This window comes from Lysinibacillus sp. ZYM-1, from assembly GCF_001308875.1.
In the GTDB taxonomy this organism is placed as follows: Bacteria; Bacillota; Bacilli; order Bacillales_A; family Planococcaceae; genus Lysinibacillus.
In genome coordinates this window covers 1-57,671 of record NZ_KQ465108.1, presented here as the reverse complement: position 1 = coordinate 57,671, position 57,671 = coordinate 1, and the positions used below count along the sequence as shown (strand labels likewise).

Below are 57,671 nucleotides of genomic sequence, written 5' to 3'. Positions count from 1 at the left end.
AATAATGCCACGATCATTTAAATTTTTAATCTCGTCATAAAATGGATGTGTTCGCTGTACATCCTTGAAACTACTCGCTTCAGATGCAATCGGTGCTACCACTACCACCGTTGAAGCCATTAACGCCATTGCTGTTATTGCTTTTAAATACTTCGATTTACTCGATTTACTCATACTTAGACTAATGCCTCCCCATTCCTATTTAATAAGGATAATTTTGTTGAAATTCACCTTACCAAAATATTGGTTAACATAGTAATTTTAACAGAAAAATAATAAATACATTCTATTTTAATATTAATATTCTAAATTTTATGTAAAATAGTACATATTAAACTTTTACAATGTATATGAGAATAGTAATAATAGGTCCTTTATCCTCTAGCATCGCATTATAACAATTAGACTTTTATGATAATTCAAATTTTATGCAATCATATTTTCGCATGAACAAAAGCGCAATTGTACCCGACCAGTTCTAACAGATATTGGAAAGTCTGATACAAAACTTAACAGTAAAAAAGCTAATGAGTATCATCTACTCATCAGCTTTTTTAAAAACCAAATTTAATCAAGCTTATTAATCTACCCAAATAAACTCTAAAAAATGTAGAAGCAACTTCCCTCATACTTTGCCATTTATATCTTCTACTTTTATTTTTATTTTTTGTCTTTCTAATTCAATTCTTTCGAATTCCACTTCTAGTTCCCTATGCTTAATCAAATACTCTTTTTTTATTTGATAAACTTTAATGAAGCTTAAAATCACAATAATAAAAGCAAATATCAACATATAAAATTGTATATCCGAAAAATACAAGCAACCCACCTCACATTCATTCCACATACATAATACATTAAATTAGATATTATGTATAATAAAGGAATTTATACATTCAAACATTTCATGGATAAAACAACTAGCATAAACAATGACGCACCCCTTGAAGTAATTCAAAATTTGATGGACATGAAAAAGTGAAACAACTCTGCTTTATGCACAAATAAGTGGAAAGCTTAGGAAGGAATTTTATCAGTAGTACTTTTAGTTTATTTAAAACAGAGAAACATCATAAATGTTACTCTGTTCAATTAAGTCAATACCACTTTTATTCATACTTTTACTTTGTCACCTCCCATTAAGCCTTCCTTTTTACCATAACCTAGGTAAATAAGTTTTCATTATAGAGAATATCTGCAACTTAAAACAAAGAATGCAATGGCTGTTGGGATAACCCCCTGCAATCGAAGGATATAAATCCATCTATAACAAAATTTGACAACTATTAAAGAAAGATATATTATTCGAATAAGACAACTGCCTTAAATGAAAAAGAGGTGAGTAACTATGAAAAAATTGCCTGAGACAGAATTTGAGATTATGAAGATAGTATGGGAGAGTAATCCTCCAATTACTACAGGTGTAATAATGAGCGAAATAGGAAATGACAAAGGTTGGAAAATCCAAACCGTAGTATCCCTTATGCAAAGATTAACTGAACGTGGATTTCTTCGCAGTGAGAAAAAAGCTAAGGAGAGATTTTATTACCCTATAGTAGATAAAGATGCCTATCTAAGTTTTGAAACAGAACATTTTATGAAGCTCTATCATAAAAACTCCTTTATGAATTTAGTCGGTACACTTTATAAATCCGATACTATTTCTAATGAAGATTTAGCTTCATTAATTAAATGGGTGGAAGAAAAGAGGGATTAATATGCACAGTATCATGGTAGGTTTATTCTTTAAATCAGTAGTTATGTCCTTTATTGGACTACTCTTTATAGCTGTAACGCCTTTCCTTTTAAAACGATACAGTGCTAGATGGCTTTATTATGGCTGGCTCACTATCCTTGCAGGTTTTATTTTACCATTTACAATCAATATTTCGACCCCAGTTGTCAATCTATCAGAAACGGTGCAATTACCATCTAAAGAACCTGTACCAACTAACAGTAGTCAGATAACACTTGTGTCCTCATCTGTAGATACAGTGACCGCACTTTCTGTTTGGCAGATGGTGATGATTATTTGGATTTTAGGTATCGTTGTATTTTTGGCAGTTCATCTTGTAAAACATTATCGTTTTATGTACATGGTGAAAAGATGGGGGCAAACGATAACTGAACCGAAAACTCTTCATTTGCTTGAAAAAGTTAAAAGCGAGATGAATATCACTAAAGAAATCGTATTGAAAGAATGTAGCTTTATTCACTCCCCCATGTTAGTGGGATTTACTAAAAATACTATCTGGCTACCTAGTAATGCTTATCGAGAAGAAGAACTAAACCTGATATTGAAGCATGAGTTAGTTCATTTAAAACAAAAGGATTTATGGTATAAAGCTTTTGTATTGCTGATTAGTAGTATTCATTGGTTCAATCCATTGTTCTATCTATTCGCTAAAGAACTGGACAACCTTTGTGAACACGCTTGTGATGATGAGGTAGTAAAAAATACTGACATCCAGCTTAGAAAAACGTATAGTCAGACGTTACTACATGTTGAGAAATTAAAAAGAGGAGAAGGTGTTTTTTCTACAAATTTTCTAGGAAGTACACAAATTCTAAAAATAAGAATACTATCCATTATGGATATGAGTAAGAAGAAATCAGGAATCGTTGTGATGGCATTATTAATTTTACTTACAACAGGTGGAATGGCTGTCAGTTCAGCATTTGCTATCTCTAGTATACCGTTAAACTATTTAGATGAAACATTTGTGAAAGACTCTATTTTAAATGGTGCAACCAGAGGTAACTTTGCAACGGATAAATTTATTATTTACCCGAATGATATGAAGTATAGAAAAGTTGTGCCGACAGAACCTGTTATAAACAAAGAACTCTATCATGATGAGTTTCCCGAGGGGGTCATTGGTACTGAAGCAAGATACCGATACCCAATTGAAATTGTTCAAAAGCAGCATGGACAAAAATATACAACAGTAATTTATATTGAATATGATTATGAGCTACTTGCATCTGTCGAATATGATGAACTCAATTCCCTAATTGAAGCCTATTTGTTGCCTTTTAACGATTTAAAGTCGATACCCTATGAAGATTTCATCACGCCGTATTACCTAGAACGTAGATTGAAAGACTATATGCGAGATATTGATACACAGAATACGGACGCACGAGTGGAATTTGCATTTCGTTTTGGTGGCTGGGTAACGAACAATAATCACCTGCCTTTCTCAAGTCAGAATCCTATAGGTACTACACCGCGTTATATGAAGTCCTAGCAATAGAAATCGTGTTATATAGCTGAGTGATTTGGGCGGGCTTCTTCCTTATACCTTCGAATCTAGTAGTTATACAAGAAAAAATGGATGATGAGTATGTATCATTAAACGAATCTCAAGTCGTGCTGGAATTAATAAAGATATATATCCCCACCGATTAAGACATAGTTACGCTACACATCTATTAAACAATGGGACATAAAAGTGAAACAACTCTGATTTATGCACAACCAAGTGGAAAGCTTAGGAAGTGATTTTATCAGGAATACTTTTAGTTTATTCAAAACAGAGAAACATCATAAATGTTTCTCTGTTCAATCAATGCACCCCATTAATTTAAGAAGAACAGAGACGCTAATTAAACAAGCGCTCCCTGTTGTATCTATATATTTTCCGCATATTTTTTTTATAAATTTTCCTTTGAGACCCAACCATAATACGTTCAAGTGTTACCAATCCAATGAACTTTGGTTCTTCCCAATCTGGAGCAGCATCTAGCTTCTCTACTTCAAGGTAATTGTTAATTTTCCCCTTATAACAAGCATGAATAACTTCCCCATTACCAATTAATAAGCCTACATGCCCCCAATTTTTTCGCTCACCATTAATGACTCCTAAGCAATTATTAAAAACAATGGTTTCTTTTGGAGGTATACCTGTTTGCATATTTTCTTCAAATAAATCTGCAGATTCTTTTGCAGTATCTCCACCAAAGATTTCAATGTCATTACTTCTTTCTAATGCATCCTCTACAAAAGCCAAACAAATATATATTCAACCAAAAGAGCACTACTTCCTGTCAAAAAATAAACACTTTGGGCATTGCTTCTTTAACTAGCCTCCTTCTTTTGTTTAAGTGAAACATATCTTACTCAATCTTCGAAAAAAGAGTTACTCAGCAACTCCATAGATAAGTAGCAAAATCTCGTTTACATAATGAAGTGAAAAAAGCTTACACATCCAAGCTGTTGATGATAGCCAATATTTGATGATCTGTCCATTTGCCATTAATCTTTAGATTTTCTTTAGCTATACCTTCTTTTTCAAACCCTACTTTTTCTAATACACGTATAGATGCTATGTTGTCAGTCATAGCTCCTGCTTCAATTCTATGCAATTTTAATTCTTTAAAAGCAAAGTCTACAACAAGTTTAAGAGCTTCCGTTGTATAGCCCATTCCATTATTCTCCTTATCTAAAGTAAATCCCGTATAACAGCTTTGGAGGTCTCCCCTTGAAATTTGAGTTAATGAAATGTCTCCGATCAGTTTATTAGTTTCTTTTAAAAAGATTCCAAAGGCATATAATTGCCCTTCATCTGTCTTTTTCAATGCCTGTTGAAGGCGTTGTTTTTGATATTCCTCTGTATAAAAGGCTTCTGGGAGTAATGGGCTAACTCGTTGAAAAAATTCTCGATTTCTATTATGCAAGCTAACTAACTCGCTTGCGTCAGAAATTTTATAAAGTCGCAGATAAATTTGTTGCCCTACCAGCTTCATAGAATCCCTCCGTTCTCACTTTACAACCATTTTATTCAATTTATTAAAGTGTATGATGTATATACTATTTTATTGTAAATCCTTATTGCTTTAACCTGCTCCGTTAGTTGAAGAAGTACACTATCCTAAACAACCTTTAATACTACACATGAGATACTTTTAATTATCGAGAAAAAATTATTCGTAAAACCTCGAACATCTAAGGATCCATCAAAAAATTGAAAGCATCACGTATCCCTGTTCTTCCCTAATTCAATTAGATAGATTCAAAATCCCCACACCTTACCTTTAATAAATGGAATATAAAAATTCAACTGAATTCCTTCTTGCCAGCAGCAATCGCTTTCTTTTTAGTTTTAAAGGGGGCAATTTCCCATTCTAAATCTTTGCTATGCGCGAATGTCCAATAGCCTTCAATATTTCCAATTTCTGTTTTCTCAAATTTTTCTACTGCTGTATTTAAATATTTGTTCATTTTTAGTCTCCTTTTTTTGAATTGATAAACTTATTAAAATCTCGAACATCCTTTTTTCTTTCCAATACAAAAACCCTCTTCAAAAAGCCAGTAAAACTCATGAAAAAAGTTGATACTATACAAAAAGATTGATAAGAAAAACCTCTAGCAGATTATTATCTGTAAGAGGTTTTTTAAATGTTAATTATCTAATTATTAACATTCGTCAGTATTGTCATATTTATATATATATTACAATTATAGGAGTTTGTATTGATATGACCCTTCCTGGGGCAAACACCGAGCCGCTTTACTCGATAAGATTATGGAAGAAAAATCTTTTAATGTTTCTATATCAGTACTACAAAATTAGCAGTTAGGCGAAAAAGATGTTGCTATCTCATCAATTATGTATAGGAGGTTTTACAGTGGAAAATGAACAAAATGATTCAATGACAATAAAGGATTTGCAAGATGAGGCACCTACTTCAAGCTCTCCAGATAAGCCAAATGAACAAAATGATTCAATGACAGTAAAGAATTTGCAAGATGAGGCGGCGCCTACTACTGAAAGTTTTGCAGATAAGCTATATAAAGAGATTACTTCCGTTATTGGTGGCAGTAATGCAAATCAATTTTTTTGTATGAGCCTTCCGGGGACGTTAATCGATGCCTCACAGTATACCTATGACATTGAAAATAACGAACCGAAGCCTTCTTATGTTAGAGCCAATGAATCAAAGCTTGTCAATAAATTATTTGATGCTTGTCAGATGACGGCCTCTGATAATGGGCGTCATTTATCAACACAGTATAAAACAGCACTGGATATGCTAACACCTAAATTAAATAGTAAGCTTTTTGAGGCTAAAAACAAACTGCGAGAAATATTAATGACGCCATATCCTTATAATTTTGGTGATGGTAAGAAGGATATACTCACGCTTGAACAAGTTTTCTTCCGATTGTATAGCGATTATGTAAAGGCTAAACAAGCATGGGCAGAAAAACAGTTGCAAAAGAAAAATGAACTTGCGAGTAAATATCCAAAGCCTACAGCTGAAGCCTATAAGAAACGCAATAATGAATTTTTGGATTGGTATGAAATAACGGCAGAGGCAGAGTTGCTTGGGGTGGAGGAGAAGCTAGGTAAAGTATTGAGTGTTTTTTCGCCAGGCGATATGGATATTATTAATGGTATTTTAGATAGTGGTGTGGGACGTGAAATTGCTGAGGCGCGTTCTGCGGTTGCCAATGTAGGGAAAATGAATCCTGATGGTGCACATGTTTATCCTGTACAGCTTTACCCAGAAAATTGGTTTACTTTATTGAATACCTCCTTTACACCTGTTGACTTACTTGAAAGTCCAACAGCATTAGCACAGCAACTTGCTCTATTAGTAACCCAACGTAGCAATATTACAAGTAATATTAACTCAATTTTAGCGATTATACCCAATGAAAAAGAAGTAAAAGAATTAAAAGACGCCTATGAAAAAAGCGATACAGTGTTTAAAGAGGCACTTAAGGCATTGTCGGAAAAATATTTAAATGCAACAGTAGATATGTTAAAAACATTGGTCGATGTGAAAGTTTCTCAAGGATTAGATGATGTAACAAAAGTCTCCCCTTCAACGGTTATGCGCATTTTTGGTATTGCTGCTGAAGATGTACAAGACTTGCTTAATAAATTTAAAGCTAAATTTGATGAGTGTTTTAATGCACAAAATGATTTGATTGACAAGGCACAAAAGGCAACAGAAGCTGCGATGAAGTATTTTGAAGCGAAAAATAACCTACAATTCAAATCCATGCTCGCTCCATTACAGCAGCAGCTTGACAATACAAATCAAGATATTGAGGCATTAAAAGAGAATATAAGGGTTGCAACTCTTTTACAAACTTCAAAGAAGGAAAGTGAGAAAGTAGATAAAAATGACGTTGCACCAAATCATGTACCAGAGAATTTTACACAAATTATCCTCACATCCAGTTTAAAAGAAGCGGAACAAGCTTCCAAATCCAATACTTCTGCTGCTTCCTCTAACCACGGTGTATCCTTTTTCTTTGGAGGCTATTCCAGCAGCTCTAGTCATAAGGATGCAATCAAAAAAGAGTTTTCTAGTAATTCAGAGATGTCCATCCAAATTGGCATGTCAGTTGCAAAAGTACAAATTGGACGAGAGTGGTTTAACCCCGGGGTCTTTTTACTGACTGAGGATATGTATAATACATCCAGCAAATCTATTGCACCAACGGAAGATTATCAGGGCTTTTCAGATAAACGCCTTAAGGAAATGAATCAATGTGTTTTTCCATGCTTCCCTACGTCATTTGTCATTGCGCGAGATGTTACGATTAAATTTACTACTGCAAACGCTATGTCAGATTCATTTGCACAAAGTGTTGAGGAGCATTCAACAAGAGGCGGAGGCTTCTTTATTTTCGGTGGAAGCAGGTCTACTTCCTCATCCTCAAAGCAAAGTAATTCCAGTGTGCAATCCTCTGCTAACAGCGTAACGGTGCGCTTTACGAATCCACAAATCTTAGGCTATTATCTCGAAGCAACACCGGCAGACAAAAGTGTCAACATAAACAATACAGAGGCTAGTAGTAATACTGATTTCATCTCTATTTTAGAGTTTGTAACGAAATTTCAAAAAATGCTAGATGATTACAATCAAAAATATAATAAACAGACTTTAAACTTATAGGAGGAACGAGAATGTTTGTAAATTTGCCAGCTACAGTAGAAGGTGCTAAGTTGCAATTAACAAGGGAGCAGGAAGCGAACTGCCGAGTAGTTTATCGTAAAACGCAGGATGAGAAAGGCGCTTATTTTGCAGATTTATGGAACCCAGATACGAGCTATACAGATGAATTTATCATTGCCCCTTTAAGGTCGGTATATGATGGTTTAACAGATCCCTTAGATATCGGGACAAATTTTGCCAACGTGGAGGGAAGTTCTTCACCTAAACCTGACCCGAAACATTCAGTTACCTCTTGGATTGCCTTGATCCGAGAAGTTTTGTCTGATCCTGTAGAATCTTGTTGTGCGGAGCCTGATACAATTTACATTGGGGATTCACAGGATGCAATAGTACCGACGCCAGAGGGCAAGAAAGACTTTACGTATCATGGAATTTTGGTAGGTGGGCATGTGATTTTATATGCAAAAAATTCTAGAACAGTTGATGAAGGTGGTAATGTACATCTATTACCGATTTGTAACGCACATAATGTTTCTAGCTATAATCAACGAGGTACTGGCGGAGGCTACTATATGAAATTAGCCCGCCAAATGAAGGCGGTAAAATTAAAAGAATATATGAAACTATCTGAATTAGTGGAAAGATAATCCACACAAAGAGATGCAGCTGAAAAAAACCTCGTATTTTGAACAAGATACGAGGTTAGTTTTCCTATGTAGTGTTATCTCAGATTTTCTAAATATCGGCTGTGTCATTTTGCACACCGAATAGATTGGATGTTCTGGATTGTCTAAAGAGATCCCCTGATTATCTATAACACCTAGGTTTTAGTAATATCAAATAGACCCATCTCAGCTAACAAAATGATTTATGTACCTTTTTGTCCATATGAAAATGAAGGCCTTAGTCCGGCAAAGTCTCCTGCCAAACTAGCAAGGGGCTTCCACTTATCGATAGCTATTTTATAGTTTCCGGCATAGATTGCTTCATCTATTTGGACACATACAACGTTACCAAGCACTAAATAATCCCCTCCAACAGGAATAATTTGGTCTAACTTAAGTTCTATTGAGATTGGCGCTTCTAGCACTGCCGGTACATTCAAAACTTTACCATTCTGGGCAGTCACTCCTGCAAGCTCAAACTCATTTTTCTCTGGCTCTACACTTGCCGATGAACGATACATCGCTTCCCCAAGCTGCTCAGGTACCATATTAATTATATATTCCTTTACTTCACGAATGTTTGTTAACGTATCCTTAACGCTTCCCATTCTTTCATTAACACCTGGTCCTATTGAGATCAAAAGTGTTGGTGGATTTCGAGAAGCTACAGTAAAAAAGCTGAATGGCGCTAAATTTAATATGCCATCCTTACTTTTTGATGAAACCCATGCAATCGGTCTAGGTACCACAGAGCCAATTAGCAATTTATACATCTCATCCTCGTTCAAATCAATTGTATTAAATATGAGTTTCTGTTCTTTAGACATCTATTCATTCCCCTTCAACTTATTTGATTAAGTAATATATCGATTCTATAATTGAATTATTATAGACTTCTGAAATACTAATAATTCCATCCCAAATTATAAACTTGAATACAAATAATACTAGTATGCACTTTTTTGATAGGTACTTACTTAAAGGAGAGTGATGTTATTGCCAGAATTAAGTAATAATTTCATAAGTAGCAGCAAACAAAGACCCTTTGACTTCACATTATCGTTAATCGGTGGCAAGTGGAAAATGAAAATAATGTATGAATTATCTTCCGATTCGATTTTACGTTATGGGGAGTTAAAGCAGAAAATACCTGCTATCACACACAAAATGTTAAGTTCTCAGTTAAAGGAACTAGAGAACTCTGGAATTATTCACAGAAAAGAATACCCTCAAATTCCTCCAAAAGTGGAATACTCCTTAACGCCAAAAGGAAAGAGTTTAATGCCAATATTAGAGGAAATGTGCAAATGGGGCGTGGCAAATCAAATATGAACTTAATTTTATAAGGAGTAAAAATTTGTATGTGGATCTAAGTCCAGATTCCGGACACACAAAAAGCTCCATTTGGTCTATTCATTCTTTGAACTTGCCAATATGGAGGCTGGCGATACTGAGATAGAACAACCCGAGTGAATGTGCGTGAACTTTTCCGATCGAGGTTGTTGTCCATTTATGAAATGCTTGAGAGCATGGGAATGAAGCTAGAGTAATGCTATACTTATAACCTTACTTGCATTGAAAACCTAAAAAAAGGCTTAGGAATATCTCCTAAGCCTTTAGCTTTCATCAGACCAATTTATTCGATACTACTTTAGTACAAGTACGCACCATTCGTTGACTTCGTTACTCCATCGGCATTAATGATTTAAACCGAAAATTTCACAACAACTTAAACCACCCTTTTGAGCTTCTATTTAAACATAACCAAAATTTGATTTGGTCCTGTACGTTTCATCACTCGATAACCTTCATTGGAAGGTGTAGCAACTCCTTCACGATTCGGCATACAATATTTCCCAGGCTTACACGTTCCATCATCACGGACTAGCAGTTGCCCTAATAAACCAATAGCCACCCATTCTGGTCTTTTTAGCCTTGGAATGTATTCTTTTGTAGGGTCCCATTTAGGATTTATTAAAGGATGTGATGAGGTATGTTCGGGAGTGAGAACATTTCCTTGTTCATCTTTTTTGGCTGGAACAATAACATCTTTGTATTTTACTCTACCCCATTCATCCAAAGCATATTTATTTTTCCACCTTAATTCCCCACTGTTACCTAATATGGCAGGAGTAGAGCTTGTAATCCCTAATATATAGTCATCTTTGTTATGCGCTTTTCTAATTTTATCACTTTCTTCATCAAAGGTAACAAAATATCCAACATCAATCGCATTTGTATCAACTGTTTCAAACAATTCGGCATAGTCTGAAGCAGGCATACTCACCGTACCATCAATTTTTACGTTTCCATTACTTAGAATTTTAGCTGCAAGTCCTTTGTTTGTTATACTCGTTCCGTTTGCTAAATACCAAGAGTACGCAAGCTCGTTTGCATCCCCAAAACGTCCCATGATATGAGCACCTATAAGCCCATTTGTACTTGTATTATTTCCCTCTGCATGTGAAAAGGAGCCGTCTGCAGTTGTTTGAACTCCCTCTGCATGGGACGCTCTTCCACTTGCTCTTGTTCGGTCTCCTTCTGCGTGAGAAATGAATCCACTTGCGATTGTAGCGGATCCTTCGGCGTGGGAAATGAATCCACTTGCCACTGTAGCAGATCCTTCGGCATGAGAATTGGAACCACTTGCCACTGCAGCAGACCCTTCTGCGTGAGAATTGGAACCACTTGCCACTGTAGCAGACCCTTCCGCGTGAGAATTGGATCCCCTTGCGATTGTATCAGAGCCTTCGGCATGGGCAGCCCGTCCACTGGCAGTCGTCCCTTGCCCTTCTGCGTGGGAAAAATCACCAGAAGCCGTAGTACGCCTAACAATTTCACCTGCTGCATTCCTTGTGGGACCACCCTCAGCATGAGAAGCTCTTCCTTCAGCCCTTGCTTCTTCTCCTTCTGCATGGGCAGCAAATCCTTTCATAAGATCTCCAACTACACCCGCAATAGATCGATTACCTTCGGAATGAGAAGCTTCTCCACTGGCAATAGTAGAACTACCTTCCGCATGGGATGCTCTTCCTGCTGCTCTTGTCTGTTCCCCTTCGGCATGAGAAGCCCTTCTTTCCGACCTTGTAGAATCTCCTTCTGCATGGGAAGCGATTGAACTAGCTATGCTGCCTGCCCCTTCCGCATGGGAAGAATCGCCACTGGCGATGGATAGACTCCCTTCCGCATGGGAAGCGATTCCACTACCATTGGTATCTTGCCCTTCTGCATGGGAAAAGTCTGCACTAGCAGTTGTTCGAAACCCTTCTGCATGGGAAGCTCTTCCTTCTGATTTTGACAATTCTCCTTCCGCGTGGGAAATGAATCCACTAGCTTCAGTTTCAGACCCCTCCGCATGAGAAATATCTCCACTAGCAATGGACAAAAGACCTTCTGCATGAGATTGACTTCCTTGGGCTTTTGTCTGCTCTCCTTCTGCATGGGATATTCCACCGGAAGCTACAGTTAGAGAACCTTCTGCATGGGAAGCCTCTCCACTGGCGAATGTTCCTGATCCTTCTGCATGGGAAGCAAATGCAAATCCAACTGTATTGTTTCCTTCAGCATGAGAAGAACCACCTTGAGCAACAGTTTCTTGCCCTTCAGCATGAGAAGCACTACCACTAGCAGTGGTATTTGACCCTTCTGCATGGGAAGCAAATCCAACAGCAGCATTAGCAGTACCTTCCATTACGGAACATCCATTTGCAGGATCAACAACAATACAATTATTACAACAAGGTGTAGGTGCCATAATCTCTACTTCCTCAACTTGCTTCTCTATCTTTTGGTTTTCATTGACCTTTTTCTTGTTTGAGTTCGACATAAAATCTCCTTTCTTTTACATTTTTATCTATTTAAACTTTTAAAGCAAAAGCCTTTTTATAATGGATATAGGTCTTATATAACGAAAACTTAGTAACGAAGTGTAATGCCCTTTCTAGACACGGCATTATGAAAACGTTTTTCGATTTTGTGTTGAAGAATATGCATATTCCAGTTGGGTTCATGATCACCCACTCTTTGGCTGGCTTACTTTTTGTCAGTCAGCGTTTAACTACTGCTTCTTCTGTCTACGATAGATAAGAAAGCGATCAGGTGCTAAATTCCGTTCCAACATTTGTAAATACATCTTGGATTCAGATGAATCAATTACGTAGAAACAGACTGGCGATGCATATAAAAAACTACTACATAAGCTATTGATAACATGCTATTACAAGACATATAGATCTTACTCGGTTCAACGAAAAGGCATTCTATTACGCACCCATTTTCCTATATCTGCTCTATCTATAAATATGCATCTCGAAACCTATTTGACTAGGATAAAATCTTATTTTTTAAAGAAATCTTCTAACTAAGAGATTAATTTTATTCATATGTGTTTTGAGGAAACTGAGTTGTTTAAATAAATTTCGTCAATAAAACGCGAGCCCGTATTAAAATAACTCATTTAAAATTAATGTTATTTTCTATAACTTTTCTTTCAGAATGCCTCAAAAAAGCTTAAGAATAATTCCTGAACCTTTCAATATTGAGTTTTAGAATAAAGATAGATAATAAATTCCCTTCAACCTTTATTTATTAGCAAAAGTAAAACTCAACTCCATATTGAAAAATAATCAAAATGGATGCGGTCTTTCTAACTATTATGAAGTATTCATAGTATACTCGAGGTACTTTTGTTCTTGTTGTTATGTCTAGTACTTCTTCAAAAATAGAACAAAACCAGTAAAACACCTTTTCCGTGTCTTACTGGTTTTGTAAAAAGCCTATTTTTATTGTAGCTAGTTCAGTGTGATGGCAAACTCCGAGTTCGGTTTTCCAGCAAATACAACCATTCCATTCTTCGGTAGTTTTACTTTGTTATTGCCGCTTACATAGGTAAAATTGACGCATACGCCCTGCTCATCATACACCGCAAATGAACTCTTCGATGGCAACGCCACGGTCATCGTTTTCCCTGCTACTGCTTGTGGGATCGTATACCATTCCGCATACCCGTTTGCTTGCAACGTAACTTTGAATGATTGGACTTCTTCAAGCGGTTTTAAGTTGGTTCCACTTACGTATAAGAGTCCGGACATTTCCATGTATTCATTATCGCTTTCTGTATAGAAACGGGATTCCGTCGTATCACGTCCATATATCACTGGGATTTGGAGCTGATGCGCCGCCTCGTTTGGTCCTGTAATTTTTCTGCCCTCCCAATAGCCCGTCAGATCTTCCTGACGATTAATTTGTTTAGTAAGAATTTTCGGTATGAGATATTGAGCAGAACTATATTTTTCGTTCACGAGATAGAACTTGACGCCCTCCCGTTTTGTCCATGCGGCTGCAGTTTCCTTCGATAGTACGTTGTCTTCTAGTTTCTCAGCTAAATAGTGAGTCATCGCAATTTGCCCAAAACCTGGTATTGGTTGATAAGCGCTCTTTTTCAAATAAGTACGCCCATTCTTCTCAGTGACAAAGTCGAGCTTGGAGGTACCCTTCTCATTAATAAAGCTTCCATTCTCAGTATATATATAATTTTCTTCTGGATTTGATGATAAGAATAGTTCTCCATTCCTCGTAATTTCTATTTTGAAATGACTGTTACTATTCCCGTAAAAGCCTGCTTTCTTTACTAATTCTTGAGGTAATTTGGTCTTGATCGGCTTGCCAAAGGATTTGTTCGGTTTAATATTTTTTATTGTGCCTTTCTCTTTGAGCGTGGCAAGCAGTAATTCAGTCGCCATCAGTTGATTTGTAGTGCTGCTTCCGCCAGACGAAACCACAGCAGCGGCCATTTTCTGTTCCGGTAGAACAACCAGTGAAGCATGTTGCAGTACTGTGCCACCGCCTTTTGCCAAAGCTCTTATCCCATATTCACTGAATGGATAGAGTTTCACACTATCCCACCCAAGACCATAATTCAAAATATTATCTCCATCACCCGGCCACATTCCCTTTTTATATTCCTCTTGCTCCATAGTCTTGACTGCCTTATCAGAGAGAATCTCTTTTTCTAGTCCCATAAATAATTGTGAGAATCGCACCATATCTTCTGCAGTCGAAGAAATCCCCCCCGAACCAATCAAATTCACTGATTCAGTAGGAAGCTTCCCTTGGTAAGATGGAGTATAAAGTCCAGCCTGCTTAACGTCTTCCCATTTGTCATGCGGCGTTTTCGTATGATTAAGCTTTAAGGGCTCTGTAAACTGCTGATGTAGAAATGCGGTAAAGCTCATACCGCTGACTCTTTCCACCATAATCTCGGCCAGCGTATAGCCGTCATTGCAGTATACCGAGAACGCGCCAGGGTCTGCCTTCAGGCTTTGGTTGGCCAATTGCTCTAACAAGGTATCATGGACATAGGTATCATTATCTTTAAATAAAATTGCATTACTATAAATTGTTCCTTGCAAGCCAGAGGAATGGTTCAACAGCATCCGCGGTGTAATGCGTTTGTATCGTTCGTCCTTCATCTTAAAATCAGGAATATAGGTAGCAAGAGGAGCATCCAAATCCACTTTTCCTTCGTCGACCAATTTCATCACTGCTGCTGCTGTATACATTTTACTGACTGAACCAATCCCGTATAGGGTATCTTTGGTTAGCGACTGTTCTCCTTTTAAATCGTGCTTGCCTGTTTGACCTGACAAAATAACCTTGCCATTATCAATTAACGCATATTGCACGCTAGCCGTCTCATAGGACTCCGTGAGTAGCTCAGCCTTCTCCGCCCCAATTTTCTCCAGTTTTTGGTTAGCTACTTCTTGATTAGCTACAACTGTAGTCTTACTGTTAGAAAACGCCATTGCCCCTGTTGGTAGAAACATCGTTAGCGCTAATGTAGCGGCTAACACCCCAGATAGTTTACCTTTCATAACAGAATTTCCTCCTTAGATAAGTGACCGATTTCATCACTCAGGGTATTTGGAACAAAGAGATCTCCTTGTTGTCCTTATTAGCAGTATACTTAACGGAAACCAAATTTAGGAAAACAAAATTTATAGCAACTTCCTTCCGTTCTATTAATGCGTGTGAAAGCAGGAAATTAAATTAGACGCAAATCTCAAAAAAGCTTAGGAATAGCTCCTAAGCCTTTTTATATTGAGCACTAGAATAAATAAAAGAATCCCCTTGAAAGGTCAAACACATTCGTATCCCAGATTAGGAAGAGATTTAATCAGAAGTACTTTTAGTTTATTTTAAAACAGAGAAACATCCAAAGTGCACTGCTAGTACAATAAGAAAAACATACTAAGATTAGTAGTGCAGACCAAGGCATTGGTTCGTACTACTATTTTTTTATATAGTAGAGGTGAAGAATAGGTCGGGCAGCTCTTTGGATCTTGAATCCGTAAAAAAAACTGATCTACTTCACAACCTTATTTGAATCAGGTTTAAGTATGTTGGATCCTTTGAGATCGTGTATAAGAAATGGGAATCAATAAGGTTAATGTAAAGACTTCAAAACACATAGGGAGGGAGAACATGAAACATGTCATCGCCTTTGATATTAGTATGGGAAAGAGTTATATGGTTGTCTATAACGCGCTGAAAAAATGTCAGTTGGAAAAGGAAATTGCGCACAATCGTCCAGGATTTATGGACCTTAAAAAGTTAATTGATGACTTAATTGAAGGATATGATGAGCAACCTCATATCGTATTTGAATCTACAGGAGTCTATTCAAGAACACTGGAACGTTTCATGCAAGAGAACAACTATAGTTATTGCCTATTAAATCCCTTGGAAGCAAAACTCCAATGTGATTCCTTACGGATTCACAAAACAGACCGAAGTGATGCACATCGATTGGCACTCACACACTTTACACACGAAAGACGGATTGAAACAGACTCCAATGATGTTTACCGTCAGTTAAAACGATTATCGAGACACTACAGCGAATTGGATGATGAATTGAGCGTCACTCGCAGTCGATTGCATAAGGTCGTCCAGGAAACATTTCCTGAACTCGAGAATATCTTCACGACTAAGTCTGAACTGTTCCTTAACGTAGTACAATTATACCCTCATCCAGATCTAGTCTTGAATCATTCAAAAACAATCATTAAAAACCGAATACTCGCAAACACAAATAAACGAATGGCAGTAAATAAAGCAGGGGAAAAAGCTGTTGAATTAATGGAGGCCGCAAAGCAATCTTACCCCGCCGCGTCTTCAACAGATGTGGTTTGTGATCAAGTTCGTGTATATGCTAAACGGTTTCAAGAGCTTCTCCTTCAGAAAGAACAATGTATCAGTAAAATGGAGTTGATAGCCGAAAGGCTTGAAGAGTATAGCATAATACGTAGTATTCCGGCTATTGGAGCTAACACAGCTGTCAGAATCATAGCAGAAATTGGGAGCATTCAGAGGTTTGACAACAACAGACAGTTGAATGCCTATACAGGCATTGATATTAGGCGGTATCAATCCGGGAAGTTTATAGCTAAAGACAAGATTAATAAACGCGGCAATAAACACCTACGTAAAATAATGTATCTAACCGTTCAGAACATGATTAGACAGCGACGATTTGGTGGAAATCACATCGTTGAGTACTACGATAAATTAAAAAGGCAACCCTATAACAAATGTCATAAGGTTGCCTCCATCGCATGTGTAAACAAGTTATTGAAAACGATCTTCTTTCTTGTCACACATAATCAAAACTACGACTACAGGTTAGCCCCCTAGTACAGTCGTAGCATTAGTTTAACATACTAAAGCCTTATGAAAAATCGAAAAATCACTAGGCTTATTCGGCATAGCCCAATTTATCAAATTAACATCAGAAAGTTAAGAAATTTACCATAGATACTTGACTAATCGTAAGAAAAGAGCTGCCTAGCCACTGCTAACCCTCATGAAGTATTAGAACTCTCTTACTTCACTATATTTTCCGCAGGTGAATCTTTTTCAAGTCTAAAATCATATTTGTCTACACTTTTATATTTTGGATCTAAATAACTAGATTTTGAATCACTTTTTGAAGCGATTTTAAACTTAGAAAACGAGTCATACTCCTTTTCCTTCCATATCCAAATACCATCCTCCCCATTCTCCTTATGAAATACATTCCTCTTCAACTTATTTTTTCTATTACTTGTAAAATAGTTGGCTATAAATATTCGAGAAGTTCCAGCTGTCAGTATATTTTTTTCTATTACATTATTCTGCGTATCATGCTGCAATAAAAGCTGTCCTCCTTCTAATCCCTTCGTATCATTACGGTAAATAATATTGTGAGAGATAATTGAATTTTTTGTTCCGCCTCTTTTTTTATCATATCCACCAATCGATATTCCTGTGAAAAAGTTATTATAAATTGTATTATTTAGTACTTTTATATTATCTGCATACTTTTTTGCATGTTCAGAGGTAACTTCAATTCCGATATCATTCTTATAAAGGGTATTTTTCTCGATCGTTATATTCTTTCCACCATCTACGTAAATTCCTCCAGCCGCATAGTTCTCCCCATACGCGGGATTACCATAAGAAGAAATTTCATAAACCTTATTATTTATAACAACACCGTTTCGTACAAAGTCTACTTTTTTATCATTTGAAACTCCTTCAAATCCAATTAAATCTATTCCAATATTATTACTTCGTCGAACTACATTATTTTCTATCTTAAATCCATCAATATTACCATTAAGAACAAGTGATTCACTTGCACCTAACGTTAAATCTTCTACTGTATTACCTAAAATATTTGTATCTCTCATTGAACCTGTTCCGTAGATAGCAATCCCATGTCCATTTCCATCTTCAGCTAAAGTCTTTATCCTTTTTACATGATTTTTTTCTAGTGTAATATGGCTACTGGAGCCTGTTACGTAGATCCCCATCACTGTTTCATCTTTTTGTTTAGTTGTTAAATCTTGTATAGTAAGTCCACTAATAGTAACGTAATTCTTATTCTTTATTGTAATAATGGATGTAACACCATCGGCACTCTTCATCTTCTTTCCACTGAGAACAACTTTTTCATTTTTATACGCCTGGAAAATAACTGGTTTTGATTTTGTGCCACTATGTATAACCGAAAGCTTTTCGTTATATATGCCGTTCCGTATAAATACAGTTGTCCCTGCCTTAGCTTCTAATGCTGCCTTTTTAAGGGTACGGTATGGTTTTGATTGAGAACCATCATTTAAATCATTTCCATTGATGTCTACGAATATGGACTCATTTTGTTCCGTATTCGAATGATTAATCGTTAAAGTGATCATAACAACAGCTATTACTAAAATAAATAATATCCATTTCTTCATATAATCTTCCCTTTATCTCCTTCTTTATCTTTTCATTTTCTTCTACTACCCAACCTGGAAACTCTCAACCCCGATAAGGATCTTTAATCCGCTTATGTTCATCATGAACTACACTTCTGAAGCAATAATAAGTTTGTTTATAAAAACACCTTCTATATCATTATCTGTCTTAATTGCCTCGTTTCACAACTCATAAGTTTTGACAGGAATTAAAAAGATCAATTTCCATGTTAATGAATCGACCTTTTTTATATACGATAATAGGAATTAGTTGTCTTTATTTCAATTACTCAGTATCGTTTCCCCCCTTTCGTTCATGAATACAAGGATTCAATGAAATTCTTTTATGTCTTTAATCGTCGATAGGATGACAACGGCATTTTTATTTTATCCATACTTTACTATATATTTACAAATACGCAAACAATGGGATGCATACTTCCTAAAAGTTGATTGGAAGGTTATTTTCTATGCTAAAAAAGATGGAAAACAAATTAATCCTAATAAATATACTATTGCCTTATGAATCATCCCTTTTATTTTATTAATATTATTGCAATCATCTAACCTTTTACCTAAATCGAAATTTTTCAAATCCATCACCAACTTTTTTTCTCTTCATATTCTATAGAATCAGATCGAATATTGAGGGGGAAACGTATGGGAGTTGAATTTACTGCACTCCATTGGATTTACGTTGTTTTTATTGTACTTATCATCGGATTTATGATTAAACGTCGCGATACCACCCTCATTTGTGTAGTAGGCATATTCATGCTAGCGATTGTTGCGACTGGCGATTTCACTGCGTCCATTAGTGGTGTTTTTAATAGCTTTATTTATGCCATTACAGAGCTGTTATCAACTATTTTGATCATTTCAATTATTGTTGCCATGAGTCGAGTCATGATGACTTCAGGGATTAATGAGGTCATGGTGGCTCCATTTACGAAAATCATTAAAACGCCAGCTCTTGCCTATTGGACGATTGGTCTGTTAATGATGATTATTTCTTGGTTTTTCTGGCCTTCACCTGCTGTGGCACTATTAGGGGCGGTGCTCTTACCTGTTGCGATTCGTGCGGGCTTGCCAGCACTTGGCGTTGCCATGGCGATGAACTTGTTTGGTCATGGTATAGCATTATCGAGTGATTTTGTGATCCAGGGAGCTCCAAAGCTGACTGCTGATGCTGCTGGAATACCTGTTGGTGATGTTGTATCTGCTAGTATTCCGCTCGTCATTACAATGGGGGTAGTGACGACAATTGTTGCTTATATTTTCTTGCGTCGAGATATGAAACGTGGGACTTTACTTTTAAATACAGACAATAAGGCAGAGGAAGACGGTGACCAAGAAATGGTGGGCACTTTACTGTCGATTGGGCAAAAACGTTTCTTCGCTGTGCTTATTCCCATTGCCTTTATCTTAGATGTAATCGCTATGTCTGTGTTCAAATTACAGGGTGGCGATGCCACTGCCTTAATTGGTGGAACCTCCGTTTTTATATTGCTTTTGCTTAGTATTGTAGCTCATAAAACAGAGGGCCTTGAAAAAACAACAAGCTATTTAATTCAAGGGTTTCAATTCGGCTTTAAAGTCTTCGGACCTGTTATCCCGATTGCGGCTTTCTTCTATCTAGGAGATGCGGGCTTCACACAAATTCTCGGAGATCATTTACCCGCTACCTCGCACGGTATTGTCAATGATCTCGGTGTTGGTCTTGCAGCAGTAGTACCTTTAACGAAGGAAATTGCAGTTGTCACTTTGGCTGTGGTTGGCGCTATTACTGGATTAGATGGTTCGGGCTTCTCAGGAATATCCTTAGCAGGCTCTGTCGGTAGTTTGTTCGGCAATGCCATCGGTGGAGGGACAGCTACTTTAACTGCTTTAGGGCAGATTACAGCCATCTGGGTTGGTGGAGGGACATTGATTCCTTGGGCTTTAATTCCAGCTGCTGCCATTTGTAATGTGAGCCCATTTGAACTCGCAAGGCGGAACTTAATCCCTGTAGTCATTGGGCTTGTTGTGACAACGATTGTGGCAGTATTTTTGATTTAAATAAAGCAAAAAGAGATGGCCCTTCTATGAACAGGAGCCTTCTCTTTTATTTTAACGCTCTGTATAGTATTTTTGTAAAACTCCTTCGAACGTCTGCTTAAGGTAAAATTCATTAATTCCTAAAATAGAAGCTTCTATAATTATTTGTTCGACACTACTAGATATTTGCTGAAGGGAAATATTTTTTGCTTTCTCAGCGTCAATAATAACAAATGCTCTGGCATGAGGTTTAACCGTGATGATCCCTTTTTTCTGAAGCTCCTTATAGCTTTTATGAACAGTATGAAGATTGAGATTTGTTTGCCTCGCTAAATTACGAATGGATGGCAAATGGTCACCCTTTTTTAAATTCCCAGTCACTATTGCTAATAGCAGTTGCTGGGTGAGCTGTTGATAAAATGGAACTTTACTTCTACGATTTACTTTCAGATTCAATTGCCAACGTATCCCTTCATTTTAGAAATGACTCCATAAATTAATGTAATTGTACATAGTAATGCAATGAATGAAATAATAATGACTGCTGTCAATGGGGGTATTTTCACAAGCAATAAACAGACGTGAAGAAGCAGAGTGATTATTAAAACAGGTGCTCCGTATAATAAGCTTATTAATACAGTTGGATTGGATTTAATGGCTTCCGATGGATTTGACCATGCAAGGAATGGATGTTTTTTATCATAAAGTGGAGTCACTACATTAAAAGAAATGACTAATAATATGGTCATGAATAAAAACAATACCGTTATCATATCCCCTTTGCCAAATAACGTATAGATGACGTAACTTATTAAGACCGCTCCTACACCTATACAGGAAGATACAGCAACTTTTGCCATATAAATTTTCTGTGGATTAAACGGAAGCGTTATGCTGGATGCATAGTATTTTCCTTCTCTTGAATAGGGTGTTCCACTAATATTGTTCATACAACTCATCAGCAATACTAAATAGACAAATAGATATCTTTCATTATTCATCATCCAATCCAATTTCAATATATTCATTTGAATACTTATTAGGAAAATAATTGTACAAATAGGCGTTAACATCAATCCTAGAATGACTTGCATTTTAAAATATGATTCCGATTGTAAAATCCAAAATTCACGCTGCAAATAATTGACCCAAATTCCTTTTATTCCACTTCCCCAAACCTTGGTCGTTTTTTCTCTCTTGTTTACAAGTAAGCCATATTCATAATACTTAGCAGCAATGATTATAATGGTTGCTTTAAACAATAAACAACATAGGATGATGACGATAGTGAAATAGAGGAAGCTTTGTATAGTAGACATTGGAAACAATGCCTCTACCAATGATTGTTGCATGGCAAAACGATAGCCTATCTCGAACAACGCAGAGATTGATGCACTGAAAGATGAGAGTGTGGAAGCATCCATTTTCTCTATAGCAACGCTAATTGCTTGATAATTTCCCATCACAAAATAGAAGATTGGGCTTATTCCAAGAGCTAAGATAACGATCATTCTAAGCAAATACACGGATGTACCATTAAATACAGTTCGAAAATGATTGAAAATGGATAATATAAATAAAAGGAACAGTGTAATAAAAACGTTCATGGCAAGTATAAACAGCATTGTTTTAATCGCTATACCAAGCTCCCACTCTATCCATAATAAGAAAAATGTAGGTATTGAAAGAATACTAACTACCACTAACGGCAATACAACCCCACTGATTATTTTCGATATGATAATACGCTTCGGAGAAATAGGCAAATGACTCATTATTAAAAAATCATTTTGACTAAACACTACCGAAACAGCAAAATATACTATTAAAATATACGTGACACCGCTTGAAAGAAGCATATTGTAAAATAAAAATACCTCTGGGGTCACTATAAAATACATCACGAAGGTGAGTATCACATATTGGATGGCTACATAAATGATGGCAAGAATGAAAAAAGCCTGGATTATCGGTTGCTTTGGCTTTGCATAAAGGGATGTTAAGAAGAACTTAATTAATAAATGATTAACTGTCATTGGTCTGCTTCTCCAAAAATATAGTCTCGAGGCTTCCTTCTACCAATAAATTCTCCAAACGTTCATGCAAAACAATTTTTCCATCTTTTAAAAATGCAATGGATTGACAAATTTTTTCAGCAACATCTAACAAATGGGTTGAAAAGAAAATAGTCCCCCCATTTTCTACATAGTCCTTCATACAATTTTTAAACGCAACTACAGCAAGAGGATCCAAACCATTTAATGGCTCATCCATGATAAGGATAGGTGGACAAATTGTAAAAGCAGTAATTAACGCCATCTTATGGAGCATTCCATATGAGTACGTTCCCAAAGGCTTATCAATACTTGCCTCCATTTCAAAGATAGTGATAAGACTTTGCAGTTTAGACTCATCCTTCTTTTCATAAAGCTTTAAAACGAAATGAATCCAATCGTACGCAGTGATGTTAGAAAACACATGAATCGTATCCGGTATAAAATAAAATTGCTTTTTATAATCCAGGGACTGTGATTTCGGTACATTATTAATCGTCACTTTTCCTTTATCTTGTTCTACTAATCCAGTTATACAATTTAATGTGGTTGTTTTCCCTGCCCCATTACCACCCACGAAACCAACTATCTCTCCCTTTTCTACCTTTAACTCTACGCCTTTTAAAACATCCTGGGACCCATACGATTTCTGTAAATTTTCTACCTTTAACAATTTCTACACCCTCCCATTTAAAACTTCTTTTTTGCAATGAAATGGTGCATGGTAGCAATCATCCATATAACTAAGAACATCGTAACGGCAATATGGATGCCATACCAAGCTTTCATACCCCCAGACATCAATATAGTAGTAGCATGCAAGCTATTACTTGCAGGATTAACAACGTCCAAAAACGGATGCAACCCAGCGATGAAACGGCAGATGAATAGGACTACGATACTTACTAATGCTATAAAGGCCGAACTATTAAAAAACGTGCTCATCATGGCAACAAACGTAATAACAAACAATAGCCACACACAATAAAGTGCTAAAGCCAGCAAACCCTGCATCACTGGTACAGTAGTAAATAAATAGGATGTATAGCCATAGGACATACCATAGCCAAGAGCTATACAGAAAACAGCTACTATATAATGAACAATAATTTTACTATTTAAGTAGGATGAGATAGACACAGGCCTTGTAAGAATAAATGCCATCATACCATTCGCTTTTTCCCCCTGTATAATGCCCATTGTTGCAACCGCTAGAATAATAATACCTAACTGATCAAACTGTGAACTTAGAGTTGAGGCCAGCACTTCGCTTCCATCCGGCTTTGCCATGGTTGGGTCAATCATTATACCCTCCACACCACCCATTGATTGCAAAATAACCGGCATGTAGTACATCATAATCGGCTGCGTTAACCCAAGTAGGATAAAGACAATTGGTAGCCAGACAATTTTAAATTCCTTCGTCATTTGAGTTACTTCTTTTTTACTTAACGCCATAAAAGTATTCACAATCTCACACCACCAATTCTAAAAATATTTCTTCTAAGCTTTCTTGAATACCCATTTCAAATTTTAACAAAATGACATTGGAATCTAGCGCATACTGTAACAATCTTTGAGCATCTTCCTCCAAATGAAGGACATGTATTTTAAAACCATTTCTTTCGTTTTCGATTTTCTTGACATAGGATAACTGTTCAACCATTGTTACCCACTTAAAGTCTTCTTGGCGAATCTCCACATAGATAGCAGATTCTTGGTGACGCTCCAGTAACTGATCTTTTGTTGCATCCTCTATTTTGTGACCATTTTGAATGACAACAAAGCGTTCACAAATTTCCTCTGCATCGCTTAATATATGTGTTGAAAGTAATATGGTCGTTTCTTTTTTAATCTCTTTTAATAGATTCAACACTTCTCGTCTACCAATCGGATCTAGTGCTGATACTGGCTCATCCATAATCATCAAAGCCGGTTTATGCAATAAAGCTTGCGCGATGCCAAGGCGCTGCTTCATACCACCTGAAAATGTCCCGACCTGAAAATGTGCTTCTTTTTCTAAGCCAACCTTTTCAAGAAGCAAAGGAATTTCGTCCTGTAATTCATTCTTTGATAAACCAGAAAGTGTTCCCATAAAGGACAATGTTTCAAAAGCTGTCATCCATGAGAAAAAATTAGGATATTGAGGTAAATAACCAATTTGATGTTTCATCGTTGAAATCTGTTGTCCATCAAGAAGAATTTCCCCTTCATCCGCATATAAAATGTCAGCAATAATTTGAATCAATGTCGATTTCCCAGCTCCGTTTGGGCCAATTAACCCAACGCACTCATTCGCATCAACGACCATTGAAAAACTATTTACAGCAGTTTTATGTTTAAACCTTTTCGTAATTTTGTTAATTTCTAAGCGCACGTGTATGGACATCCTTTCTACCAATCATGAAGTATAATACAGGACCAATTGTGTTAAAGAGTAATATGATAATTGTCCACATTACTATGTTTTCTCTCCTATTTCTGTGGCGGAATAGATCGATTAATGCAATTATGATGAGCAAAGATCCTACGAATAAAAAAGGTAAAAGGATTGGCAGTATGCTTGCCCAATTAATTTGACTGAATTCATCAAAACTATAGTGTAATTTCATTTTTAAAACCTCCATTCATTATCATTATCAATAATGATAACAAAGATATTGAAAAATTTCATTACCTTTTTACTGTACATCTCAAAAAAATATCTATAATATATTTTTTGATAATGTTCTCATTTTGATAACATTCGAATGCTTTCCTGATACCATCTCATTATTTTATTAGGAGGATCGGTTTATGCGCAATAAAGCAGAGGTATTAATGCACCCTGTGAGAATGAAAATTTTACAAGCTCTGATGCACAATAAAGAAGAAGGCTTAAGCACTTTGGAGATGATTTCGGTCATTAAGGATGTACCACAAGCTACTTTATATCGACATATCCAAATTTTAGTGGACGAAAACATCATAAAAATTGTGAAAGAGCGTAAAGTACGTTCTGTTACAGAGAAGTTTTATGCATTAAACGAAGGAGCAGCAAAACTTAGTAAGGAGGATTGGACACAGCTCACTACCAAGCAAAAATTAAATTACATTTCCTACTACCAATTAGCACTACTATCTCAATATCAAAATTACTTACATTCACTTGAGGAAAAAGAAAGTACCGCTGATCTAGCAACTTTTTCTTTCATTGACTTGACGTTAACAGCTGATCAATTCAAAAACTTTGATCATGAATTAAACGATTTATTAACTAAATACTATAATATGGCCGACTCAAGTAAAGGTTCTGAGACTAAAACAATTGCTATAAATATTATTCCAAAACCTTAGGTAGTATTTTACGTAAAGAAATGGAGAAGATTTATGAAAAAAGGAAAGTTAGTTCAAAACATACGAAAATTAATCATGATTATTATTGGTGCAGTTATTGCGGCATACGGACTAGAAGCCGTTTTAATTCCTAATGATGTTATTGATGGCGGTGTCACAGGTCTAAGTATTATGGGGGCACACCTCTTTGGCATTCCGTTAGGCGTACTACTCTTTGTATTAAATATTCCGTTCATTTATATCGGCTACAAGCAAGTTGGAAAAACTTTTGCCTTAATGAGTAGTGCCGGCATCGCAGCATTATCCGTTTCAACGGTTCTTTTACATGATGTCAAAACGATTTTAGGCCCAAATGATCCCTTATTAATTGTCTTGTCTGGTGGTATGCTGCTAGGTGTAGGTATTGGGATTGTCTTACGGAACGGTGGCGCATTAGATGGCTCTGAAGTTTTAGCAGTGCTATTATCCCGTAAGATTCCATTTTCAGTCGGTGATATTATATTATTTATTAATGCCTTTATTTTCTTAGGGGCAAGCTTTATTTTTGGTTTAGAGAGTGCTTTATACTCTGCATTAACCTACTATATTGCTAAAAACGTGATCGATATTATTCAAGTTGGTTTAGAAAAATCCAAAGAAGTTCGTGTTGTTAGTGCAAAATCTGAGGAGATTGGTGATGCAATCCAGGCTCGTCTAGGTCGTGGTGTGACGTATACACATGGACGTGGCGGTTTCTCCAATGAACCAACGGAAATTTTAAACTGTGTTATTAACCGTATGGAAGAAAATAAACTTGTTTCTATTATTAAGGACATTGATGATGGTGCTTTTGTTGTCATTTCTGACGTTTCTGAAGTACGTGGTGGTAACTTTAAGAAACGTGATATCCACTAATTTAAAAGTAAGTAAGGCTTTAAAGCTTTACTTACTTTTTTTTATTTAATCTGAGCGTGTACAGGGGCAGTCATCATTTCATATTTTACGCCACCAACTAGGCACAACGCCCCCATGATTACTACTACAGCTGCACCAACCAATGAATACTGATAACTATTGGTAGAATTAGCAAGTATCCCTGCTAAAGACGGTCCTACCATTTGACCAAAAGCATAGCCAGCTGTTAGATATCCTAAGATTTGATGACTGTTTACTGGTACAATATGTCTTGCTAGTGTTGTGACAACTGTTGTGATGCCCATAAAGGTTGCGCCAAACACAAAGGCACTTACATAAAGCATGATCGTATTGGTAGAAAAAGCTGGCAATATTATTCCAACTGCTTGAACGACCATTGAAATAAGTAATGTTTTTACAGAACCAAAATGTTGTGCGAGCTTGGACCATATGATGCACGATGGAATAGCAGCTAAACCAACTACGAACCAGACAATGGCTGCATTTCCATGGAAGCTTGTTGATTCTTGTGCAATCGAAACAATAAAAGTTCCTGTAACAATATAGCCAAGCCCCTCTAAACTATAGGCGATAATTAGCCACTTCATCCATGACTTAGGTGGTACTTTGGGAGATGATTTTGATAGATTCACGAATCGTTGTTTACTATGTGAAATAGGTTTTATGAATATCACGATAAAAACCAACAATAGAACACAAAACAAAGCTAGAGCAATCCATGTTCCATTCCACTTATAAATTGCGTGGATTGGCGAAACCATCATGGAACTTATGGCTATTCCTAATCCCACGCCACTATAGAAAAGCCCAGATAGGTGCGTTTTACTAGTATTTGCTAATTGATCGAGGACAAGACTAGCAATGACCACAAAAATAAAAGCACTCATAACACCAGAAATAAATCGGAGAATATACCATGTAATGATGGTTTCCGTAAAGCCCATGAAGGCCGTTGTCAAAACGCTGATAATCAGCCCTAGTTGCAAAAAGGGAATGCGTTTATGTGCAATTGGTAGTCTTCCTGCCACCAATGCCCCGACAAGGTAACCTAAATAATTGCTTGTTGCTAAATAACCTGCCGTAGCTCGGCTAAACTCAAATGTTTCTTGCATATAAGGTAAAATAACTGTATAAGAAAAACGCCCGATACCCATGGCGATCACTAAAGTAAAAATGCCACCTAGTAAATATTGAACGGTTTGCTTTTGCATAGTATCACTCCTTCTCTTCTCCACTATATCGAACATTTAGGTATCACAAATACACCCAATTCGTTATAATTAATATCAAAATAATTGATAGCTGGAGGGTATATGAATATTAATGATCTGACTATCTTTCGAACAGTCGTTCAAACGGGGAGTTTTTCTAAAGCAGCTGCGACACTAAATTACACGCAATCCAATATCTCTATGAAAATCCAAAGTCTTGAGGCTATGTATGATACAACATTATTTTATCGTGGACATCGAGGCATTCGGCTAACGCCTAAGGGGGAACAATTTTACGAGGTAGCTTTAAAAATGCTTCATCTCTATGAAAAATCCTTTGAAATATTACAGGATAAAGAGAATACTAGAGGTGTTTTACGGATTGGCTCGATGGAAACAACTGCAGCACTTCATTTACCTGCCTTATTATCGACTTTCCACCAAGTCCATGAAAAGGTCGATATTACTATTTTAACAAGCCCATCTCAGCACAATATTGAACGGTTAGAAAATTATGAAATAGATGGAGCCTTTGTTACTGGACCCGTTTATAAAGAGAATATATTAATGAAGGAATTTGTCAGCGAAGAGCTTGTGATGATCACCTCAAGCAAACATAAACCCATCCTTAATTTGCGTGATATTGAGGGAAGCACAGTGATTACGTTTCGACAGGGCTGCTCCTACCGAACCATCTTGGAGCATTGGTTACATGAGGACGGTGTACACCCACAAAATAGAATGGAATTTGGTACGCTGGACGGGATTATTGGCTGTGTTGCGGCTGGTCTCGGTATTACCTTACTTCCCCGTGCCATTGCGGAAAAATATATGGTAACATACTCATTGTCACTGTACGAATTAACAAAAAAGCAAGCACAAATTCCTACATGGTTTATTTATCGTAAGGATGATGTTCAATCACCCATCCTACAATATTTTTTAGAATCTATCGATGCTTACAATCACTTTTAGTGTTGTATCCGTCAGCTTTGAGTTTTTATCCGCTACTTTTGTGGTTCTATCCGTCACCTTTGAGTTTTTATCCGCTACTTTTGCGGTTCTATCCATCTCATTAAAAAGCTGTTCAGCACTTCTTCCTTCGCTGAACAGCTTATGTAGATAGAGAAAGGAGCTTTATATGGATATTTTTATTGCCAGTAACCGTCAACTACCGATCCGTTATTATGTACAAGAAGCTGTGTGGATTCGTCGTGGGGGTAGTACCAAGCTTCCTGATTTAACATTGCCATTTTTCGTTGAGGTAGAAATTAAAAATCAATATTACTTACCAATCATTAGAGATTATATTTTTGATTTTCAAAGACAATACAAACAGACAGAAATTCAAATATTGATCAAGGACACAGCTTTTTTAGCTGCCATCCAAGATATGCTGGCAAGCCATGAACAAACACAGCACGCTATCACAATTTACCCACTTTCGTCCAGCTAGTTAAGCCGTAAATGGCAGTGTGATAATAAAGTACAATGTCTCGTTCTTATATTTTGCGTGAATTGTTCCTCCATGAAGCTCCACGATGCTCTTGGCAATCGCTAGTCCAAGCCCTGAACCTTCTGTGACATTTGTTCTTGATTGATCTTTTTTATAAAATCTTTCAAATAAACTAGCCAGCTCCTCTGCTGTAAACGCGTCACTTTGGTTGGCCACACAAATTCGAACATGGTCATCTTGCCCTTCAAGTGAAACCATAATTTTCCCATCTCCAACGCTATAGTTTATAGCATTGATTAGTAAGTTATCAAAAACTCGAACAATTTTTTCAGAATCCAACGCTACAAAAATTCGATGATCCGGAAAATATTTACTAAAAAGACGCTGTTTTTGCTCTGCCAGCGGTACTAATTCCTCCATCAATTGATCAAGTAGCTCGTTCAAGCATACTTGTTGTCGTACAAGGTTATTTTTATCGTTTGTTAGCTTGGTATATTCAAATAAATCATCGATTAAATTTTTCAATTGCTCAGATTTAGAAAAAGCAATTTTCAAATATTCGTCATATTGCTCTTTTGTCTCATACTTCTCTTCTCTTAATAAACGTAAATAACCCATAATGGAGGTAAGAGGTGTTCTGAGGTCATGGGAAACATTTGTAATAAGCTCATTCTTTTGTTGCTCAATTTTTCGTTCCATTTCAATACTTGTCATGATTTCTTCTGCCATTTGATTGATATTATCAGTTAATAAGGCAATTTCATCTTGCCCTTTTTTCTCAATACGATAGGCTAAATTCCCCTTTGCGATTTCCATAACCCCCTCTGCTAAGGACTCTATTTGAGTCATTTTTCGTTTGGTTATATAAAAGAATGATAAGATAAATAAAGTGACCCCAATGAAAAATGGTATGGGTCCTTCACTAGTACTCGTTATCACTTCTCCTTGTGGAAGCCCACTCACAATAAAATAATATTTTTTATCTTGTAAGGTTAGCGGTACTAAGGTAGTAAATTCTTCCCGTGAAGTGACCATATTAGGAAACTCCTCTTCAAACGGTTGATTAATCGTAAAATTCATGACATGCCTAATTTCTTCATGCAAATCAATGTGTTCTTCTTTCACTTGCATTGTTTTGTATAAAACCTCACCGACCTCATCCGTCACAATCATCTTTAACGTATTCTGATGACTCTCTATTTTTTCATTTTCTTGGTCAATCGATTGTCGTAATATATCAACACTATTTTCTCGAATTGCCCACTCTGCTGTATCCTGTGCCTGAAAATACATCATCCTCATACTGTAACTATAATCAACTATGGCACCCTCATTGATATTCTCAAATAACGGTAATACTGCGCGAGACACTAAAAAACTTCCAAGTGCACATAAAATAAATGTTGTAAACAGTTGAATACGAATGCTACGTTGAATATTGTTTTTTATCTTCTCACCAATGTGCTTTATTAATCCCATTGGCTTAAAGAAAAGGCTAAAGATTTTTTTCAACTTTATACCCTACTCCCCATACTGTTTTGATATATTGAGGATTTCTTGGATTCGTTTCAATTCGCTCTCGAATTTTTCGGATATGTACCATCACAGTATTTTCTGATTGAAAAGCATCCTCTTTCCAAACCCTTTCATAGATTTGCTCCGCATTCATCACTATTCCTGGATTACTTGAAAGCAATTCCAAAATAGCAAACTCTCGTGGCGTTAACTTTACTTTTTCATTGTTGACCAAGACCTCATGTGTCGCTGTGTTGATCCGTAAGTCACCAATTTCAATCTCATCACCATTACTTTTATTTAAGCCATTCAATTTTAGATAGCGACGAAGCTGCGATTTAATGCGTGCAAGTAGCTCTAATGGGTTAAAGGGTTTTGTGACATAATCATCGGCACCAATTGTTAAGCCAACAATCTTATCCATATCCTGAGATTTAGCCGTCAGCATAATAATAGGCATTTCTGCTATTTCTCTTACCTTCATGCACATTTCAATGCCATCTACTTTAGGCATCATTAAATCCAGTACAATTAAATGCACCTGCTGCTTCTTTAACAGCTGCAAGCCTTCTTCGCCATCACATACCTCAAGCACATGATAGCCTTCATTTTTTAAATAAATCGCTATAAGATTTCTTATCTCTTTTTCATCATCTACAATTAAAATTGTTTCTTTACTCATCTAATCCCCCCATTCTATAATCGTTCCTTATTTTAACTATTTTTTTAATTTTCGTATATAAAAATAATAAAAACAGCAGACAATTACGATGACAATCCCAAAATAGATACCATATTTTGTAGCCAGCATAGAAATATACTCAATTTGACTCCCAAACAATAGACCCAGTGTGAAATAAATGAATGTCCACACAAAGCCGGTTGTATACGAAAACAAAGCATATGTCTTAAATGACATATTATTCATCCCCACTAAGTATGGAAGAATGTGTCTGACAATCGGGATAAAATAACTAAAGACTAATGCAAAACGGCCGTATTTATCAAGCAGTTCTTTGGATTTCAATAAATACTTTGCCTTTTTCTTTTTCAGAAGTTTATCGAGTACTCGATGACCAAATAATCTACCTAGGACATACCCTAGAGATAGACCCGAAACGACACCTAAATAAGTCACTAAAAAAGATTTCCATACACTCATCGTCTCTAATGACGATAAAAAACCACCACTCATCACAATCATTTCATCTGGCAGAGGCATGCCGATAATGCCTAACCATAAACTAAAAAACAATGAAAAATAGCCATATTGTTCAATAACTAATAAAAGATCTTGTAGTTCCATTAACGGATCCTCGTATTTCCAAGTTGACAGCTAAGGACATAAGCTGGTGGCATATTGATCCACACTTTTTCATGGGAGATAAACTCGAAATATTTTTGGAAAAAAGATTTTTTCACTAGTGAATATTGGAACGTAATAAATTTCCCATTTTGCAGACAACCCTGTACATTTTTTAAAATACTGCATGATACCTCTGCCTCTAAGGAAGTAAATGGTAATCCAGATATGACATAATCAATTTCCCCTATATTGAACTGCGCCAAATATTGCATCAAATTTTCTGCAGAACCATTAATCACCAAAACATTGGTTTCGTGCTTGTATTGTTGACGTAGTTTTTCACAAAAAGTCGTATTATGTTCAATGAGAACTAGCAATGTTTCTGGCTTTTTTCTTTTTACAAGCTCCTTTGTAAAAGAACCCATCCCTGGCCCAAGTTCGACAATACATTGAGCATTTTCAAAACAAATGGGCTGTACCATTTTATGTGCTAATTTTTTGGAGCTAGGTGAAATGGCGCCAATTGTTTTCGGATGTTTTATAAATTCAGTTAGGAACGTGATGAAATGCATATATATTCTCCTCGCTTTGTTTTAATCGTTGTTAGTTCTAACAATAATGAGCATTTCTTAAAGAATTAAGAGGGGAATTCTTAATTTTTCCTTAAGAGTTTACATTATTTAACTGTATTTATATTGAGCTAACTATGGATGGGTAATTTTTTATCAAATGCATCTTCCCTTTAGCATATATAACCTAGCCCCATTGCCTTTTCATCTACATGAATCTCTGGATAAGGATTCATAAAATTTATCGCCAGTTTTAAGACTCCTTGAACCCAGCCCCCATAACAAAAATTGTGACCGTCTTTTGTTACCCTCATTTATACTTTTTGACAATAAAAAAGAACACACTAAGATTTTTGAACCTTTAAATGGCTCATTTGTCTTAACATGTTCTAAAATTATTATTACGAAATAGAGAGTCTGCATTAGACAGATTATTTTATGCCCCCGCTAAATGGCCAAAATAAAATATTAATACCGATCTTTGTCCCAATCGTAAGATACGCTTCTTTGCTTTGAGCGTCCCCTGCTATCACTACATAATATTGACCAGCTTTGTAAGCATACACATAGCTGTCACCATGTATATTTTCTGCTATAGGCTTGCCGAAATATGACTGTAGCTTTTCATTTAGCTCTTTTCGCGAGCCCATTATTAAATCTACTTTGCTGATAGCATTAACTGCTTCCATTCCTTCAAGTTTATTTTTAGGAGGGAAACTGTATGCTGCTTTTGGTGTCTTATAGACAGGAATTTCGCCATAATCAAGCGTGCCTTGAATATTGGCTTTTAAAGATTTATATTGCATGCCTAAATGCCCTGGCATCCATTTTAATTGCCCCTTCTTCGCTAAATCGGCAAATTCTTTATCGATATAATCTAATTCTTTTATCTCTCCTTCTTTAGTAAGCGAAAAGTATTTTGTATCGAATATCCCCGTAAATTTATCGGCCATGGCAACATAATCTTCATTATACCCCTCTATTCCTATTTCAATTATATTAGGTGAAAGGAATTCGGCGTTGATGCCAGTACCATTAGCAATCTCTTTCTCTAGGAAAACTTCTCCATTTGAGCGTGCTCCGACTAATTGGAGGGTGTCACCGCCACGACCAGAATCTCTATAATACATAAATGTATCTTTGTTTCCGGTAATAGTGAACTGCATATACCCTTCCATAAATGGACCTCCGAAAGAATATACTTCATTCTTACCTTTTAGGAGTATTGGCTGGCATAAGTTGTTAGACTCGCCTCTATACACTCCAATCGACAATCCGTTGGTCAGTTCCAATGGGAAAAATTTGTTTTTACAAAACTCTGGATTTGATACTCTATGTATTTTGGAGACTTTTTCATTAGCCGCATCAACGGACAGACTAAAGGTTGAAGCAGTAGCCACTAGCATAAGAACAAAAGTAATAATGATTTTAGTTAAATTCCTCAAAACGTTTATCCTTCTCCTTACTATAATTTTATTAAACTTCCAATTTCATTATAACGTGCAATAATGGGAAATTCTACAATAAGTCCATATATTTATCTCTATTTTTATACATTAGGTGCATTTTTAGTGGTGAAAAATTAGGTAAATGAGCTTGTATGAATCAAACAATAAGATCTATATAAATAAATTCAGAATAGGAAATAATTATTACAAGCGAGTATTATAAATGTATGGGTGATTAGGTTTACAGGAAATATTATTTTCGGTTCATAAAGTGAAAAGGGCCTCCGTAAAAATGATCTTAAAGTTTATGTTCATTCTTTAAGAGGAGAAGTGAAAGAAATTATAAAAATAATAGAATATTATTGAAGTTTTTATAATTTATTGGATTCTAGGGTATCTATTTAATGGGTAACCCCCTTACTCTTATGCATCAACGCATCTCCACTTAGTACGACTTATTTTTTTCTAAAGAGTCATAAAAGGTTAAAAGGTACTTTGTTCTAATGATTATTTCCTACATAAAATAGGCATACAATTGCTTCCAATCGAATAGAAACCTATATAGAGAACAATTTGTCACGGGAAAAATAAAGTGGGGTGTGAAGGATGCTTAAAGTAAATGATGCAAAAGAAATGGTACTTGGAATTGTGCAAGATGACCCATTGTTTGTAGCACTACAACATACGCCTTTAGAAGAGAGCCTATACAATGATGATTATTTAGCGGACATCGATGAAACCTATCACTATACGATAGCAGAAATCGCTGGTTGGTTTGATATTACAGACGCCATGCTTCGCTACTATTTGAAACCATTTGAGCAGTACATTTTCGACAATGCTACACCTAATGTAAATGGTAATATCCGTTTAAACTTACCGGCTATTTTAAGACTACGAATGATTTTATTATTAAAGGATGAATATCGTGTGAAGGGTATAAAACTATTGCTGGGTATTGATGATAACGGTCAGCTGTTGAGGCATCAAATTACCGCAACAACCATGGATTCTGAGGATTTATCCCATAAAATCGATGTTCTTGGAAACGTCCTGCAGCAAATGATCCAAACAGGGCTCTTTCAGATTTTGCCGAATGAAGAGCAAGGAACGTTACAAGTAAACATTAATCAGGAATTTCTTGCCGAGAACATTCAACGATTATCCTCCGATTCCACCCTTCAGTTTGAGGAAATTCAAAAAGAAACAACTGAACTAAAACAGGAAAATGAAAATCTCCAAAAACAAATTACCGAACTACAAGAAAACAGTGTAAAAGATATTGTACAAAAAATTAGGGAACGCCATATTGAAAATGAAATCGTCTCTACTTTGCGTACGGAAGCATTGCAGCAATTTTCAAATAACAATCAAGTAGGTTTTTTCACTAGGATGTTCAGATCCTCTCAAATTGAAATGGAAAAAGAGCAATTTGTTTTAAACTATATTTCAAAGTATTTAGAAGAGCGCTTGGAAGTTGCTTTAAATGATTATTATGGGAAATAAAGTTGAATACGCATAATCAGAACATGTGTGAGGCTATGTGAGTGGTCCTAATCATGTTCTTTTTTAATTCATTAGACATTTGCTTGAGGTACATGGCATTCTTTGCTCTGTAAATTTTTTACGATTAACTATCAGCCACTACATTCCCTAAAAAACGTAATAAGCGAAAATGCAGGGCTACCATTTCTTCTACAGTTAAGTTTTCATTGCCTTTGTCTAACCACTCTTGAATCACCCCTAAAATAGCAGACGCTATAAAGGCTTGTAAGTATTGCTGAAATTCTGGATCTTGCACTTCCTCGCGTAATACCGATAATCGATCCAAAATATGATTACCAAAAATGATTTTCATCTTTTGTGTAAAACCTGGACTTTCCTGCTCGCCTAATAACATCCGAAAGGCCGGTGCGTGTTCTTTTATACAGGCGATTACTTTGATGAACGGTTGATAAAGTTGTCCCATTTTCATTGTTTGGAAGGCATCCACTGGTTGTACATGCTTTACATAGCGTTCTAATTCCATTAATAGCTCCTGCTGCAAGTCCTCCATCACATCATATTTATCCGAATAATGTAAATAAAACGTCCCTCGATTAATTTGAGCTGTTAGCGCTAATTTTTTTACTGTTACACGTTCAAAGCCTTCTTCTTCTACTTGCTGTATGAAAGCCTTTTTGATCGCTTGTTTTGTTTCAAAATTCATTTTTTCATGTACGGACATGAGTTTCCCTCCATTTACTTAACACATACTAGCAAACTGTTTATTGTATTTGCTCACATGCTACCGTAAAATTTTTATCAAATCAACATTGTGTTCAGTGAAGGAGTGAGGTTTATATGGATAACCATGCCATCTCTATAAAAGTCCTTGAAAAAAGTTTTCAACATAAACAGGTCATTGCCCCCCTTTCTTTAGATATTCCTAAGGGGCAATTAATGGGCTTACTTGGTCCATCCGGCTGTGGTAAAACAACATTAATCAAAATGATTATGGGCATGTTGAAACCGGATAACGGCACTATTGAAGTATTAGATTTGGTAGTGCCACATCAACAATTATTGAAGGATATCGGCTATATGGCACAATCAGATGCACTTTATACAGATTTAACGGGGGAAGAAAATCTACATTTCTTCGCAAAGCTTTATCCATTGTCGAAAGCGGAACGAATGGAGAGAGTAGCCTATGCCGCAAACCTTGTCCGTTTGACCGATGATTTACAACTGAATGTGGGGAATTATTCTGGAGGAATGAAACGAAGATTATCCCTAGCTATTGCACTTATTCAAAATCCCAAACTATTGATTTTAGATGAACCAACAGTTGGAATTGATCCTGTCCTAAAAAAGGAAATTTGGCAAGAGCTCATTCGTTTAAAAGATCAAGAACAGAAAACAATTTTAGTTACGACCCATGCCATGGATGAAGCAGAAAGATGTGATCAATTAGCTATGCTGAGAAATGGCCGTATTATTGCACAAGGCACACCCCAAGCATTAAAAAATCATTACCAAGCAAAAGATTTTGATGAAGTATTTTTAAAGGCCGGAGGTGACGTACTATGAGGATTGGTGCAATTGTGACAAGAATCATCCAACAAATGAAACGAGATAAACGGACGCTTGCTTTATTATTTTTAGCCCCCCTTCTTGTACTGTCATTAATGTACTTTATTTTTAATAGCAACGAAGCTTCTATCACTCTTGTCGTTTCCAATGGTCCCGCACCATTAATCGAAAAACTAAAAAATGCGGATTTCTCTATTATTGAGGACGATGAATTTACGAAAAAACAACTCCAAGATAAAGAGTATGATGGATGGCTAGCAATAGAACAAAATAATAGTAAGTTAACTTTATTAAATGACGATCCTTCCCAGGCAAAAGCTTTAACGATGCAACTTGCTCAAATTTTACATCAGCCATCACTAACTGCTATGGGCAATTTGGAAACAGACTATGTTTACGGTGAGGCGGATACTGCCATTTTCGATATTTTTAGTCCCATGCTGATTGGCTTCTTCGTGTTCTTTTTTGTCTTTTTAATTACTGGCATTGCCCTGTTAAAGGAACGCACCTCTGGGACATTGGAACGCTTACTCGCAACACCCATTAAACGATCAGAAATTGTAGCAGGCTATATGGTTGGTTATGGTCTTTTTGCCTTTCTACAAACGATTATTATCGTGTTATTTGGCATCTATGTGCTTGATATTGTCCATGTAGGCTCTATCTGGCTTGTTTTACTCATTAATATGGTTGTTGCTCTTGTATCCTTATCGTTAGGTGCACTATTATCGAGTTTTGCCGCTTCTGAATTTCAAATGATGCAATTTATACCACTGGTCATTGTTCCACAAGTATTCTTTTCGGGCATTTTCCCACTCGATAGTATGGCAGAATGGCTTCAAAATATCGGCCGTATTATGCCCCTTTACTATGCAGCAGACGCATTAAATGGCGTTATGTATAAAGGATATTCCTTCTATGATATTATAGTGAATCTCACAATACTTGCTTGTTTCGCCATTGTTTTCATTACTTTAAATATTATCAGTTTAAAAAAATATCGTTCATTATAATTAAACTTTAAAGTTCTGCCTATAAAGAGCAGAACTTTTTTGTTTGGGAAATAACATAGTTAAAAACAGGTAATTTACCCAATTTCATTGAAATGACAGACCGAATTTCATTATAATTATTTTATGGTCAAGAGAAAACCGAAAAATAAAGGTGTGTGAAGATGACTACTATTTTGGAAGTACAAAACGTTTGTAAACAATACAATGGGAAAATAATTTTAAAAAATGCTTCGTTTTCAATTGCTGCCAATCAAATTATTGCACTTGTAGGAAAAAATGGCTCTGGAAAAAGTACATTACTGAAAATCATTGCAGCGTTCATTCAACCAGACAGCGGTACCATTGTTAAGCATCGATCATCGTTAAAAGTTGGTTATGTACCTGAAGTGACTCCTTCTCATATTCTATTTACACCCCAAGAATATCTTTATCATTTGGGGCGTATTCGGGGTATGACTAAAAAACATCTTTTGCAAAAGATAGAAGAATTGCTTGATATGTTCCAATTAAAAGAGGCGCAAAATACAAGGATTGTCCACTTCTCAAAAGGCATGAAGCAAAAGGTGATGATTATGCAGGCGATGTTAGAAGAAACAGATTTACTAATAATGGATGAACCGTTGTCAGGACTTGATGCCAAAGCTCAAAATGATTTTGAACAAATATTGGCTAAAGTAAGAGACCAAGGTTTAAGCATCATCCTAACTTGCCATGAAACCAAATTACTCGAAAACCTTGTGGATTCAGTTTTGCTTATTCAAGACAATCAAATCATTCAAGAAAAGGAATTGGATAGCTATCCAATGCATCGATTAATATTTGAAATTGCTAGCCTATCATTACTCGATGAAATTTCACCTTTTATGGAGATTCAGCAAAAACGATCTTTAGTGAATGGACATTATGAAATCGTAACGATTGTCCAAGCAAAAGATTCAGATCAAATTTTGCTGAAATTACTACAAAAAAATGCCTCTATTAAATATTTAGCTACCGTAAATTACAAAAAAGAACAACTCTCTTCTCTTTTTTGAAAGGAGGAATCAAAAAGATGAGCAGTTTATTGCACTATCAATTTAAAAATTATTTAAGAACCTATCAATACGTTCCACCTTTTACAATTTTCATCCTATGTCTTGTCGTTAACTATACTTTTGTCCCTAATCCAATATTAGATAGTTATTCGTTTACATCGCTTATTCTCTTTTTTTTAATGGGCTGGTTTACTGTTACATTGTTTCATGCTGAGGATGAAGGACAAAAAATGATTACTACTCTTCATGCCAAAAGTTCAACACATTACAATTTTGGGATATTCATTCTATGTGGGCTGATTGCTTTCAGCTTAAGTTGTGTTTCCGTCAGCTACCCAATCCTAATCGATGCGTTTTTCGAGAAGCCCAAACCACTACATATTTTGTTAGGATTCTTGTCTCATTTTAGTTTATCGTTACTTGCTATTGCACTCACTGCTTTGTTTACAAGGGAGCTTGTAAAAAATAGGCAAAATACTTGGTGGGGTGTAATATGTATTCTTATTATTTCTGTCGTCATCGCTACTTTAAAAAATAATATTCAAACTGGTCTCCTTTGGCTACTTCCGCCTGTTCATTTTTCATTAGAAATGATGAGTGTTGGCGATCAAATAGAAGTTATCCCCTACGTTTTTTACTGGCAGTTTGCTTGGATAATCATTTACGCATTCCTTAGCATTGTGTTGTTTTTCTTCCTAGTCAACCGTCGAAGGAAATGATTTAGATTTCTTAATAAGGAGAGATAGTTTTAATGAAGAACATCAAAGTTTTAATTATTGAAGACGAAAATGATATTGCCAATATCATTAAGGATTACTTAAGTGTTAATCAGTTCGAATCACATATTGTAAGAACTGGCCATGAAGCTATCCATTATTTACAAGAGTCCATACCTGATTTCATTATCCTAGATCTATCTCTACCAGATTGTGATGGTATCGAAATATGCCGTAAAATCCGTGAAAATAGCAATGTTGCGATACTCATTTTAAGTGCTCGAGGCAGTGAAACTGATAAAGTATTAGGGTTAGGTTTTGGGGCAGATGATTATATGACAAAACCATTTTCTCTAAGTGAGCTTGTAGCAAGAATAAATGCTCATTTACGCAAACAGGATAGATGGCTCCAGCATAATAGCGGTCAGGTAGATATCATTCACATTGATAATATGGAAATAAATAAACAGGAGTATGCTTTTTTACGTGATAACAAGGCTATTCCTCTGTCAGCAAAAGAGTTTGAATTATTATTTTTTCTAGCTAAAAATAGAAATCAAGTTTTCTCCAAAAGTCAATTGCTTGATGCCGTTTGGGGTTATGACACCTATGGGGATGAAAATACGATTACGGTTTATATTAGACGGCTTCGAGAAAAAATGGAAGTCAATCCTTCTAGTCCTGTTTATCTTCAAACAGTTTGGGGGGTTGGTTATAAGTTTAGTACACCCAATCACTCATAGGAGAATCAAATGTACCTAAAAAATTGGATGAACAAATGGTTTTGGACCCTATTAATCTGTATTGTACTATTGTTTATTGGTGCCCTTTCACTATTTTTTGCTACAAACAAAGCTCAAGAGGAATCACCAGATCAATATGTAATCAATCAAATTCGATTATCAGTTAATCCTCTATTATTGTACATAGAAGATCATTTTACAGTTTTAGAACTAGATTCAGTGATACGTAGCAAGCTTCAGCAAATGGGTAATGACCAGGAAATTGGTATTACAGTAGTTCACTTAAATGAAAAAATAATTTTAAATACAATAGAGGATGATCTTTCATCTTCGATTCATATCAAAAATGATGTACATTATGATTTATTTACATCACAACAAGAGCCAGGAAAAATTAAAATTGCCTTTCCTATTATGAATGAAGAAAGTAATGAACAGATCGGAAATGCTATTTTTTCACTGAACAAAGACATTCTATTTCCTTTAAAACAACCCAATTCCAGTTACTTAATTATATTGATCATGACGGGTGTTTTAAGCCTTTTGATTATTAGTCTAGCCCTATGTATGATAAGGAAAGCGTATAAAGATATTTTAACACCTTTACAAGAGTTGAAAAAAAACACAGAGGAAATAGTCAAAGGAAATTACGAAAAAATGAGCACTCATCCGACATTAGATGAGATTGGTGAATTGTATGCAATATTTGATCAAATGCGTTTAGAGATTAAACAGTTAACGACCCAGCGAAATGAACAAGAGCAAAATCAAAAAAAGCTCATATCTAATATTTCTCATGAAGTGAGAACGCCCCTAACTACAATCAAAGCTTATTTAGATGCTATTTCAGAGGGGATTTGTCGAGATGAAGATTCGCTTATGTCCTATATTCATATTATGCAGAAAAATACGGAAAAAATGTCGAGGCTAATAGATGATTTATTTATTCACACATTAAAGGAACTAGGCCATATCCCCATCCATTTAAAAGAACAATATAGCCGAGACGTTCTTACAACCATTCTGCAACCGATTCAATATTATGTCCACACAATGAATATTCATTTTATAGGACCCACAATTATTCCTAATGTCCTAATTCAAGTGGATGCTGATCGATTAGAGCAGGTTATTTCCAACCTTGTTACTAATGCGCTTAAACAATCTTCTAATGGAGATACCATTACCATTACTGCCTATATCGAAAATCAATCACTCTATATTCAAATAATAGATACCGGAAATGGGATGCTTCCAGAAGATATGCCTTTTATTTTTGAACGGTACTATAGAGGTCAACAGCCTGCTAGAGAATCAGCTATTAAAAATGAGGGCGCAGGGCTTGGCCTATCCATTTGTCAGCATATTATGGAAGCCCACTATGGTTCAATTTCATTTCATAGCAAGCATAATGAGGGCACTACCTTTACACTTACACTCCCTATCTCGTAAAAAGACTCCCATTCTAGGAAGTCTTTTTATCTTTCAGCGTTCTTTCCTTATATGTTAAAAAGCATGAAAGTGTAAATATACCAAAAAAAAATGAATCGATCATACGGACAACCCATATTTCATAACTACTTAAAGGAATGGCATTGATAAGCTGCCATAGACATACATATCCGAGCGTTAAAACAGCTAGTACACTCCAAAAAATGATTTTTTTCTGAGGCGATATAACTGGCGTTTTTTTATGTTCCATCAAAGATGCCCGATAATACAAATATCCAAAGATAAGCATAATACCAAATAATGTACTCCCATGTTGTAGAAATTTATAAATCGGTATTTGATATCCAAAGACAGTATATGTTTGAGTAAGAACCCGAAGATTTGTCACCATTAACCCATTTAGATGTGTAAATGAATCCCATATGACATGCGTTAGCATACCCAGTAATGCTGAGTAACCAAAAACAAATACCTTCCATGTTTTATTTCCTACTATTTGATGGCTATATGTATCCTGTAAAAATTCAGGTAAATGGCTTATTATAGGCTGATGGATAAGCCGATGATAAATCAAGTAAATCAATAGTACGAGGGGGAGATTTAATAAGAAGAACCCTGTAAAGGTATGACCAATCTCCCCTATTGGCCGGCCCCTTAAAAAATACTCGAAATCTGGCGCCATACTACCTAAAACCAAGGCAGCAAAATGAATATATTTACTGTTTCTAGAAAAAGTTAAGACCGCCGCCGGTTGAGCAAATGTTAATGGCATATCTTTAGCCTCCTTTTTTATGACATCTATTAAACCGCTTATTACAACGTTTTCCATTCGAAAAGGTTACTCTGACTGTAAGAATTTATTAATAATTTCATAAGGACTTACTAATAATTACATATTACACTAAAGAAAATGAATCAAGAGGAGGCCTTATCATGGAAAAAGAAATACTGATTCGAGCCCAAAATTTATGTAAAACCTACTCAACTGGCAGCGAACAATTCCATGCAATTAAAAATATGAATGTTGACATTTATAAAGGGGATTTCACCGTTATTATGGGGAATTCTGGGTCTGGTAAGTCAACGCTTCTTTATCTTTTAAGTGGACTTGATACAATCACGGCAGGTGAAGTTTACTTTCAGGGAGAGAAACTGGATACCTTTTCAGAGAGAAAGCTAGCGACCTTTCGTTCACAGAAGGTTGGCTATATCTATCAAAGTAGCAATCTCATTCCAGATATGACGCTTTTAGAAAACATTGCTCTTCCCGGATATATCGCGAAAACAAATAAAAACGAAGTCATACAAAAAGTAGAGCAACTACTAAGTTTAATGGGTCTTGAAAAGCAACGAAATCGTTTACCTTCTCAAACATCAGGTGGTCAGCAACAAAGAGCTGCTATTGCTAGAGCATTGGTCAACAATCCTGAAGTGCTATTTGCGGATGAACCAACTGGTAGTTTAAATTACGATCAAGGTGTAGCAGTATTAGATATCCTAACGAATTTAAATAGGAATGGGCAATCTGTTGTCATGATTACACATGATATTAAGGCAGCTTGTCGCGCGAATCGCCTTATCATCATTCAGGATGGAAAAATAGATGGGATCTTAAACTTCGAAAAATATGATCATACCAACATACAAGAGCGGGAACACATTATCTTTTCTTATGTTGCTGGAAAGGAGTAAAAAATGTACGCGATTCTTACTCTTTGTTCATCCTATATAAGAACAAGAAAAATACAAAATGGACTAATGGTTGTCCTTATTTTCCTATCAACACTTTTACTGGCTACTTCTGTAACAATACTGGCCAATACAAATAATATTTTTGAAAAAGCCCATCATGATTCAAATGGTGCCCATCAAATTTTAACAATGGGTGAAAATGTTCATAATCCTACTGCTGTAAACGATTGGTGGCAGGAGCAGCCTGGCGTTACTGCATCCAGTTTAATTCCCTATAGAAATCTATCCGGGATTACCTTCAAAGGGAAAGAAATGTCCAATCTCTATTTATTTATGATGGATACACCAAATGCACCTTCAATGATTGATCAATTATTATTTTCAGAGGGAGAAAAGAAAACATCTCCACCCAAAGGGACAATTTGGATTCCCACCTCATTATCATCAAGTGCTAACATTTCACTCGGTGATGCCATTGAATTTAATACTGGTGAGAGAACATTTAGCTTAACGGTTTCAGGTACTGTAGTAGATATGCCGTATGGAGGTCCCTTTACAACAAACGCTCGTATTTGGATGAACAATACTGACTACCAGTTGCATTTAGCATCAATGATCGGTTCTGAACAATACATGATGGCATTACGCTTTGACGATTATCAGCAAAGCTCCAACTATTGGCGTGATTTTGAAAACTATCTGCAAGGACCTTATCTTGAATCTAAAATGGAATATGAAGAAATAGCTTCTTTTTATTTAATTATTAATAAAATCATTGGCTTTATCATGATTGCCTTTGGTATAGCCATGCTTTTGGTATCTTTATTTATAATTGGTTTTAGCATTTCCGACGCCATTTTAACGAACTACAGAACAATAGGTGTTATTAAATCTCTCGGTCTATCGTCTCGAAAGATAAGTGCTACTTACGTATTACAATTCGGATTATTGTCTGCTTTCTCAATCATTCCTGGACTCATCGTAAGTAAATTCCTTTCCAGAATAATTATAGAAAGCTCCTTATCCTATCTGAAGGCAGGAAATCATTTAGCCATTCACCAAGATGCTCGACTTACCGTGCTGATTGCCCTCATCCTATTTGGCATTGTGCTACTCACCGCCTATTTCTACTCGAACAAGGCGCGGAAGGTGGAACCTGTCCAAGCAATCAAGTATGGCATGTCGGAAAGTGCAAATAGCAAAATAAATCGCCGTAGAAGCAGCTCGAGTAGACTATTTCGTTTATCTGATCTACCCATTCAACTTCAAATTGGACTGAAAAGCATAACAAAGAATTTAAAAAGTTCCATCCTTATTATAGCGCTTACCTCTATAACGTCTGCCATACTCGTCTTTAGTGTGGTCATATTGAATAGTTTTATCTCCATCAAAGAGACTTCACCTTCGTGGGGGTATGATGCATCACATGTAGTAGTAACTGTATTTAATAAAGAGACATTTTCAAAACGACAATTTGAAGATTTTTTAATGGAAGATGAACGTATTAAAGATTATGCATGGTTGGATCAATTCACGGGAGTACTTCCTAACGACAACAATTCGCCATTAAATATCAGTGTCAATGTAATCGAGGGTAGCTTTGATGCCGTTGGCTACGAAACCATGTTTGGGCGTAATCCTATAAGTAAAAATGAGATAGCTATCGGCATTAATGTCGCGCGGTCTTTAAATAAAAATATAGGTGATATTGTAGAAGTTTACATTGAGGGAAAGCAACATTTTCTTATCATTACAGGGATCTATCAATCTATTGCAAATATGTCGAACTCGGCGAGAATTTCAGCAGATGTTATTAAAGTTTATAACGCTACCTATTCTGCTTCTGAAATTAGTATGATGAATCTATTAGATGATACAACCGCTCCTCAAATTGCTGAGGATTTGGAAGCTCACTTTAAAAGTTCTTTATCAGCAGACACACAACAAGTATTATTAGATGATGTCTATAAAGAAGTTGTGGCAGTATTAGTCATCCCACTTTCAATCGTTGGCTTTTTATTTATCATCGTCACATGCATCATAATTTTTAGTTTATCTAGAATTAATGTTAGAAAAGAAAGTAGTACGTATGGAATTTATAAGTCCATTGGAATGACCTCTACAAATATTAGGTGGTCCATTACATCCGGTATTTTAATCCTATCCACATTCGGGGCAATAGTAGGCATTATTATCGGTATAAAATTAATTCCTCTTGCTTTACATTCGATTATTTTAGAGTACGGCTTACTCGAACTACCACTTGTGATAGACTGGCCAACTAGTATCGCAATTAGCTTTGTAAGTGTGTTAGCGGCTTGTTTTGGCGGCTGGATCTCAACCAAAGTTATTGCTAAAACTTCACCTCGGATATTAATTGTGGAATAAACTTGGCCCCTACTAGTTTAGGGGCCTCTTTTATGAAGTTATTTTTGTAGGAGCAATCATTCATAAATATTTTCTTCAGATAACACGACAATATTGTTTCTTCGGAGTAATGCTGTGGTTACCCCTTCTCCAACTATTTTTGTACCGTTAAACTCACCATTATAAATTTCTGCACTACCACAGGATGGACTATTTTCTTTTAAGACGACCTGAGTCGCTCCCACCTCAAGTGCTTTTTGTAAGGTCGCATATGCACCCTTTAGATACAGCTCTGTGACATCGCGTCCAGACCTTTCAATTACGGTGGCTTTGCCATCAAGAACATCTTCTCCATTGCCTCCCACAATTTCAGCAGGCTCACGAGGAGTTGAAAAACCTCCCAACAGCTCGGGACAAACTGTGACAGCTTTATTTTCTAACATAAGCTTTTGTATTTTTTCATCTAGACTGTTGGTACCATTATAACGAACATTTAATCCTGCTAAACAAGCACTTATTAAAATCACTACTATTCCCCTCTCCCTCAAATCATCTCAATGAATAAAATCATTTTAACACGTGTACATGATAAAATTTTAAGTGACTTAGCGTTTTCTCTGATACAATATTTATCAATGAGATGAACAATGATCGATCGTTGGAATAGCTAGTCCCAGTAATTCAAATATCTGTTAATACAATTAATCGATATATTCTTGATAGTTCCACTAGAAAATTTTAACAGTAATTGGCAATCGCCCGATATATATGGAATCGGAAGAATATAAGCTTTGGAAAATTTTAAAGCTAACGAATCATTGGAGTCAGTACTGGCAAGTCTCAACCTGATTCAGCTAGTAAATTAGGAAAAGGAGGAACGGATTTTGGTTGAGTTTACTATTTGTTTTCTTAAAAAGGATGAGCAAATTCTTTTACTTAATAGAGATTATCCAACTTGGATGGGTGCATGGAATGGCGTAGGCGGTAAAATTGAACAGAATGAAACACCTTTAGCTGGTGCACTTCGAGAAATCAAGGAAGAAACAGGTATTACGGTTGAGGATATTACCTATAAAGGTAAAATCACATGGACAGATGGGATCGTTCACTATGGCTGTATGTATGCATTTATAGCAGAATTACCTGAATCGTTTACATATGTTACACCTATAAAAGTTGCTGAGGGTATTCTTGATTGGAAGGAACTTACTTGGGTGTTCCATCCTGAAAATGTGGGTATTGCGGATTTAAAATATTATTTGCCAACAATGCTCAATGAAACAACTAACTATGAATATATCTTTACATATCAAAACAAAAAATTAGTTAATATCTCTTCAACACCCATCGAACAAACATCTACTATCTAATAGACAAACAAGCCTCGTCATGCACCTATTGCATGGACGAGGCCTGTTTTTAGTGTCTTGGCAGTGCAAAGCGCATTCTACACATCGACCAATTCAAGCTTGTATTTTGGATTTCATCATGGATTTCCCACAAGCTATCCACGACTTGCAATTCAACATTTCGTTCCAATAATATTTTAGATATATCGTCAACCTCAGAGACATTGATGGGCTTTTGTGTTATTTCACTTGTATAATACCCCGCATTATCATCCTGTAATGTGAATCCATTACTATCAAACTCATATAGGTAAAGTCTCGTATTTTTCAATACTTCAAACCACTTTTTTTCAATGACTATTACATGAGAAGCTTGCACTAGATAGTGTTGTCTGTCCTGCTTTGTTGTTTGTACTCCTGCATGAAAACAAACACGAGGACAATCTCTCGGGGTTAAATAATTGGGCAAGCATCTCTCGTTGATCGCCCATACAAGCCCTTTTGTGGCATCTAAATCTGGTCGCTCAGGTAGCCGAGGATGAAAAATCGTAATAGTAGGGTCTTCACTCACATGAAATAAACGCATGGATACTTCTCCTTTATTTTTTTAATTTAAAAACAATAAAATCTGCACAATGCAAATCTTCCACAAATTGAGGATACTTCTCTAGCATCTCTTGTGATGGCTTCGGCTCTACAATATTTTCAATGGTGAATCCAGTTTGCCTAATTGCTTGCACATAGCTTGTTAATGTTCGATGGTATAGAACTATTGGTGGTTCAGCATCTAGCTGTTGGTACACCCCTTCATAAAAATAACGTTGGACTTTCCAATACTGCTGATCTAGCTGTTCATGTCTTATCCATCCACTATTTGGTGTCACAAAGCACGGATGTAGAATCGAAAAAATAAAAGTGCTAGAAGGTTTTAAGAGTCGATACATCTCACCTATCGCAGCCTGATAATCCTCTAAATCTTGGAGAACCATATTTGAAACAATACAATCAAATTGTTCATTTGCTAAAAACGTTAAATCTTCACAGTTCCCTTGTAAAAATTGAATAGCTTTCTGTTGATGCGTTCTTTCCTTAGCAATGTCCAGCATTTTTTGTGAATAATCAACAGCTGTTACTCTTGCCCCTTCCTTCATCAGTAATCTGCTTAAATATCCTTCTCCACACCCAGCATCTAATACTTGCTTTCCATCTATTTCTTCCAACAAAGAAAAGATGGTGGGATTTAACAGTACTACACGATGAATGTCACCCTGCTCATCGTAGTTAGCTGTATACCTTTCCGCATATTGATTCCAGCGTTGAATGGCTTGTTCTGTGTTCATATAAAGTCCTCATTTCAAAGTAGAATCGTAACGTTACGTTCCTTGTGCACTTGTCTATTTTTCCATATAAAGAAAAAAATATATAGACTTTTATTTTATTTTTTAATATCATTTAGATAGAGGCACGCCTTCTTTAGGTAAATAATTAAGCCAGGAATCCATATAGGATTTCTGGCTTTTATGCTTTATATAGAAATTGTATTTTCAGCGACTGCTTCTTTTTTAACGGTTAACCATCTACCTACTAACATCACTAGTAATGCAAAAAAGACAATTATACCCGCAAAGACTAGTGCTGCTTTATAGCTATTATAAATTTCCACCAACTGTCCCGCGACAATAGGTCCGATAATTTGTCCAAATGCATAAAAAGTCGTTAATAATGATACAACAAAACCACTTTGTGTAGGAAAAAGTTGACGTGCATAAGATGTAGTTAGTGTTACAATACCTACAAAAGTCAGACCAAATAAAAATGATGCTAACAAAACACTCCATACGGTTTGTGAAAATACTGGTAACAAGATGCCTATCACTTGAAGTATGTATGCCACAAACAAAATTTTAATAGCTGAAAACTTCTCTAATAAGATCGTCCAAACAGGTGCTGATGGGATTGCGGCTAATCCAACAATGACCCAGCTATACGAAGAGTATCCTTGGAGAGAAGGAATATTATGAATAATATCGACCAAAAAAGTTCCTGTAATAATATAACCAAGTCCCTCAAAGCCATATGACAGAATAAGCCACGGCATAAAGCCCTTTGTCATTTTCGTATCAGGAGATTTTGCGACTTTCATGCTATCCTGAATCTCTAAATCTCTCCATAGAATGGTTGTAATCAGTAAAAAAACTGCTGATAATATTCCAAGCCCTAGCCATGTTCCTTGCCACGCAAATTTCGCTTCAATAATAGGAACACATAAACCTGAAATGGCAATCCCTAAGCCTATACCACTAAATAGATAGCCAGACCATCGTGATAAAGATTGCTTCGCCAAATAATCCATAATAATACTAGACGTTAAGACAAAAATAAGACCACTTGTAATACCTGCGATTAATCGAAGAACTAACCATATGCTATATACTTCGATTAACCCCATTAACCCAACTGATAGGACATTGAAAACCACGCTTGCCAATAAAATCTTTTTACGTTGACAATGAATAAAGCCCGCCCATAATGCCCCAATAAAATAACCAATATAATTACTTGAAGCTAAAAATCCAGCTACTTCGAAAGAAAATCCTACTTCCTGACGCATAAATGGCAGAATTGGTGTGAAAGCAAAGCGACTAATGCCCATTGCGACAACGAGTAATAAAATTCCTCCCAAGACAATACCCATTTGTTGGCGATTCATGTTGCCCCCCCCTTTGTTCTCTATTGTTATTAAAAGGATACCGAGCGAAAATTAATAAATCTAATATATAATGTATATAAAAGCATAAAAATAATTTATAAAAGGTGTGTCTATCATGAATTTACATGCTCTACGGCTATTTACAAAGGTAGCCGAGCTCAATAGTGTTTCTAAAGCTGCTCAAGCCCTAATGATTAGTCAGCCCGCTGTAACCATTCAAATTCGAAATTTAGAAAAAGAACTAGGTTTGACATTGCTTGAATCAAAAGGTAGAGGCATTACATTAACTCAGAGTGGCGCTTTTTTATATAAACAAGCACAGCGCTTATTTGATTTAGAAAAAGATATCGAAAATAAGGTAGATCAGTTAAAAAATACAGGCACTGAGGAATTACAAATTGCTTCTACACATGTCCCCTCTCATTTCTTATTACCAAAATTGCTGGCTCATTTTAAACAAGTCTATCCTACTACTCATATTCATTTAAAAACTGCTAATTCACAGCAAGTAATAGAAGAGTTACTCCATTATAAAGCAGATTTAGCCTTTATCGTTAAAGAAGATGGCCACCACCCTGATATTAATTATCAATTTCTCATGAATTTAGATTATTGGTTTATCGTGCCCTACAAACATCCTCTAGCAGGGCAAATAGTTTCACTTTCAGAACTTATGCAACAGCCCTTTGTAACAAGAGAAGATGGTAGCTCTACAAAAGAATATTTAAATGCATTATGTAAAGTGCATAAGATTCCACCGCCTAAAGTAGGGCTACAACTGGATGGAATAAATGAATCCATTCATGCTATTGCAGCCGGTTTCGGGACGATGTTAGCTCCATCCATCGCAGCATCTAGCTTTATCCAACAGCAACAAGTAGCACGAGTGTTTATTAAGGACATTGACATTCAACGGCCAATTTATCTTTGTACACGAAAAAATGATCAACATCACTCCTCTTCTTTTAATAACTTTCATCATATCATTAATGAATCGATCTCTTAGAGAAAAGGCACTCTGTCATCGAAATAGAGTGCCTTCTTTGCATCTATCATCGTCTGTCAAAGCTGTAAAAATGTAGGTAGCAATTTTCACTACCCGCTAACTCTTCATCATTAATATTCGTTTTTTTATAGACTTAATAGTTTTAATAGCCTATAATAATCCGTGTTATTATCAATAAACGAACATTAAGGTGGTTTTTATGACTGAATATACGCAAATTTTTAAAGGAACAGCTTTTACTAGTAAATCTGCTACTGAAGTTCAGATTTTAAAAGATTATTTATTTTTCATTAATGCAAATGGCATGATTGAAAAAACAGTCGCTCCTGAACATGCTGATTATCAACAATTATTAACTACATACCAACACCACAATCATTTCCAGCAATTAGCTGAAGGTCAATATTTCTTGCCAGGGTTTGTCGATTTGCACGTTCATGCACCACAATGGGCACAATCTGGTACAGCTTTAGATATTCCACTTTATGATTGGCTGAACACATACACCTTCCCTATCGAATCAAAATTTTCGGATTTAACATTTGCCCAAGAGGTTTACGAGGATTTAGTGAGCACGCTTCTTGCTAACGGGACAACAACATCATTATATTTTGCGACGGTTCATAAAGAGGCAAGTATTCTTTTAGCAGAAATCTGTGCCGAAAAGGGGCAACGAGGATTAGTCGGGAAAGTTGTTATGGATGATCCTGAACAAAATCCTGCTTTTTACCGAGATGCTACTACACAAGGGGCCCTTGCTGATACAGAAGAATTTATTCTAGCTGTTAAGAAATTAGCAAAAACAACCAAACAAGGCGTTTACCCAGTTGTCACACCTCGTTTCATTCCAAGTTGTACCGACAATGCTTTAAAGGGCTTAGGAGAATTAGCAGCGAAATATGATACACATATTCAATCTCACTGTAGCGAAAGTGATTGGGAACATGGCTACGTCAAGGAAAGATTCCATAAAAATGATGCAGAGGCTTTACATGATTTTGGTTTATTAGGTGATAAATCTGTCATGGCCCACTGTAATTTTTTAAGTGATGATGATGCACGATTATTTGCTGAGACAGGCACAGCTATCGGTCATTGCCCAATTTCTAATGCCTATTTTGCGAATAGCGTTATTCCTATTGCCCGCTTCCATGCACTGGGCGTTGATATTGGATTAGGTTCAGATGTTTCAGGTGGATTTTCTCCAAGCCTTTTCGATAATGCGAGACAGGCTGTCATGTCATCGAGAATGCTAGAGGATGGTGTAAATACAACGATTGAAGCTAACAAACGAGGTGTACCAAACTCACGCATTACTATTAATGAGGCCTTCTATCTAGCAACAGCTGGTGGCGGGGAAAGCTTAAGTCTTCCAATTGGCCGTCTACAGGTAAATTATACATGGGATGTACAAATCATTGATACAAAGGTCCCTTCTGCAAAGCTTCCTATTTTCGATAACCAAGAAGCGTTACACGATATTTTCCAAAAAATGATGTATCTTGTCCGTCCTGAAAATATCCGTGAGGTTTGGGTGCAAGGACAAAAAGTACATTCAAGAGTTTAATGATTCACCAATTGTCTATTAAAAATTTATCTTTATGAGGTGTACATCTTCGTGGAAACGCAACATAGCAAACTAACTAATGAAACAAGAAAAACAACAAAATTAACCGTACTACCAGATGAAAAAATTTCGATTGGCCAATCAGCCCTTCTAGGTTTACAGCATGTCATGGCTATGGATGTTTACGTTGTCCCATTTTTAATTGCCATGCTAATTGGATTACAAACTGGTCAAGCAGGGGCATTAATTCAATCAACCTTTATTGCAGCTGGGATTGCAACTATTGTACAAACACATTTCTGTATGAAATTACCGATGGCACAAGGTCCTTCCTATGTCCCACTCGGAGCCATTGTTGGTATCTACGCAGCAAGTGGTAGTGGTGATTTAGGCTGGAGCACTATATTAGGTGCAAGCTTAATTGGTGCCATTTTAGTGATTATTTTAGGCTACACTGGTATCTTCAATAAAATTGTACAAACATTTATTCCACCAATTGTTGGAGGGACAATTATTTTTGTTGTTGGTCTATCCTTAATGCCTGTCGGTTTAAGCGATAATATTTTTAATGGAGCAGGGGCATCCATTCATCAAAACATTTATTTAGCGCTTATTTCAGCCATTGTCCTAATGATTTGTGTAATGTTGGGCACAGTCTTTCATCAAAAGGGCCGCCTATTCCGTATAGGTTCCGTTATTATTGCTTTAATTGTAGGCTGTATTGCTGCAAATATGATGAGTGTTTTAGATTTATCAGCTGTATCACAAGCAAAATGGTTTAGTATGCCACAAATTCCATTCGCAGATTTCAGCTTTAGCTTTAATATTTCCGCCATTATTACAATGGTCATTATTTATATCGTCTTAATGGCTGAAACAACAGGAACATGGTTTGCCATTAGTAATGTCATCGACAAACCATTAACTGATAAACAAATTAATCGAGGCGTTGTTGGTGAAGGGATTGGCTGTTTAATTGCTTCATTACTAGGTTCTACACCTGTTACTGGTTACTCTACAAATGCAGGGGTTATCTCCATTACGGGGATTGCTAGCCGTCGAGTATTTATTGCAGCAGGTATTTGGTTTATTGTTTTTGGTTTCTCTGGTAAATTAGCGGCACTTATTTCAGCGATCCCTTCTGCTGTCATTGGGGGAGTATTTGTAATCGTGTGCGGAATTATCGCCATTAGTGGTTTACAGGTCATGAAAAACGAACAAATTGGTGAAAAGGAAATGTATGTGATTGCTATACCAGTGATTTTAACTTTAGCACTTTCATTATTACCGGATGATTTCTTGTATTCATTACCTACAACTGTTCAATATTTATTCGGTTCACCAATCGCCACAGCTGCATTAGTAGCTATTGTCCTCAATAAAGTTTTACCACGCTCAAAATAATCAACGAATTCCATGCACAACCTGTTTTCTCCATTTGGAGAGCAAGTGTTGTGCATGTTTATTTTTCTAAAATTTCTGTCTCATTTTCTAGCAATCTGTTATACTTGAGCAAAAAAGTAGGGATTGTTATGGTATATGATGTCATTATAGTTGGTGCTGGTTCAATGGGGATGGCGGCAGGTTATTATTTAGCGAAGGCAGGAAAAAGTGTCTTGATGCTGGATGCTTTTGATCCCCCACATGAGGATGGTAGCCATCATGGAGACACAAGAATTATTCGTTATGCTTATGGTGAAGGAGCTAGCTACGTGCCTTTCGTAAAAAGAGCTGGTGAGCTATGGCAGGAGCTCGAGTCTTTAACAGATGAAAACTTATTTTTACAAACTGGTGTAGTAAATATTGGGGAACCAACATGTGATTTTATTCAAAATGTAAAAACTAGTGCAGCACTCTATGAATTAGCACTTGAATATTATACTTCTGTTGAAGCCATGAAAAAATGGCCAGGTTTAACTTTGCCAGCCAATCTAGTGGCTTGCTTTGAGCCAACAGCTGGTATCCTTCGAGTCGAAGCATGTATTCGAGCCTATAAAAAATTAGCATTGGAAACAGGGGCACGTTTACAAACAAATGAAAAAGTCGTTGGCATCCAAACTGGAGAAATTGTGCAGGTTCAGACGGGCAGTCAAGTCTATGAGGCGAAGCATTTAATTGTCACTGCAGGTGCATGGGCAACTGAATTACTTGAAACGCTGGACATCTCTCTCCCTGTTACACCAACACGCAAAACATTTGCGTGGTTTGAAGCCGATGAGCAGCTTTATAGTGATCTTATTTTTCCAGCCTATTGTTTTGAATTTGCCGATTCCTCCTATTATGGCTTCCCAAGTATCGATGGAGCAGGGCTAAAGCTTGGTCGACATGATGGAGGCGAGGAAATTAATCCAAATGTTCCTCTTCGTCCGTTCGATGACATGGATAGCGTAGATTTACAAAATTTCATTGAGCAATTCATGCCACAGCATGGGCCGTTAAAATACGGGAAAACGTGTAAATATTCCATGACGCCAGATGAAGATTTCATCATTGATTTCTTACCTACACATCAAAACATTGTCATTGCTGCAGGTTTTTCAGGTCATGGCTTTAAATTTAGTAGTGCCGTTGGGGAAGTTCTCGCAGAATTAACGTTAAATGGAGAGTGTAAGCAGGATTTAACACGCTTTCAGCTTAGTCGATTTAATATATTTTGAGTACAATGAGCCATAAAAAAGACTGTAATTTATGCAGTCTTTTTTCAGATGGCTATTAGATTTTTTTCAAACAAATTACCATTTACGCAAACAAGTACGATTCGGATTAGCGGTGTCGAATGCTTTTTTAAATTGCATACTTGACTAGGAAGAAAAACCCCAAATAGGTAACTGAACTGCACCCCAATTGTTAGACACATCTAACAATGATACGCTCCCCAATAAGTAGACAGATTAAAAAATAAAATCTGTTTGCCTATTGGGGAGGTTTTTTTATGAGAAAATACAGCTTTTCAAAAGAAGAAAAATTAGAAATTCTAAATTTCTATGAAAATAGCCATTTCACTCTTAATGAGGTGGCCGAGTTGTATAAAGTTGATTCTAGAACAATCAAAGATTGGCAAAATAATTACTTGTTTTTTGGAGAGGAAAGTCTTAATAGAAGTGAAAATCATAATACATATCCGAAAGAAATAAAGCTAGCAGCTGTTCAAGACTATATTTCAGGAAGTTATTCATTAAGAGAAACTGTTAGAAAATATAGACTTTCTGGCACATCCGTTTTGCGAAATTGGATTAAAAAGTATACTAGTCATAGTGAATTAAAAGATTCGAGTAAAGGAATGAGCCAAACTATGACTAAAGGTAGAAAAACAACAGTACAGGAGCGCATTGAAATAGTACAAGCTTGTATTGCCAACGAAAAGAATTATCAAGTAATAGCTGAACAATATGCGATTTCTTACCAACAAGTATATCAATGGGTAAAAAAATTCGAAAAATCCGGGGAATTAGGTTTACAAGATCGCCGTGGCCGTACAAAGTTAGAAGAAGAGTTAAGCACTGAAGACAAATTTCGTTTAGAAATCCAACGTATGGAACGCGAAAATGAACGATTACGTGCAGAAAATCTCTTCTTAAAAAAGTTAGAGGAAATCGAAAGGAGGCGACGTTAAGTAAAAGTCGTATACATAACCGTTATATTGTCATTCAAGAACTAGCAGCGAAGGAAGCATTGCCAATCATTTTATTATGTGAAATTGCCGGTGTTACACGTGCTGCTTATTATAAGTGGTTGAACCGTCATCCATCAGCACGAGAAATCGAGAATGAACAGCTTCTAGAATCAATTCAGTACCTTTATGCACAAGTAGATGGGATTTATGGATATCGACGCATCACACTTACAATCAATCGCCATCGGGAAAAAGTAGATTTACCGATGGTAAATAAAAAACGTATTTATCGTTTGATGAAAATGTGTCGATTAAAATCGGTGATCCGTAGAAAACGAAAAAAATATCGTAAATCGAATCTAGATTATGTAGCAGAAAACATACTCAGTCGCGAGTTCAAAGCAGATCAACCTAATCAAAAATGGTGTACAGATGTCACGGAGCTTAAATATGGAAATGGCAAAAAGGCTTATTTAAGCGCCATTATCGATTTATACGACAATTCGATTGTGAGTTATGTATTAGAGCACTCGAATAACAATAAACTCGTTTTTCAAACGATGACACCAGCCATACAAAAATTAAAAGAAGATGAGCATCCTCTTATTCATAGCGATCGTGGTTA

Annotated in this window: 54 protein-coding genes (1 of these 54 running past the window's edge); 28 read left to right on the top strand and 26 right to left on the bottom strand. The window is 36.2% G+C overall.

The features are described from left to right. Nucleotides 1-174 carry the beginning of an S-layer homology domain-containing protein gene (locus AO843_RS03165; protein ID WP_054609713.1) on the bottom strand. It extends 1,659 nt beyond the left edge of the window, so 174 of the gene's 1,833 nt are visible here — the first part of the coding sequence; it begins with the start codon at nucleotides 172-174; its stop codon lies off the left edge, out of view. A gap of 1,174 nt (nucleotides 175-1,348) precedes the next feature. On the opposite strand from AO843_RS03165, the gene AO843_RS03155 reads away from it, so the two are divergent. From AO843_RS03155 to AO843_RS25520, 3 genes are all read left to right on the top strand, one after another. Further along, the gene (locus AO843_RS03155) at nucleotides 1,349-1,717 is read left to right on the top strand and encodes a BlaI/MecI/CopY family transcriptional regulator (protein ID WP_054609711.1); all 369 of its coding nucleotides are present in this window, start codon (nucleotides 1,349-1,351) and stop codon (nucleotides 1,715-1,717) included. 1 nt (nucleotide 1,718) lies between these two features. Beyond that, on the top strand, nucleotides 1,719-3,251 hold the full coding sequence (locus tag AO843_RS03150) for a M56 family metallopeptidase (RefSeq protein ID WP_054609710.1): 1,533 nt from the start codon (nucleotides 1,719-1,721) through the stop codon (nucleotides 3,249-3,251). Between the two features lie 100 nt (nucleotides 3,252-3,351). Next, on the top strand, nucleotides 3,352-3,453 hold the full coding sequence (locus AO843_RS25520; RefSeq protein WP_369814403.1) for a tyrosine-type recombinase/integrase: 102 nt from the start codon (nucleotides 3,352-3,354) through the stop codon (nucleotides 3,451-3,453). A 152-nt stretch (nucleotides 3,454-3,605) separates the two neighbouring features. Here AO843_RS25520 and AO843_RS03145 read toward each other — a convergent pair whose 3' ends face one another. The 3 genes from AO843_RS03145 to AO843_RS24455 all read right to left on the bottom strand — a co-directional run bounded on the left by AO843_RS03145 (nucleotide 3,606) and on the right by AO843_RS24455 (nucleotide 5,224). Beyond that, nucleotides 3,606-4,013, bottom strand: a complete 408-nt coding sequence (locus AO843_RS03145; RefSeq protein ID WP_054609709.1) for a C40 family peptidase — start codon at nucleotides 4,011-4,013, stop codon at nucleotides 3,606-3,608. Between the two features lie 190 nt (nucleotides 4,014-4,203). Then, a complete protein-coding gene (locus AO843_RS03140; protein ID WP_054609708.1) occupies nucleotides 4,204-4,749 on the bottom strand; it encodes a GNAT family N-acetyltransferase in 546 nt (181 codons plus the stop codon). Between the two features lie 310 nt (nucleotides 4,750-5,059). Continuing rightward, a complete protein-coding gene (locus AO843_RS24455) occupies nucleotides 5,060-5,224 on the bottom strand; it encodes a hypothetical protein (RefSeq protein WP_156313928.1) in 165 nt (54 codons plus the stop codon). A 407-nt stretch (nucleotides 5,225-5,631) separates the two neighbouring features. Here AO843_RS24455 and AO843_RS03135 point away from each other — a divergent pair, with 407 nt between their 5' ends. Together AO843_RS03135 and AO843_RS03130 are read left to right on the top strand one after the other, a co-directional pair. Beyond that, entirely contained in the window at nucleotides 5,632-7,917 is a 2,286-nt protein-coding gene (locus tag AO843_RS03135; protein WP_054609707.1) for a hypothetical protein, read from the top strand. A gap of 11 nt (nucleotides 7,918-7,928) precedes the next feature. Continuing rightward, a complete protein-coding gene (locus AO843_RS03130) occupies nucleotides 7,929-8,564 on the top strand; it encodes a hypothetical protein (protein WP_054609706.1) in 636 nt (211 codons plus the stop codon). 221 nt (nucleotides 8,565-8,785) lie between these two features. On the opposite strand, the gene AO843_RS03125 is transcribed toward AO843_RS03130, so the two are convergent. Then, the gene (locus AO843_RS03125) at nucleotides 8,786-9,409 is read right to left on the bottom strand and encodes a flavin reductase family protein (RefSeq protein WP_054609705.1); all 624 of its coding nucleotides are present in this window, start codon (nucleotides 9,407-9,409) and stop codon (nucleotides 8,786-8,788) included. Nucleotides 9,410-9,578: 169 nt separating this feature from the next. Between AO843_RS03125 and AO843_RS03120 the strand changes: the two genes are divergently transcribed. Further along, nucleotides 9,579-9,914, top strand: a complete 336-nt coding sequence (locus AO843_RS03120; protein ID WP_231630051.1) for a winged helix-turn-helix transcriptional regulator — start codon at nucleotides 9,579-9,581, stop codon at nucleotides 9,912-9,914. A gap of 418 nt (nucleotides 9,915-10,332) precedes the next feature. On the opposite strand, the gene AO843_RS03115 is transcribed toward AO843_RS03120, so the two are convergent. Together AO843_RS03115 and AO843_RS03110 are read right to left on the bottom strand one after the other, a co-directional pair. Next, a complete protein-coding gene (locus AO843_RS03115) occupies nucleotides 10,333-12,408 on the bottom strand; it encodes a peptidase G2 autoproteolytic cleavage domain-containing protein (protein WP_054609703.1) in 2,076 nt (691 codons plus the stop codon). A gap of 964 nt (nucleotides 12,409-13,372) precedes the next feature. Continuing rightward, nucleotides 13,373-15,454: a serine hydrolase domain-containing protein gene (locus AO843_RS03110; RefSeq protein ID WP_054609702.1), complete on the bottom strand. Its 2,082-nt coding sequence runs from the start codon at nucleotides 15,452-15,454 to the stop codon at nucleotides 13,373-13,375. Between the two features lie 610 nt (nucleotides 15,455-16,064). On the opposite strand from AO843_RS03110, the gene AO843_RS03105 reads away from it, so the two are divergent. Then, nucleotides 16,065-17,276 carry an IS110 family RNA-guided transposase gene (locus AO843_RS03105; protein ID WP_054609701.1) on the top strand — a complete coding sequence of 404 codons (1,212 nt, stop codon included), beginning with the start codon at nucleotides 16,065-16,067 and terminating at the stop codon, nucleotides 17,274-17,276. Nucleotides 17,277-17,464: 188 nt separating this feature from the next. Here AO843_RS03105 and AO843_RS03100 read toward each other — a convergent pair whose 3' ends face one another. Further along, nucleotides 17,465-18,862: a DUF1565 domain-containing protein gene (locus tag AO843_RS03100; RefSeq protein ID WP_054609700.1), complete on the bottom strand. Its 1,398-nt coding sequence runs from the start codon at nucleotides 18,860-18,862 to the stop codon at nucleotides 17,465-17,467. A gap of 660 nt (nucleotides 18,863-19,522) precedes the next feature. Here AO843_RS03100 and AO843_RS03095 point away from each other — a divergent pair. Next, nucleotides 19,523-20,920 (top strand): hypothetical protein, encoded by a 1,398-nt coding sequence (locus AO843_RS03095; RefSeq protein WP_054609699.1) that lies wholly within the window; start codon nucleotides 19,523-19,525, stop codon nucleotides 20,918-20,920. A gap of 51 nt (nucleotides 20,921-20,971) precedes the next feature. On the opposite strand, the gene AO843_RS03090 is transcribed toward AO843_RS03095, so the two are convergent. The 6 genes from AO843_RS03090 to AO843_RS03065 are packed head-to-tail and all read right to left on the bottom strand — an operon-like array spanning nucleotide 20,972 to nucleotide 25,565. Next, nucleotides 20,972-21,355 (bottom strand): GntR family transcriptional regulator, encoded by a 384-nt coding sequence (locus AO843_RS03090; protein WP_054609698.1) that lies wholly within the window; start codon nucleotides 21,353-21,355, stop codon nucleotides 20,972-20,974. Then, nucleotides 21,352-22,935, bottom strand: coding sequence for a hypothetical protein (locus AO843_RS03085; RefSeq protein WP_054609697.1), 1,584 nt, complete (start codon nucleotides 22,933-22,935; stop codon nucleotides 21,352-21,354). Before AO843_RS03085 ends, AO843_RS03090 begins: the two co-directional genes overlap by 4 nt. Then, nucleotides 22,925-23,626, bottom strand: a complete 702-nt coding sequence (locus tag AO843_RS03080; RefSeq protein WP_054609696.1) for an ABC transporter ATP-binding protein — start codon at nucleotides 23,624-23,626, stop codon at nucleotides 22,925-22,927. The genes AO843_RS03085 and AO843_RS03080 overlap by 11 nt, the downstream gene beginning before the upstream one ends. A gap of 17 nt (nucleotides 23,627-23,643) precedes the next feature. After that, nucleotides 23,644-24,423, bottom strand: a complete 780-nt coding sequence (locus AO843_RS03075; RefSeq protein WP_054609695.1) for an ABC transporter permease — start codon at nucleotides 24,421-24,423, stop codon at nucleotides 23,644-23,646. A 4-nt stretch (nucleotides 24,424-24,427) separates the two neighbouring features. Then, on the bottom strand, nucleotides 24,428-25,330 hold the full coding sequence (locus AO843_RS03070) for an ABC transporter ATP-binding protein (protein WP_054609694.1): 903 nt from the start codon (nucleotides 25,328-25,330) through the stop codon (nucleotides 24,428-24,430). Next, nucleotides 25,314-25,565 carry a PLD nuclease N-terminal domain-containing protein gene (locus tag AO843_RS03065; RefSeq protein ID WP_054609693.1) on the bottom strand — a complete coding sequence of 84 codons (252 nt, stop codon included), beginning with the start codon at nucleotides 25,563-25,565 and terminating at the stop codon, nucleotides 25,314-25,316. The genes AO843_RS03070 and AO843_RS03065 overlap by 17 nt, the downstream gene beginning before the upstream one ends. 184 nt (nucleotides 25,566-25,749) lie before the next feature. On the opposite strand from AO843_RS03065, the gene AO843_RS03060 reads away from it, so the two are divergent. Together AO843_RS03060 and AO843_RS03055 are read left to right on the top strand one after the other, a co-directional pair. Next, nucleotides 25,750-26,289 (top strand): transcriptional regulator, encoded by a 540-nt coding sequence (locus AO843_RS03060; protein ID WP_054609692.1) that lies wholly within the window; start codon nucleotides 25,750-25,752, stop codon nucleotides 26,287-26,289. Between the two features lie 33 nt (nucleotides 26,290-26,322). Next, entirely contained in the window at nucleotides 26,323-27,183 is an 861-nt protein-coding gene (locus tag AO843_RS03055; protein WP_054609691.1) for a YitT family protein, read from the top strand. Between the two features lie 41 nt (nucleotides 27,184-27,224). On the opposite strand, the gene AO843_RS03050 is transcribed toward AO843_RS03055, so the two are convergent. Continuing rightward, nucleotides 27,225-28,415: a YbfB/YjiJ family MFS transporter gene (locus AO843_RS03050; RefSeq protein ID WP_054609690.1), complete on the bottom strand. Its 1,191-nt coding sequence runs from the start codon at nucleotides 28,413-28,415 to the stop codon at nucleotides 27,225-27,227. Between the two features lie 102 nt (nucleotides 28,416-28,517). Here AO843_RS03050 and AO843_RS03045 point away from each other — a divergent pair, with 102 nt between their 5' ends. Both AO843_RS03045 and AO843_RS03040 read left to right on the top strand, forming a co-directional pair. Beyond that, complete coding sequence (locus AO843_RS03045; protein WP_054609689.1) at nucleotides 28,518-29,390, top strand: LysR family transcriptional regulator; 873 nt, start codon at nucleotides 28,518-28,520, stop codon at nucleotides 29,388-29,390. A gap of 166 nt (nucleotides 29,391-29,556) precedes the next feature. Then, nucleotides 29,557-29,871 (top strand): hypothetical protein, encoded by a 315-nt coding sequence (locus tag AO843_RS03040; RefSeq protein WP_054609688.1) that lies wholly within the window; start codon nucleotides 29,557-29,559, stop codon nucleotides 29,869-29,871. Here the strand turns inward: AO843_RS03040 and AO843_RS03035 are convergent, their stop codons facing one another. The 5 genes from AO843_RS03035 to AO843_RS03015 form a co-directional block, all read right to left on the bottom strand. Next, nucleotides 29,872-31,383: a sensor histidine kinase gene (locus AO843_RS03035; RefSeq protein ID WP_054609687.1), complete on the bottom strand. Its 1,512-nt coding sequence runs from the start codon at nucleotides 31,381-31,383 to the stop codon at nucleotides 29,872-29,874. Continuing rightward, a complete protein-coding gene (locus tag AO843_RS03030; protein WP_054609686.1) occupies nucleotides 31,367-32,068 on the bottom strand; it encodes a response regulator transcription factor in 702 nt (233 codons plus the stop codon). The genes AO843_RS03035 and AO843_RS03030 overlap by 17 nt, the downstream gene beginning before the upstream one ends. 36 nt (nucleotides 32,069-32,104) lie before the next feature. Beyond that, entirely contained in the window at nucleotides 32,105-32,692 is a 588-nt protein-coding gene (locus tag AO843_RS03025) for a DedA family protein (protein ID WP_054609685.1), read from the bottom strand. Further along, nucleotides 32,692-33,264 carry a class I SAM-dependent methyltransferase gene (locus tag AO843_RS03020; protein ID WP_054609684.1) on the bottom strand — a complete coding sequence of 191 codons (573 nt, stop codon included), beginning with the start codon at nucleotides 33,262-33,264 and terminating at the stop codon, nucleotides 32,692-32,694. Before AO843_RS03020 ends, AO843_RS03025 begins: the two co-directional genes overlap by 1 nt. A gap of 428 nt (nucleotides 33,265-33,692) precedes the next feature. Further along, complete coding sequence (locus tag AO843_RS03015; protein WP_054609683.1) at nucleotides 33,693-34,706, bottom strand: hypothetical protein; 1,014 nt, start codon at nucleotides 34,704-34,706, stop codon at nucleotides 33,693-33,695. A gap of 609 nt (nucleotides 34,707-35,315) precedes the next feature. Between AO843_RS03015 and AO843_RS03010 the strand changes: the two genes are divergently transcribed. Then, nucleotides 35,316-36,215, top strand: a complete 900-nt coding sequence (locus AO843_RS03010) for a hypothetical protein (protein WP_054609682.1) — start codon at nucleotides 35,316-35,318, stop codon at nucleotides 36,213-36,215. Between the two features lie 124 nt (nucleotides 36,216-36,339). On the opposite strand, the gene AO843_RS03005 is transcribed toward AO843_RS03010, so the two are convergent. Further along, nucleotides 36,340-36,936, bottom strand: coding sequence for a TetR/AcrR family transcriptional regulator (locus tag AO843_RS03005; protein ID WP_054609681.1), 597 nt, complete (start codon nucleotides 36,934-36,936; stop codon nucleotides 36,340-36,342). Nucleotides 36,937-37,052: 116 nt separating this feature from the next. Between AO843_RS03005 and AO843_RS03000 the strand changes: the two genes are divergently transcribed. The 6 genes from AO843_RS03000 (at nucleotide 37,053) to AO843_RS02975 (ending at nucleotide 42,742) form a co-directional block, all read left to right on the top strand. Then, entirely contained in the window at nucleotides 37,053-37,781 is a 729-nt protein-coding gene (locus AO843_RS03000) for an ABC transporter ATP-binding protein (RefSeq protein WP_054609680.1), read from the top strand. Beyond that, complete coding sequence (locus AO843_RS02995; protein WP_054609679.1) at nucleotides 37,778-38,797, top strand: ABC transporter permease; 1,020 nt, start codon at nucleotides 37,778-37,780, stop codon at nucleotides 38,795-38,797. Before AO843_RS03000 ends, AO843_RS02995 begins: the two co-directional genes overlap by 4 nt. Before the next feature lie 161 nt (nucleotides 38,798-38,958). After that, nucleotides 38,959-39,831, top strand: a complete 873-nt coding sequence (locus AO843_RS02990; protein ID WP_054609678.1) for an ABC transporter ATP-binding protein — start codon at nucleotides 38,959-38,961, stop codon at nucleotides 39,829-39,831. 17 nt (nucleotides 39,832-39,848) lie between these two features. Then, the gene (locus AO843_RS02985; RefSeq protein WP_054609677.1) at nucleotides 39,849-40,550 is read left to right on the top strand and encodes a resistance to Congo red protein; all 702 of its coding nucleotides are present in this window, start codon (nucleotides 39,849-39,851) and stop codon (nucleotides 40,548-40,550) included. 32 nt (nucleotides 40,551-40,582) lie between these two features. Further along, nucleotides 40,583-41,290, top strand: a complete 708-nt coding sequence (locus tag AO843_RS02980; RefSeq protein ID WP_054609676.1) for a response regulator transcription factor — start codon at nucleotides 40,583-40,585, stop codon at nucleotides 41,288-41,290. 9 nt (nucleotides 41,291-41,299) lie between these two features. After that, complete coding sequence (locus tag AO843_RS02975) at nucleotides 41,300-42,742, top strand: HAMP domain-containing sensor histidine kinase (protein WP_054609675.1); 1,443 nt, start codon at nucleotides 41,300-41,302, stop codon at nucleotides 42,740-42,742. Nucleotides 42,743-42,755: 13 nt separating this feature from the next. Here AO843_RS02975 and AO843_RS02970 read toward each other — a convergent pair whose 3' ends face one another. After that, nucleotides 42,756-43,514: a DUF4184 family protein gene (locus AO843_RS02970; RefSeq protein WP_054609674.1), complete on the bottom strand. Its 759-nt coding sequence runs from the start codon at nucleotides 43,512-43,514 to the stop codon at nucleotides 42,756-42,758. A gap of 161 nt (nucleotides 43,515-43,675) precedes the next feature. On the opposite strand from AO843_RS02970, the gene AO843_RS02965 reads away from it, so the two are divergent. Together AO843_RS02965 and AO843_RS02960 are read left to right on the top strand one after the other, a co-directional pair. Next, nucleotides 43,676-44,434, top strand: coding sequence for an ABC transporter ATP-binding protein (locus AO843_RS02965; RefSeq protein ID WP_054609673.1), 759 nt, complete (start codon nucleotides 43,676-43,678; stop codon nucleotides 44,432-44,434). 3 nt (nucleotides 44,435-44,437) lie between these two features. Further along, nucleotides 44,438-46,822, top strand: a complete 2,385-nt coding sequence (locus AO843_RS02960) for an ABC transporter permease (RefSeq protein WP_054609672.1) — start codon at nucleotides 44,438-44,440, stop codon at nucleotides 46,820-46,822. Nucleotides 46,823-46,878: 56 nt separating this feature from the next. Here the strand turns inward: AO843_RS02960 and AO843_RS02955 are convergent, their stop codons facing one another. After that, nucleotides 46,879-47,328, bottom strand: a complete 450-nt coding sequence (locus AO843_RS02955; protein ID WP_054609671.1) for a 2-thiouracil desulfurase family protein — start codon at nucleotides 47,326-47,328, stop codon at nucleotides 46,879-46,881. Nucleotides 47,329-47,685: 357 nt separating this feature from the next. On the opposite strand from AO843_RS02955, the gene AO843_RS02950 reads away from it, so the two are divergent. After that, nucleotides 47,686-48,171 (top strand): NUDIX hydrolase, encoded by a 486-nt coding sequence (locus AO843_RS02950; protein ID WP_054609670.1) that lies wholly within the window; start codon nucleotides 47,686-47,688, stop codon nucleotides 48,169-48,171. A gap of 49 nt (nucleotides 48,172-48,220) precedes the next feature. Here AO843_RS02950 and AO843_RS02945 read toward each other — a convergent pair whose 3' ends face one another. The 3 genes from AO843_RS02945 to AO843_RS02935 all read right to left on the bottom strand — a co-directional run bounded on the left by AO843_RS02945 (nucleotide 48,221) and on the right by AO843_RS02935 (nucleotide 50,860). Further along, nucleotides 48,221-48,736 (bottom strand): DUF6886 family protein, encoded by a 516-nt coding sequence (locus AO843_RS02945; RefSeq protein WP_054609669.1) that lies wholly within the window; start codon nucleotides 48,734-48,736, stop codon nucleotides 48,221-48,223. Between the two features lie 13 nt (nucleotides 48,737-48,749). Then, complete coding sequence (locus tag AO843_RS02940; protein ID WP_054609668.1) at nucleotides 48,750-49,490, bottom strand: class I SAM-dependent methyltransferase; 741 nt, start codon at nucleotides 49,488-49,490, stop codon at nucleotides 48,750-48,752. A gap of 185 nt (nucleotides 49,491-49,675) precedes the next feature. Next, nucleotides 49,676-50,860, bottom strand: coding sequence for a YbfB/YjiJ family MFS transporter (locus AO843_RS02935; RefSeq protein WP_054609667.1), 1,185 nt, complete (start codon nucleotides 50,858-50,860; stop codon nucleotides 49,676-49,678). Between the two features lie 115 nt (nucleotides 50,861-50,975). On the opposite strand from AO843_RS02935, the gene AO843_RS02930 reads away from it, so the two are divergent. The 6 genes from AO843_RS02930 to AO843_RS02905 all read left to right on the top strand — a co-directional run. Then, a complete protein-coding gene (locus AO843_RS02930; protein WP_054609666.1) occupies nucleotides 50,976-51,866 on the top strand; it encodes a LysR family transcriptional regulator in 891 nt (296 codons plus the stop codon). Between the two features lie 199 nt (nucleotides 51,867-52,065). Continuing rightward, a complete protein-coding gene (gene guaD, locus AO843_RS02925) occupies nucleotides 52,066-53,433 on the top strand; it encodes a guanine deaminase (RefSeq protein ID WP_054609665.1) in 1,368 nt (455 codons plus the stop codon). A 51-nt stretch (nucleotides 53,434-53,484) separates the two neighbouring features. Beyond that, on the top strand, nucleotides 53,485-54,837 hold the full coding sequence (locus tag AO843_RS02920; protein ID WP_054609664.1) for a uracil-xanthine permease family protein: 1,353 nt from the start codon (nucleotides 53,485-53,487) through the stop codon (nucleotides 54,835-54,837). A 128-nt stretch (nucleotides 54,838-54,965) separates the two neighbouring features. Next, nucleotides 54,966-56,090 carry an N-methyl-L-tryptophan oxidase gene (solA, locus tag AO843_RS02915; protein ID WP_054609867.1) on the top strand — a complete coding sequence of 375 codons (1,125 nt, stop codon included), beginning with the start codon at nucleotides 54,966-54,968 and terminating at the stop codon, nucleotides 56,088-56,090. A 275-nt stretch (nucleotides 56,091-56,365) separates the two neighbouring features. Further along, a complete protein-coding gene (locus AO843_RS02910; protein ID WP_054609663.1) occupies nucleotides 56,366-57,046 on the top strand; it encodes a helix-turn-helix domain-containing protein in 681 nt (226 codons plus the stop codon). After that, nucleotides 56,986-57,671, top strand: a 686-nt coding sequence (locus AO843_RS02905; RefSeq protein ID WP_197278865.1) for an IS3 family transposase, incomplete at its 3' end; no start/stop codon positions are given. The genes AO843_RS02910 and AO843_RS02905, both read left to right, overlap by 61 nt.

Coding starts and splice junctions, on each gene's coding strand:
- AO843_RS03060 (WP_054609692.1), top strand. CDS start 25,750: ATGCGCAATAAAGCAGAGGTATTAATGCACCCTGTGAGAATGAAAATT.
- AO843_RS03065 (WP_054609693.1), bottom strand. CDS start 25,565: ATGAAATTACACTATAGTTTTGATGAATTCAGTCAAATTAATTGGGCA.
- AO843_RS03130 (WP_054609706.1), top strand. CDS start 7,929: ATGTTTGTAAATTTGCCAGCTACAGTAGAAGGTGCTAAGTTGCAATTA.
- AO843_RS03105 (WP_054609701.1), top strand. CDS start 16,065: ATGAAACATGTCATCGCCTTTGATATTAGTATGGGAAAGAGTTATATG.
- AO843_RS02965 (WP_054609673.1), top strand. CDS start 43,676: ATGGAAAAAGAAATACTGATTCGAGCCCAAAATTTATGTAAAACCTAC.
- AO843_RS03110 (WP_054609702.1), bottom strand. CDS start 15,454: ATGAAAGGTAAACTATCTGGGGTGTTAGCCGCTACATTAGCGCTAACG.
- AO843_RS03140 (WP_054609708.1), bottom strand. CDS start 4,749: ATGAAGCTGGTAGGGCAACAAATTTATCTGCGACTTTATAAAATTTCT.
- AO843_RS03150 (WP_054609710.1), top strand. CDS start 1,719: ATGCACAGTATCATGGTAGGTTTATTCTTTAAATCAGTAGTTATGTCC.
- AO843_RS02910 (WP_054609663.1), top strand. CDS start 56,366: ATGAGAAAATACAGCTTTTCAAAAGAAGAAAAATTAGAAATTCTAAAT.
- AO843_RS03125 (WP_054609705.1), bottom strand. CDS start 9,409: ATGTCTAAAGAACAGAAACTCATATTTAATACAATTGATTTGAACGAG.
- AO843_RS03050 (WP_054609690.1), bottom strand. CDS start 28,415: ATGCAAAAGCAAACCGTTCAATATTTACTAGGTGGCATTTTTACTTTA.
- AO843_RS03100 (WP_054609700.1), bottom strand. CDS start 18,862: ATGAAGAAATGGATATTATTTATTTTAGTAATAGCTGTTGTTATGATC.
- AO843_RS03095 (WP_054609699.1), top strand. CDS start 19,523: ATGGGAGTTGAATTTACTGCACTCCATTGGATTTACGTTGTTTTTATT.
- AO843_RS02980 (WP_054609676.1), top strand. CDS start 40,583: ATGAAGAACATCAAAGTTTTAATTATTGAAGACGAAAATGATATTGCC.
- AO843_RS03020 (WP_054609684.1), bottom strand. CDS start 33,264: ATGCATTTCATCACGTTCCTAACTGAATTTATAAAACATCCGAAAACA.
- AO843_RS03155 (WP_054609711.1), top strand. CDS start 1,349: ATGAAAAAATTGCCTGAGACAGAATTTGAGATTATGAAGATAGTATGG.
- AO843_RS02945 (WP_054609669.1), bottom strand. CDS start 48,736: ATGCGTTTATTTCATGTGAGTGAAGACCCTACTATTACGATTTTTCAT.
- AO843_RS02940 (WP_054609668.1), bottom strand. CDS start 49,490: ATGAACACAGAACAAGCCATTCAACGCTGGAATCAATATGCGGAAAGG.
- guaD (WP_054609665.1), top strand. CDS start 52,066: ATGACTGAATATACGCAAATTTTTAAAGGAACAGCTTTTACTAGTAAA.
- AO843_RS02970 (WP_054609674.1), bottom strand. CDS start 43,514: ATGCCATTAACATTTGCTCAACCGGCGGCGGTCTTAACTTTTTCTAGA.
- AO843_RS03030 (WP_054609686.1), bottom strand. CDS start 32,068: ATGAGTAAAGAAACAATTTTAATTGTAGATGATGAAAAAGAGATAAGA.
- AO843_RS02930 (WP_054609666.1), top strand. CDS start 50,976: ATGAATTTACATGCTCTACGGCTATTTACAAAGGTAGCCGAGCTCAAT.
- AO843_RS02985 (WP_054609677.1), top strand. CDS start 39,849: ATGAGCAGTTTATTGCACTATCAATTTAAAAATTATTTAAGAACCTAT.
- AO843_RS02995 (WP_054609679.1), top strand. CDS start 37,778: ATGAGGATTGGTGCAATTGTGACAAGAATCATCCAACAAATGAAACGA.
- AO843_RS03040 (WP_054609688.1), top strand. CDS start 29,557: ATGGATATTTTTATTGCCAGTAACCGTCAACTACCGATCCGTTATTAT.
- AO843_RS02990 (WP_054609678.1), top strand. CDS start 38,959: ATGACTACTATTTTGGAAGTACAAAACGTTTGTAAACAATACAATGGG.
- AO843_RS03085 (WP_054609697.1), bottom strand. CDS start 22,935: ATGACAGTTAATCATTTATTAATTAAGTTCTTCTTAACATCCCTTTAT.
- AO843_RS03025 (WP_054609685.1), bottom strand. CDS start 32,692: ATGGAACTACAAGATCTTTTATTAGTTATTGAACAATATGGCTATTTT.
- AO843_RS03005 (WP_054609681.1), bottom strand. CDS start 36,936: ATGTCCGTACATGAAAAAATGAATTTTGAAACAAAACAAGCGATCAAA.
- AO843_RS03000 (WP_054609680.1), top strand. CDS start 37,053: ATGGATAACCATGCCATCTCTATAAAAGTCCTTGAAAAAAGTTTTCAA.
- AO843_RS24455 (WP_156313928.1), bottom strand. CDS start 5,224: ATGAACAAATATTTAAATACAGCAGTAGAAAAATTTGAGAAAACAGAA.
- AO843_RS02935 (WP_054609667.1), bottom strand. CDS start 50,860: ATGAATCGCCAACAAATGGGTATTGTCTTGGGAGGAATTTTATTACTC.
- solA (WP_054609867.1), top strand. CDS start 54,966: ATGGTATATGATGTCATTATAGTTGGTGCTGGTTCAATGGGGATGGCG.
- AO843_RS03045 (WP_054609689.1), top strand. CDS start 28,518: ATGAATATTAATGATCTGACTATCTTTCGAACAGTCGTTCAAACGGGG.
- AO843_RS02975 (WP_054609675.1), top strand. CDS start 41,300: ATGTACCTAAAAAATTGGATGAACAAATGGTTTTGGACCCTATTAATC.
- AO843_RS02960 (WP_054609672.1), top strand. CDS start 44,438: ATGTACGCGATTCTTACTCTTTGTTCATCCTATATAAGAACAAGAAAA.
- AO843_RS03055 (WP_054609691.1), top strand. CDS start 26,323: ATGAAAAAAGGAAAGTTAGTTCAAAACATACGAAAATTAATCATGATT.
- AO843_RS03115 (WP_054609703.1), bottom strand. CDS start 12,408: ATGTCGAACTCAAACAAGAAAAAGGTCAATGAAAACCAAAAGATAGAG.
- AO843_RS03010 (WP_054609682.1), top strand. CDS start 35,316: ATGCTTAAAGTAAATGATGCAAAAGAAATGGTACTTGGAATTGTGCAA.